Annotated in this window: 48 protein-coding genes (1 of these 48 running past the window's edge); 37 read left to right on the plus strand and 11 right to left on the minus strand. The window is 71.4% G+C overall.

Annotation, left to right across the window (positions count from 1 at the left end):
* Together I5Q34_RS07010 and kdpF are read right to left on the minus strand one after the other, a co-directional pair.
* A partial coding sequence (locus I5Q34_RS07010) for a potassium-transporting ATPase subunit KdpA (RefSeq protein WP_199891264.1) occupies positions 1 to 634 on the minus strand: 634 nt, incomplete at its 3' end.
* A gap of 8 nt (positions 635 to 642) precedes the next feature.
* Entirely contained in the window at positions 643 to 732 is a 90-nt protein-coding gene (kdpF, locus tag I5Q34_RS07015; protein ID WP_199891265.1) for a K(+)-transporting ATPase subunit F, read from the minus strand.
* Positions 733 to 1,231: 499 nt separating this feature from the next.
* On the opposite strand from kdpF, the gene ispG reads away from it, so the two are divergent.
* From ispG to I5Q34_RS07035, 4 genes are all read left to right on the plus strand, one after another.
* Complete coding sequence (gene ispG / locus I5Q34_RS07020) at positions 1,232 to 2,389, plus strand: flavodoxin-dependent (E)-4-hydroxy-3-methylbut-2-enyl-diphosphate synthase (RefSeq protein ID WP_199891347.1); 1,158 nt, start codon at positions 1,232 to 1,234, stop codon at positions 2,387 to 2,389.
* A gap of 594 nt (positions 2,390 to 2,983) precedes the next feature.
* Positions 2,984 to 3,829 carry a GNAT family N-acetyltransferase gene (locus tag I5Q34_RS07025; RefSeq protein WP_199891266.1) on the plus strand — a complete coding sequence of 282 codons (846 nt, stop codon included), beginning with the start codon at positions 2,984 to 2,986 and terminating at the stop codon, positions 3,827 to 3,829.
* Between the two features lie 41 nt (positions 3,830 to 3,870).
* Positions 3,871 to 4,404: a GNAT family N-acetyltransferase gene (locus I5Q34_RS07030; RefSeq protein ID WP_199891267.1), complete on the plus strand. Its 534-nt coding sequence runs from the start codon at positions 3,871 to 3,873 to the stop codon at positions 4,402 to 4,404.
* 179 nt (positions 4,405 to 4,583) lie between these two features.
* Positions 4,584 to 6,281 carry a proline--tRNA ligase gene (locus tag I5Q34_RS07035; RefSeq protein WP_199891268.1) on the plus strand — a complete coding sequence of 566 codons (1,698 nt, stop codon included), beginning with the start codon at positions 4,584 to 4,586 and terminating at the stop codon, positions 6,279 to 6,281.
* Between the two features lie 112 nt (positions 6,282 to 6,393).
* Here I5Q34_RS07035 and I5Q34_RS07040 read toward each other — a convergent pair whose 3' ends face one another.
* The 3 genes from I5Q34_RS07040 to I5Q34_RS07050 are packed head-to-tail and all read right to left on the minus strand — an operon-like array spanning position 6,394 to position 8,230.
* Positions 6,394 to 7,278 carry an aminoglycoside phosphotransferase family protein gene (locus tag I5Q34_RS07040; protein WP_199891269.1) on the minus strand — a complete coding sequence of 295 codons (885 nt, stop codon included), beginning with the start codon at positions 7,276 to 7,278 and terminating at the stop codon, positions 6,394 to 6,396.
* A 29-nt stretch (positions 7,279 to 7,307) separates the two neighbouring features.
* Positions 7,308 to 7,751 (minus strand): ferritin-like domain-containing protein, encoded by a 444-nt coding sequence (locus I5Q34_RS07045; protein ID WP_199891270.1) that lies wholly within the window; start codon positions 7,749 to 7,751, stop codon positions 7,308 to 7,310.
* Positions 7,748 to 8,230, minus strand: a complete 483-nt coding sequence (locus I5Q34_RS07050) for a hypothetical protein (RefSeq protein WP_199891348.1) — start codon at positions 8,228 to 8,230, stop codon at positions 7,748 to 7,750. Before I5Q34_RS07050 ends, I5Q34_RS07045 begins: the two co-directional genes overlap by 4 nt.
* A 169-nt stretch (positions 8,231 to 8,399) precedes the next feature.
* Here I5Q34_RS07050 and rimP point away from each other — a divergent pair, with 169 nt between their 5' ends.
* The 9 genes from rimP to I5Q34_RS07095 all read left to right on the plus strand — a co-directional run bounded on the left by rimP (position 8,400) and on the right by I5Q34_RS07095 (position 20,349).
* Positions 8,400 to 8,924: a ribosome maturation factor RimP gene (rimP, locus tag I5Q34_RS07055; RefSeq protein ID WP_199891271.1), complete on the plus strand. Its 525-nt coding sequence runs from the start codon at positions 8,400 to 8,402 to the stop codon at positions 8,922 to 8,924.
* A 2-nt stretch (positions 8,925 to 8,926) separates the two neighbouring features.
* Positions 8,927 to 9,919, plus strand: coding sequence for a transcription termination factor NusA (gene nusA / locus I5Q34_RS07060; RefSeq protein ID WP_199891272.1), 993 nt, complete (start codon positions 8,927 to 8,929; stop codon positions 9,917 to 9,919).
* 154 nt (positions 9,920 to 10,073) lie between these two features.
* Positions 10,074 to 10,361, plus strand: a complete 288-nt coding sequence (locus I5Q34_RS07065) for a YlxR family protein (RefSeq protein WP_199891273.1) — start codon at positions 10,074 to 10,076, stop codon at positions 10,359 to 10,361.
* 164 nt (positions 10,362 to 10,525) lie between these two features.
* On the plus strand, positions 10,526 to 13,327 hold the full coding sequence (gene infB / locus I5Q34_RS07070) for a translation initiation factor IF-2 (protein WP_199891274.1): 2,802 nt from the start codon (positions 10,526 to 10,528) through the stop codon (positions 13,325 to 13,327).
* Positions 13,328 to 13,466: 139 nt separating this feature from the next.
* Entirely contained in the window at positions 13,467 to 13,763 is a 297-nt protein-coding gene (locus I5Q34_RS07075) for a DUF503 domain-containing protein (protein ID WP_199891275.1), read from the plus strand.
* A 23-nt stretch (positions 13,764 to 13,786) separates the two neighbouring features.
* Entirely contained in the window at positions 13,787 to 14,227 is a 441-nt protein-coding gene (gene rbfA, locus I5Q34_RS07080) for a 30S ribosome-binding factor RbfA (protein ID WP_199891276.1), read from the plus strand.
* Positions 14,227 to 15,126 (plus strand): tRNA pseudouridine(55) synthase TruB, encoded by a 900-nt coding sequence (gene truB, locus I5Q34_RS07085; protein ID WP_199891277.1) that lies wholly within the window; start codon positions 14,227 to 14,229, stop codon positions 15,124 to 15,126. The genes rbfA and truB overlap by 1 nt, the downstream gene beginning before the upstream one ends.
* Before the next feature lie 360 nt (positions 15,127 to 15,486).
* Positions 15,487 to 19,320, plus strand: coding sequence for a trypsin-like peptidase domain-containing protein (locus tag I5Q34_RS07090; protein ID WP_234428461.1), 3,834 nt, complete (start codon positions 15,487 to 15,489; stop codon positions 19,318 to 19,320).
* Between the two features lie 51 nt (positions 19,321 to 19,371).
* Positions 19,372 to 20,349, plus strand: coding sequence for a bifunctional riboflavin kinase/FAD synthetase (locus I5Q34_RS07095; protein ID WP_199891279.1), 978 nt, complete (start codon positions 19,372 to 19,374; stop codon positions 20,347 to 20,349).
* Between the two features lie 423 nt (positions 20,350 to 20,772).
* Here I5Q34_RS07095 and I5Q34_RS07100 read toward each other — a convergent pair whose 3' ends face one another.
* On the minus strand, positions 20,773 to 23,334 hold the full coding sequence (locus I5Q34_RS07100; RefSeq protein WP_199891280.1) for an SCO5717 family growth-regulating ATPase: 2,562 nt from the start codon (positions 23,332 to 23,334) through the stop codon (positions 20,773 to 20,775).
* Positions 23,335 to 23,628: 294 nt separating this feature from the next.
* Here I5Q34_RS07100 and I5Q34_RS07105 point away from each other — a divergent pair, with 294 nt between their 5' ends.
* Genes I5Q34_RS07105 through I5Q34_RS07115 form a run of 3 tightly spaced genes read left to right on the plus strand, consistent with a single transcriptional unit; the run spans position 23,629 to position 29,034 of the window.
* On the plus strand, positions 23,629 to 24,615 hold the full coding sequence (locus tag I5Q34_RS07105; RefSeq protein ID WP_199891281.1) for a serine/threonine protein kinase: 987 nt from the start codon (positions 23,629 to 23,631) through the stop codon (positions 24,613 to 24,615).
* Positions 24,616 to 24,658: 43 nt separating this feature from the next.
* Positions 24,659 to 26,896, plus strand: a complete 2,238-nt coding sequence (locus I5Q34_RS07110; RefSeq protein ID WP_199891282.1) for a PQQ-binding-like beta-propeller repeat protein — start codon at positions 24,659 to 24,661, stop codon at positions 26,894 to 26,896.
* Between the two features lie 26 nt (positions 26,897 to 26,922).
* On the plus strand, positions 26,923 to 29,034 hold the full coding sequence (locus tag I5Q34_RS07115; protein WP_199891283.1) for a PQQ-binding-like beta-propeller repeat protein: 2,112 nt from the start codon (positions 26,923 to 26,925) through the stop codon (positions 29,032 to 29,034).
* A 143-nt stretch (positions 29,035 to 29,177) separates the two neighbouring features.
* Here I5Q34_RS07115 and I5Q34_RS07120 read toward each other — a convergent pair whose 3' ends face one another.
* Entirely contained in the window at positions 29,178 to 29,930 is a 753-nt protein-coding gene (locus tag I5Q34_RS07120; protein ID WP_234428462.1) for a hypothetical protein, read from the minus strand.
* The gene (gene eccE, locus I5Q34_RS07125; RefSeq protein ID WP_199891284.1) at positions 29,930 to 31,198 is read right to left on the minus strand and encodes a type VII secretion protein EccE; all 1,269 of its coding nucleotides are present in this window, start codon (positions 31,196 to 31,198) and stop codon (positions 29,930 to 29,932) included. Before eccE ends, I5Q34_RS07120 begins: the two co-directional genes overlap by 1 nt.
* A gap of 274 nt (positions 31,199 to 31,472) precedes the next feature.
* On the opposite strand from eccE, the gene eccB reads away from it, so the two are divergent.
* The 7 genes from eccB to mycP (I5Q34_RS07160) all read left to right on the plus strand — a co-directional run bounded on the left by eccB (position 31,473) and on the right by mycP (I5Q34_RS07160) (position 38,567).
* On the plus strand, positions 31,473 to 33,014 hold the full coding sequence (gene eccB, locus I5Q34_RS07130; protein WP_199891285.1) for a type VII secretion protein EccB: 1,542 nt from the start codon (positions 31,473 to 31,475) through the stop codon (positions 33,012 to 33,014).
* A gap of 11 nt (positions 33,015 to 33,025) precedes the next feature.
* Positions 33,026 to 34,279, plus strand: a complete 1,254-nt coding sequence (gene mycP, locus I5Q34_RS07135; RefSeq protein ID WP_199891286.1) for a type VII secretion-associated serine protease mycosin — start codon at positions 33,026 to 33,028, stop codon at positions 34,277 to 34,279.
* Positions 34,280 to 34,479: 200 nt separating this feature from the next.
* Positions 34,480 to 34,821, plus strand: coding sequence for a WXG100 family type VII secretion target (locus I5Q34_RS07140; RefSeq protein WP_199891287.1), 342 nt, complete (start codon positions 34,480 to 34,482; stop codon positions 34,819 to 34,821).
* A 43-nt stretch (positions 34,822 to 34,864) separates the two neighbouring features.
* Complete coding sequence (locus I5Q34_RS07145; protein ID WP_049717449.1) at positions 34,865 to 35,146, plus strand: WXG100 family type VII secretion target; 282 nt, start codon at positions 34,865 to 34,867, stop codon at positions 35,144 to 35,146.
* A gap of 109 nt (positions 35,147 to 35,255) precedes the next feature.
* Complete coding sequence (locus tag I5Q34_RS07150) at positions 35,256 to 35,696, plus strand: hypothetical protein (RefSeq protein ID WP_199891288.1); 441 nt, start codon at positions 35,256 to 35,258, stop codon at positions 35,694 to 35,696.
* Positions 35,697 to 35,749: 53 nt separating this feature from the next.
* Positions 35,750 to 37,243: a WXG100 family type VII secretion target gene (locus I5Q34_RS07155; RefSeq protein ID WP_199891289.1), complete on the plus strand. Its 1,494-nt coding sequence runs from the start codon at positions 35,750 to 35,752 to the stop codon at positions 37,241 to 37,243.
* Positions 37,244 to 37,394: 151 nt separating this feature from the next.
* Positions 37,395 to 38,567, plus strand: coding sequence for a type VII secretion-associated serine protease mycosin (gene mycP / locus I5Q34_RS07160; RefSeq protein WP_234428464.1), 1,173 nt, complete (start codon positions 37,395 to 37,397; stop codon positions 38,565 to 38,567).
* Between the two features lie 73 nt (positions 38,568 to 38,640).
* Here the strand turns inward: mycP (I5Q34_RS07160) and I5Q34_RS07165 are convergent, their stop codons facing one another.
* Complete coding sequence (locus I5Q34_RS07165) at positions 38,641 to 38,916, minus strand: DUF397 domain-containing protein (protein WP_199891291.1); 276 nt, start codon at positions 38,914 to 38,916, stop codon at positions 38,641 to 38,643.
* A 233-nt stretch (positions 38,917 to 39,149) separates the two neighbouring features.
* Here I5Q34_RS07165 and I5Q34_RS07170 point away from each other — a divergent pair, with 233 nt between their 5' ends.
* From I5Q34_RS07170 to I5Q34_RS07205, 8 genes are all read left to right on the plus strand, one after another.
* Positions 39,150 to 40,922, plus strand: a complete 1,773-nt coding sequence (locus I5Q34_RS07170) for a YwqJ-related putative deaminase (protein ID WP_199891292.1) — start codon at positions 39,150 to 39,152, stop codon at positions 40,920 to 40,922.
* Positions 40,923 to 40,940: 18 nt separating this feature from the next.
* Positions 40,941 to 41,420 carry an SUKH-3 domain-containing protein gene (locus tag I5Q34_RS07175; protein WP_199891293.1) on the plus strand — a complete coding sequence of 160 codons (480 nt, stop codon included), beginning with the start codon at positions 40,941 to 40,943 and terminating at the stop codon, positions 41,418 to 41,420.
* On the plus strand, positions 41,413 to 41,802 hold the full coding sequence (locus I5Q34_RS07180) for a YwqJ-related putative deaminase (protein ID WP_199891294.1): 390 nt from the start codon (positions 41,413 to 41,415) through the stop codon (positions 41,800 to 41,802). Before I5Q34_RS07175 ends, I5Q34_RS07180 begins: the two co-directional genes overlap by 8 nt.
* A complete protein-coding gene (locus I5Q34_RS07185) occupies positions 41,799 to 42,731 on the plus strand; it encodes an SUKH-3 domain-containing protein (RefSeq protein WP_199891295.1) in 933 nt (310 codons plus the stop codon). The genes I5Q34_RS07180 and I5Q34_RS07185 overlap by 4 nt, the downstream gene beginning before the upstream one ends.
* Before the next feature lie 142 nt (positions 42,732 to 42,873).
* Positions 42,874 to 43,392, plus strand: a complete 519-nt coding sequence (locus I5Q34_RS07190; RefSeq protein ID WP_199891296.1) for an SUKH-3 domain-containing protein — start codon at positions 42,874 to 42,876, stop codon at positions 43,390 to 43,392.
* 603 nt (positions 43,393 to 43,995) lie between these two features.
* Positions 43,996 to 44,850: a helix-turn-helix transcriptional regulator gene (locus I5Q34_RS07195; RefSeq protein WP_199891297.1), complete on the plus strand. Its 855-nt coding sequence runs from the start codon at positions 43,996 to 43,998 to the stop codon at positions 44,848 to 44,850.
* Between the two features lie 13 nt (positions 44,851 to 44,863).
* Positions 44,864 to 45,064 carry a DUF397 domain-containing protein gene (locus I5Q34_RS07200; protein WP_199891298.1) on the plus strand — a complete coding sequence of 67 codons (201 nt, stop codon included), beginning with the start codon at positions 44,864 to 44,866 and terminating at the stop codon, positions 45,062 to 45,064.
* Positions 45,065 to 45,202: 138 nt separating this feature from the next.
* Positions 45,203 to 45,391, plus strand: coding sequence for a DUF397 domain-containing protein (locus I5Q34_RS07205; RefSeq protein WP_199891299.1), 189 nt, complete (start codon positions 45,203 to 45,205; stop codon positions 45,389 to 45,391).
* A gap of 69 nt (positions 45,392 to 45,460) precedes the next feature.
* On the opposite strand, the gene I5Q34_RS07210 is transcribed toward I5Q34_RS07205, so the two are convergent.
* Entirely contained in the window at positions 45,461 to 46,669 is a 1,209-nt protein-coding gene (locus I5Q34_RS07210) for a serine hydrolase (RefSeq protein ID WP_199891300.1), read from the minus strand.
* 169 nt (positions 46,670 to 46,838) lie between these two features.
* Positions 46,839 to 50,819, minus strand: a complete 3,981-nt coding sequence (eccCa, locus tag I5Q34_RS07215; protein WP_199891301.1) for a type VII secretion protein EccCa — start codon at positions 50,817 to 50,819, stop codon at positions 46,839 to 46,841.
* 207 nt (positions 50,820 to 51,026) lie between these two features.
* On the opposite strand from eccCa, the gene eccD reads away from it, so the two are divergent.
* The 6 genes from eccD to I5Q34_RS07245 all read left to right on the plus strand — a co-directional run.
* Positions 51,027 to 52,493: a type VII secretion integral membrane protein EccD gene (gene eccD, locus I5Q34_RS07220; RefSeq protein ID WP_199891302.1), complete on the plus strand. Its 1,467-nt coding sequence runs from the start codon at positions 51,027 to 51,029 to the stop codon at positions 52,491 to 52,493.
* A 180-nt stretch (positions 52,494 to 52,673) separates the two neighbouring features.
* Positions 52,674 to 52,961 carry a 30S ribosomal protein S15 gene (rpsO, locus tag I5Q34_RS07225; RefSeq protein WP_199891303.1) on the plus strand — a complete coding sequence of 96 codons (288 nt, stop codon included), beginning with the start codon at positions 52,674 to 52,676 and terminating at the stop codon, positions 52,959 to 52,961.
* A gap of 290 nt (positions 52,962 to 53,251) precedes the next feature.
* Positions 53,252 to 55,474, plus strand: coding sequence for a polyribonucleotide nucleotidyltransferase (locus tag I5Q34_RS07230; RefSeq protein ID WP_199891304.1), 2,223 nt, complete (start codon positions 53,252 to 53,254; stop codon positions 55,472 to 55,474).
* Entirely contained in the window at positions 55,471 to 56,850 is a 1,380-nt protein-coding gene (locus I5Q34_RS07235; RefSeq protein ID WP_199891305.1) for a pitrilysin family protein, read from the plus strand. Before I5Q34_RS07230 ends, I5Q34_RS07235 begins: the two co-directional genes overlap by 4 nt.
* A 45-nt stretch (positions 56,851 to 56,895) precedes the next feature.
* On the plus strand, positions 56,896 to 57,648 hold the full coding sequence (gene dapB / locus I5Q34_RS07240) for a 4-hydroxy-tetrahydrodipicolinate reductase (protein WP_199891306.1): 753 nt from the start codon (positions 56,896 to 56,898) through the stop codon (positions 57,646 to 57,648).
* A gap of 4 nt (positions 57,649 to 57,652) precedes the next feature.
* Positions 57,653 to 57,671: the 5' end (the start) of a hypothetical protein gene (locus I5Q34_RS07245; RefSeq protein ID WP_199891307.1), read on the plus strand. Its footprint extends 434 nt past the window's final position; the window shows 19 of its 453 coding nt (coding positions 1-19); its start codon is at positions 57,653 to 57,655; the stop codon falls past the right edge of the window.

The raw sequence follows: 57,671 nt of genomic DNA on the forward strand, positions 1-57,671 counted from the left end.
GCTGGGTGCCGCCGGTCAGCTGCCCGATCTCGTGGATGCCCGCGAAGTTCTGGATCGCGCCGCAGGCCACCAGCACGATCGCCATGATCACGGAGATCGGGATCAGGATGCGGACGGTGCCGCGCACCAGGTCGGCCCAGAAGTTGCCGAGTTCACCGGTGCGCGAGCGGGCGAAACCTCGGACCAGGGCCACTGCCACCGCGATGCCGACGGCCGCTGACAGGAAGTTCTGTACCGCCAGGCCACCGGTCTGGAGCACATGTCCCATGGCCTGTTCGCCGGAGTAGGACTGCCAGTTGGTGTTGGTGACGAAGGAGGCGGCGGTGTTGAACGCCTGGTCCGGGCTAATGGAAGAGAATCCGAGTGAGCCTGGCAGATGTCCCTGGACGCGCTGCAGCAAGTACAGGAACAGCACGCTGACAGCGGAGAAGACCAGGACACCCCGCAGGTAGGCCGGCCAGCGCATCTCGGTATCGGGGTCGGCGCCGATCGCCTTGTAGAGCCACTTTTCGACATGCAGGTGCTTGTCGGAGGAGTAGACCCGGGCCATGTAGTCACCGAGTGGTCGGTATGCGAGACCCAGCGCCACGACGAGGGCGAGCAGTTGGAGCATACCGGAGAGGATGGGGCTCATACCTGTACTCAGAACCTCTCGGGAAAGACGAGGGCGAGAACGAGGTAGACCACCAGGGCCACGGCTACGACGAGACCGATGAAGTTCTCGGCGGTCACAGCTTTGCCACCCCCCTGGCGACGAGAGCCAACAGTGCGAACACTGCGACTGTGGTGACAGCGAAGGCCATGTCGGCCATCGGAGCTCCTGAGTAACGGTCGAGCTAACGGACTTGTCTATCAAGCACGCCGATATCTCTCATATGCCTCACGTTGACGCTCTCTTAACGCCGATAATGCTTCTCCTGACGGCTTCCATACGCCTGGATCCGATAAAGCGGCGGACGTCAGGTGCTCGATCGGTTAAAAGATCAATTGCTTGATCCGACGCGATGATGGTTCAGCATGTCTTTCCAACCTCTCCCGGTTCGTTTGACTGCCTGTCCATCGCGATCCCATCGAGTGCGGAAACGTAGGTCATTGGTTGATCTGGTGTATCCAAATGGGTGACGATGTAGGTCGAACAGACCTTTAATGTGGGCCGCGCGCTATGGATGAACCATCAGTCGATCGTCTTACCCAGCTTTGCTTGCCAGGCCTCTTGGATCGGGAGTTGACGTTGTCTGCTATTCCTGTTGGATTTCCCCAACTGCCCCCGCCTGCCCTGGCGCAGCGGCGTCCGTCTCGTACAGTGCAAGTCGGCTCCGTGGCTGTGGGAGGCGACGCACCCGTCTCGGTGCAGTCCATGACCACCACGAGGACGTCGGACATCGGCGCAACGCTCCAGCAGATCGCCGAGTTGACCGCAGCCGGTTGCCAGATCGTCCGCGTGGCCTGTCCCACGCAGGACGATGCGGACGCTCTGCCTGTGATCGCCGAGAAGTCGCAGATCCCGGTGATCGCGGACATTCACTTCCAGCCGAAGTACGTGTTCGCCGCCATTGACGCGGGGTGTGCGGCGGTGCGGGTGAACCCGGGTAACATCCGGCAGTTCGATGACAAGGTGAAGGAGATTGCACAGGCGGCTGCGGACGCCGGTACATCGATCCGGATCGGGGTGAACGCGGGCTCGCTGGACAAGCGGCTGTTTGAGAAGTACGGCCGGGCGACGCCGGAGGCATTGGTCGAGTCGGCGCTGTGGGAGGCGTCGCTCTTCGAGGAGCACGGTTTCCGCAACATCAAGATCTCGGTGAAGCACAACGACCCTGTTGTGATGGTCAACGCGTACCGGCAACTGGCCGCGCAGTGTGACTACCCGCTGCATCTGGGCGTGACGGAGGCGGGCCCTGCCTTTCAGGGGACGATCAAGTCCGCCGTGGCGTTCGGCGCGCTGCTGTCCGAAGGCATCGGGGACACGATCCGTGTGTCGCTGTCGGCTCCTCCAGTCGAGGAGATCAAGGTCGGGATACAGATCCTGGAATCGCTCGGGCTGCGGCAACGGCGGCTGGAGATCGTGTCGTGCCCGTCGTGCGGGCGGGCGCAGGTCGACGTCTACAAGCTTGCAGATCAGGTGACCGTGGGGCTGGAGGGTATGGAAGTGCCGCTGCGGGTAGCTGTGATGGGCTGTGTCGTCAACGGTCCGGGTGAGGCCCGCGAGGCGGATCTGGGAGTGGCCTCCGGCAACGGCAAGGGGCAGATCTTCGTCAGGGGCGAAGTCATCAAGACCGTGCCCGAGTCGAAGATCGTGGAGACTCTCATTGAAGAGGCCCTGAAGCTCGCTGAGCAGATGGAGAAGAACGGTGTCGCCTCCGGCGAACCGGAGGTCAGCGTCAGCTGACGGCATGTCAATCAGGCTTGCCATTCAATGAGCCGGCCTGGAGCTTCGACATTTGGCCTCGACGGACGGCCGGGTCACGGCGTTCGCCGTCTCAGTGGTACTGCTGGTGGTCGCCGATGACACGCCCAGACGGTCAAGCGGCCCGCGGGACAGCTATATGTGATGCTCGGTGACCTGCACGAGGCCCAGGAATGGCGCAGGAGGCATTTGTGCGGGGGTGGCGCCGGCGTGGGCAACTGAGGTTTTCATTTCGGGGTGACGGTGGATCAGTCCGGGTGTATGCCGGTGGTGAGCTGAACTGGGTTTCGTAGCGGCCCTGAAGCCAGGCTTGATCGCCTCGGCAGCCGGAATCGAAGATCGTCGAGACCCTCATCGAAGAGGCCCAGAAGCTCGCCGAGCAGATGGAGAAGGACGGCGTCCCCTCGGGCACGCCCACCGTCGTCGCCGCCGGCGAGAAGTAGCCCCGGCCGGCCGGAGGCATGGCGGGGACACCTTCGCGTCCCCGCCATCGAGGGCTGCCCGCGGAGCGGAGAGGTAAAGTGCCAGGATCCCATTCCCTGGCCTCCGGCCCGCTACGGTGAGGCAATCCCACACGTGCTGACGACGACCACCACCAAGGTCCTCGAGCCCGGCGACCTCGACGCCGCCCTCGCCGTCCTCGACCGTGAGCCGGTCGCCAACGCCTTCGTCGCCGCCCGGGTCCAGGCCGCGGGACTCGACCCCTGGCGGCTCGGCGGCGAGATGTGGGGCTGGTACGCGGACGGGCACCTCGAATCGCTCTGCTACGCCGGCGCCAACCTCGTCCCCATCTGCGCCGGACCCGAGGCCGTCCGCGCCTTCGCCGACCGCGCCCGCCGGGCCGGCCGCCGCTGCTCCTCCATCGTCGGCCCCGCCGCCCCCACCTCCGCACTCTGGTCGCTCCTCGAACCACACTGGGGCCCGGCCCGTGAGGTCCGCTCCCACCAGCCGCTGATGGTCACCCGGACCCTCCCGGCGGACGTCGAGCCCGACCCGTTCGTCCGCCGCGTCCGCAAAGGCGAGATGGAGACGATCCTGCCCGCGTGCGTGGCCATGTTCACCGAGGAGGTCGGCGTCTCGCCGCTCGCCGGGGACGGCGGGCTCCTCTACCAGGCCCGCGTCGCCGAACTCGTCGGCTCCGGGCGCTCGTTCGCCCGCATCGAGGACGGCCGCGTCGTCTTCAAGGCCGAGATCGGCGCCGCCACCGACCGCGCCTGCCAGATCCAGGGCGTCTGGGTCGCCCCCGAGCACCGCGGCCGCGGCCTGTCCGTCACCGGCATGGCCGCCGTGCTCCGCTACGCCCTGCGGGACGTCGCCCCCGTCGCCAGTCTCTACGTCAACGACTACAACACCGCGGCGCGCGCGGCGTACCGGCGGGTGGGCTTCGTGGAGGACGGCGCGTTCATGAGCGTGCTGTTCTGACCCGGGCCCGCCGGAGCCTGCCGGCCGGGTAGCCTCCGGTCATGGATGACATCGTGGTCGGGCCGCTCGACCTCGCCGCGCGGGTGGACGACGCGCTGGCCGTACAAGCGCTGGCCTTCGGGCTCGGCGCGGAGGAGGTCGGCGTCCGGCGCCACATCGTGCTCCGCCACCTGACCAGCCCCGGTGCGCGGGCCCTCGGGGCGACGACGGAGAGCGGACGGCTGGTCGGTTTCGTCTACGGCATGCCCAACGACCGCCGGCACTGGTGGTCCACCGTCGTCGAGCCGTACCTGCGCGCGACCGGGCACGAGGACTGGCTCGACGACGTCTTCGTGATCACCGAGCTGCACGTCCACCCCGCGTTCCAGAACCGGCGCATCGGGCGCGCGCTCATCACCGCCCTCACCGCCGACGCCCGGGAGCCGCGCTCGATCCTCTCCGCGATCGACACCGAGAGCCCGGCCCGGGCGCTGTACCGGAAGCTGGGCTATCAGGACCTGGCCCGGCAAGTGGTCTTCCCGAGCGCGGTGAGTCCGTACGTGGTGATGGGCGCGCATCTGCCGTTGCTGGGCTGACGGGGCGTCCGGCCGGGGGGCCGGGGGTTGCCCCCGGGAGAACGCGGTCCGAGCGCGGTGAGTCCGTATGTGGTGATAGGGCGGAGCTGCCGTTGCTGGGCTGATGGGGGCGGAGCTGCCGCCGGCGGGGTGGCGGAAATCGAGGTGAGGAGCCGCGGCGTCGCCGCTAACCTCCCCGCATGACCCATGTCCAGCGCCTGTCCACCCTGTTGTTCAAGACCCTGCGCGAGGACCCGGCCGACGCCGAGACCGCCAGCCACCGGCTGCTGGTCCGGGCCGGCTACGTCCGCCGGACCTCCGCGGGCGTGTGGACCTGGCTGCCACTGGGCAAGCGGGTGCTGGACAACGTCGCGCGGGTGGTCCGCGAGGAGATGGACGCCATCGGCGGACAGGAGGTCCTGCTCCCCGCGCTGCTCCCCAAGGAGCCGTACGAGGCCAGCGGGCGCTGGAAGGAGTACGGCGACCTCCTGTTCCGCCTCCGGGACCGCAAGGGCGCCGAGTACCTGCTCGGTCCCACGCACGAGGAGGTCTTCGCCCTCACGGTCAAGGACCAGTGCACGTCCTACAAGGACCTGCCCGTGATCCTCTACCAGGTCCAGAACAAGTACCGCGACGAGGCGCGGCCCCGCTCGGGCGTCCTGCGCGGCCGCGAGTTCCTGATGAAGGACGCGTACTCCTTCGACGTCACGGACGAAGGGCTGGCCGAGTCGTACCGGCTCCACCGGCAGGCCTACGCGCGGATCTTCGAGCGGCTCGGGCTGGACCACCGGATCGTCTCCGCCGTCTCCGGCGCGATGGGCGGCTCGGCGTCCGAGGAGTTCCTCGCCCCGGCGGCGGCCGGGGAGGACACGTTCGCGGACTGCCCGCGGTGCGACTACGCGGCCAACACCGAGGCGGTCACCGTGGCCGTCGAGCCCGTCGTCGCGGACGGGGTGCCGGCGCCGCGGGAGCTGGACACCCCCGGGACCCCCACCATCGAGGCGCTCGCCGCGCACCTGGACGTGCCCGCCTCGGCGATCCTCAAGAACGTCCTCGTCAAGGTCGACGGCGAGATCGTGGCCGTCGGCGTGCCCGGCGACCGCGAGGTGGACCTCGGCCGGCTCGCCGAGCACCTCGCCCCCGCGGAGGTGGAGCTGGTCACCGCGGACGACTTCGCCGGCCGGCCGGAGCTGGTGCGCGGCTACGTGGGCCCGCAGGGGCTCGACGTGCCGTACTTCGCCGACCCCCGGGTGGCGCCCGGCACGGCCTGGATCACCGGGGCCAACAAGCCGGACGCGCACGTGCGCGACGTCGTCTGCGGGCGCGACTTCACGGTCGGCCGGTACCTCGACGCGGTCGTCGTCGAGCCGGGCGACCCCTGCCCGCGCTGCGGCGCCGGGCTGGAGATCGGCCGGGCCATCGAGATCGGCCACATCTTCCAGCTGGGGCGCAAGTACGCCGACGCGTTCGGGCTGGACGTCCTCGGGCCGGAGGGCAAGCCGGTGCGGGTCACGATGGGTTCGTACGGCATCGGCGTCTCACGGGCCGTCGCGGCGCTCGCCGAGCAGACGCACGACGAGCGCGGGCTGTGCTGGCCGCGCGAGGTCGCCCCGGCGGACGTCCATGTCGTCGCGGCCGGGAAGGCGGGGCAGGTTCTCGAACTCGCCCTGGATGTCGCGGCGTTGCTCGCCGACGCGGGGGTGCGGGTGCTGGTGGACGACCGGACGGGGGTCTCGGCGGGGGTGAAGTTCGCGGACGCGGAGCTGATCGGGGTGCCGTTGCTTTTGATCGTGGGGCGGGGTGCGGCCGAGGGCCGCGTCGAGCTGAAGGACCGGCGGTCGGGGGAGCGGTGGGATGTCACGGTGGAGGAGGCGGTGGCGCGCCTTACGGCGGATTGAGCCCCAGCCCCGCCCTTTCACCGTTTCCCGGGGAGGCCCCGGACCCCAACTGCCCTTCGGGCAGTGTCCTCAAGCTCCCCCAGAGGGGGTACCCCCAGACGGGCTGGGTTGGCTACAGCAGCGCCGCGAACTCCAGCAGCATCTCGTTCCGTTCCCGCACTCCCGTCTCCACCGAGCGGAACAGGGCCCAGCCCCGCAGCCGTTCCCGGTCCACGTCCAGGGAATCCGCCAGTTTGGCGATCCGGCGGCGGGCGATGGCCGCGGCGCCGGGGGAGGCCAGCAGTGTGTCGGCGCGGTCGCGGACGAGCGAGGCCAGGTCGTAGGCGCGGTCGCCGACCAGCGGGCGCGGCGAGACGGCCAGCCACGGCGTGCGGTCGGCCGCGAGGACCTTGCCCTGGCAGTAGTCGCCGTGCAGCAGCGCCCCCGGCTCACCGCCCGCCAGCGCGTCCCGCACCTCCAGCGCCTCGTCCACGAGGGAACGGGCCTCCACGGCCCAGGTGTCCGCCCGCAGCTCCTCGGCCAGGGCGGCCGTGCGCGCGTCGACGGACGGGAACGGGGAACCGGCCGGCGGCGCGACCCACAGCCGCTGGAGCGTCGCCGACGCCTCCAGCAACGCCTTCTGCTCGGGCAGCGACCGCAGGCTCACGTCGCCGTGCAACCGCTCCAGCAGCAGCGCCCCCGCCTCCGGCTCGGCCCGCAGGACCCGCACCGCGCCGAACCCGTTCCAGTGCTCCAGCGCGGCGAGTTCGGCCCCGGCGCGGCCGTCGGGGAGGGCGAGCTTGAGCACGGCCGGAGTGCCGTCGGCGCACCGGGCGAGGACGGCCATGCTGGAACGTCCGCCCGGCGTCTGCACCCGTTCGGGTGTCAACTCCCAGCGCTCCAGGTACTCCTGAGCGGTCATCGGGAGGCCCGCGAGCCACTGCCGCGCGCCCTCCGTCGCGCCTGCCGCGCGCACCAACCGCTCCGGCGGTTCGAGGCGGTCGTTCGCTTGGCCCATCCCTGTGCTGTCCCTTTCGTTCTTGCTGGTCAGGGCCGTGCCGTGGGGGAAGTCCGCTCGGCGAGCCCAGGGAAGGCTACGCCAGTGCCGCGCCAGCGGACCGCCCGCACCGCCGCCTCGCGCAGCGCGGCCGCCGCCTCGGTGCGCAGGCCGCCCCGGGCCGCCGGCACGAGGTCGGCGTAGACGGCGGCCACCCGGTTCTCCAGCTCCGCCGCCAGGCGCACGGCGGCGTCCTCGTCCGGCACGGGGAACGGCAGGGCGTACGCCGCGGCGGCCGCCGCCGGAGTGCCGCCCAGGTCGCGGACCGCGCGCCGCATGGCGTCCCGGCGGGCGCGGTGCGCCTCGTACGCCTCACGGGCCTCCTTGGCCCGGTCCTCGGCGACCCGGGCACCGACGACCCCGTACCCGTACACGGCGGCGTACTCGGCGGCCAGCGCGGCCTGCGCGGCGGTCAGGGCGGGGGAGTCCGTCATGCCTCCACCCCCAGCAGATAGGCGTGGGCCGCGCCCGCGGCGGCCACCGAGGCGAGGAGGCGGGCGAGTTCGGGCGAGGCCGAGCCGAGGGCCGCGGCCCGGTCGTCGGCGGTGCGCCGCTCGGCGTCGGCGAGCGCCGCCAGCGCGGCCTTCGCGTCCCGGGGGGCGGACGACGAGGGCGGGGCGGAGGGCGCGGAGGAGCCGAACGCCTCGGCGTGCCGGGCGACTTCGGCCCGCAGCGGCCGCAGCCGCCCGGCGAGCCCGGCGTGCGCGGCGATCGTCGCGTCGTACGCGGCCAGCAGCGCCGTCGAGTCCCGGCCGGCCCGGGCGCGCAGCCGCTCCTCGGCGCGGGCGCGCTCGTCGGCCGCGCCGTCCTGCCGCCCGCCGGAGCAGCCGGCGAGCAGCACCGCCGCGCCCCCCGCCAGCAGCGTCCGTCTGCGCGGGCCGGTGCCGGCCCGCGTCGTCGTCGTGAGCGCCACGTTCCTCTTTCCGCCGTCTCCCCTGATGATCACCGCACGTGAGCGTACCGGCGCGCCGCCGGGCGGCACGGACGAGGCACCGAATCGTCAGTCGGCTGCCGGAACAGATAGGCTTTGACCTGACACGCGACTTTCCCACAACAGCACACGCGGCCGAGGAGTCACCCGGATGAGCACCACCCAGAGCGAGCGGCTGCGCGAGCTGCTCGCCCCTCTCGTCAGCGCACGGGAGCTGGATCTGGAAGAGGTCGAAGTGACACCGGCCGGCAAGCGCCGTGTGCTGCGGGTCGTGGTGGATTCCGACGAGGGCGTCCAACTGGACGCGTGCGCGGAACTGAGCCGCGAGATCTCCGCGAAGCTCGACGAGACGGACGTGATGGGCGGTGACCCCTACGTTCTGGAGGTCACTTCGCCCGGCGCCGACCGTCCCCTGACGCAGCACCGCCACTACGTGCGTGCCGCCGGGCGCCTGATCAAGGCCCAGCTCACCGAGGGCGGCGAGCTGGTCGCGCGCATCGTGGGCGTGGACGACGAGGGGCTCGACCTGGAGGTCCCCGGCGTCAAGGGCCGCAAGCCCACCGCGCGCCGCCTGGCGTTCGCGGACATCGCGAAGGCCCGTGTGGAGATCGAGTTCAACCGCCCGGGGGCCGAGAAGGCCTCAGCCGGGACCGACGAGAGCCAAGAGGAGGCGTAGCCGTGGACATCGACATGAGTGCCCTGCGGGGTCTGGTGCGAGAGAAGGAGATCTCCTTCGACCTGCTGGTCGAGGCGATCGAGTCGGCCCTCCTCATCGCCTACCACCGCACCGAGGGAAGCCGCCGCCGGGCCCGCGTGGTGCTCGACCGGGAGACCGGCCACGTGACGGTGTGGGCCAAGGAGGATCCGCAGGACCTCGCCGAGGGCGAGGAGCCGAAGGAGTTCGACGACACCCCGTCCGGCTTCGGCCGGATCGCCGCGACCACCGCGAAGCAGGTCATCCTCCAGCGCCTGCGCGACGCCGAGGACGAGATCACTTTCGGTGAGTTCGCCGGCCGCGAGGGCGACGTCGTCGCGGGCGTCGTCCAGCAGGGCAAGGACCCCAAGAACGTCCTGGTGGACATCGGCCGGCTGGAGGCCATCCTGCCGGTGCAGGAGCAGGTGCCCGGCGAGGAGTACACGCACGGCACCCGGCTGCGCACCTACGTCGTGCGGGTGGCCAAGGGCGTCCGCGGCCCGTCCGTGACGCTCTCGCGCACCCACCCGAACCTGGTGAAGAAGCTCTTCGCCATGGAGGTCCCGGAGATCGCGGACGGCTCGGTGGAGATCGCCGCCATCGCCCGTGAGGCCGGTCACCGCACCAAGATCGCCGTCCGGTCCACCCGTTCCGGCCTGAACGCCAAGGGCGCCTGCATCGGCCCGATGGGCGGCCGGGTCCGCGCGGTCATGGCCGAGCTGCACGGCGAGAAGATCGACATCGTCGACTGGTCGGACGACCCCGCCGAGCTGGTGGCGCACGCGCTGTCGCCCGCGCGGGTGAGCAAGGTCGAGGTCGTGGACCTCGCCGCCCGCTCCGCCCGGGTGACCGTGCCGGACTACCAGCTCTCCCTCGCCATCGGCAAGGAGGGGCAGAACGCCCGGCTCGCCGCGCGGCTGACCGGCTGGCGGATCGACATCCGCCCGGACACCGAGCAGCAGGACAAGCCGGAGTAAGCAGGCGCGAGGAGGCGGCCGGGGGCGCACGGGAGCGAAGTCATGGGGCTTCGTGGTTCCGCGCCCCCGGCCGCTCCCGGCGTGGCCATGAAGTGGACGTGGCCGATCTGTCCCCCAAAGGGGTGCGGTCGGCTCGGGGAGGTAGACTTAATCAGTGTCTGGCCGGACGCATGCCCGCGTATGCCCTGAACGCACCTGTGTGGGGTGCCGGGAGCGAGCGGCCAAGGGCGATCTGCTGCGGATCGTGCTGATCGAGGACGCCTGCGTCCCCGATCCTCGCGGTACGCTGCCCGGCCGGGGTGCCTCCGTGCACCCCGCACTGGTCTGTCTCGATCTGGCGGTCCGCCGCCGGGCGTTCCCCAGGGCCTTCAGGGGCCGAGGACCGCTCGACACGGCGGAGCTGCGGCAATACGTCGAGCGGATCGAGCAGCAGAAGAGTTAGGCCCCGCGTCAGCGGGGATGTCCCAGGCACGGGTATCCGTGCTGTCAGGTACCTCGCGAGTTGGAAGTAGGTCGAGATTGCGATGAGCACTCGATGAGTACGCGATGAGTACGCCCATGAAGTAGCGACGGTCCGGTTGACAACCCGGACCTAGAAGGAGCGAAGTGGCTAAGGTCCGGGTATACGAACTCGCCAAGGAGTTCGGAGTGGAGAGCAAGGTCGTCATGGCCAAGCTCCAAGAACTTGGTGAATTCGTCCGTTCGGCGTCCTCGACGATCGAGGCGCCGGTCGTCCGCAAGTTGACTGACGCGCTGCAGGGGCCCGGCGGCAACGCCGGCAAGTCCGCTGCCAAGCCCGCGGCGCCGCGCAAGGCGGCCCCCGCGAAGCCGGCCGCGCCCGGAGTGGGCGCGGCCGCTCGGGACGGCCGCCGTCACGCTGGCCGTCCCGAGCGCGCCCCGCGCGCCGGTGGCCAGGGCGCGCCGCGTCCCGGCGCCCGTCCGGCCGGTCCCCGTCCGGGCAACAACCCCTTCACCTCCGGTGGCTCCACCGGCATGGCCCGTCCGCAGGCTCCCCGTCCGGGTGGCGCCCCGCGTCCGGGTGCCGGAGGCCCCGGTGCCCCGCGTCCGCAGGGCGGTCCCGGCGGTGCCCCGCGCCCGCAGGGCGGCGCTCCGCGTCCGACCCCCGGCGGCATGCCCCGTCCGCAGGCTCCCGGTGGCGCACCCCGTTCCGCCGGAGGCCCCGGCGCCCCGGCCGGTAACCGCCCGAACCCGGGCATGATGCCGCAGCGTCCCGCTGCCGGCCCGCGTCCGGGCCCCGGCGGTGCCGGTCGTCCCGGTGGTGCCGGTCGTCCCGGTGGTGGCGGCGGCGGTCGTCCCGGCTTCGCCGGTCGTCCGGCCGGTCCGGGCGGCGGCGGTCGTCCGGGCGGCGGCGGCTTCGCCGGCCGTCCCGGTGGCGGTGGCCCCGGTGGTGGCGGCGGCTTCGGCGGCGGTCGTCCCGGTGGCTTCGGCGGTCGTCCCGGTGGCCCGGGTGCCCGTGGTGGCACGCAGGGTGCCTTCGGCCGTCCCGGTGGTCCGGCCCGTCGTGGCCGCAAGTCCAAGCGTCAGCGTCGCCAGGAGTACGAGGCCATGCAGGCCCCGTCCGTGGGCGGCGTGATGCTGCCGCGCGGCGGCGGCGAGACCATTCGCCTGTCGCGTGGTGCGTCGCTGACCGACTTCGCGGAGAAGATCGGCGCCAACCCGGCGTCGCTCGTCGCCGTGATGATGAACCTCGGCGAGATGGTCACCGCGACCCAGTCGGTGTCCGACGAGACGCTGCAGCTCCTCGGCGGCGAGATGAACTACACGGTTCAGATCGTCAGCCCCGAGGAGGAGGACCGCGAGCTGCTCGAGTCCTTCGACATCGAGTTCGGCGAGAACGAGGGCGGCGAGGAGATGCTCGTCGCGCGTCCGCCGGTCGTGACCGTCATGGGTCACGTCGACCACGGAAAGACGCGACTCCTCGACGCGATCCGCAAGACCAACGTGGTCGCGGGCGAGGCCGGTGGCATCACCCAGCACATCGGTGCCTACCAGGTCGCGACCGAGGTCAACGACGAAGAGCGCAAGATCACCTTCATCGACACCCCGGGTCACGAGGCGTTCACCGCCATGCGTGCCCGTGGTGCGAAGTCGACCGACATCGCGATCCTCGTGGTGGCGGCCAACGACGGTGTCATGCCGCAGACGATCGAGGCCCTGAACCACGCCAAGGCGGCCGACGTGCCGATCGTGGTCGCGGTCAACAAGATCGACGTCGAGGGCGCCGACCCGACCAAGGTGCGCGGTCAGCTCACCGAGTTCGGTCTGGTGGCCGAGGAGTACGGCGGCGACACGATGTTCGTCGACATCTCCGCCAAGCAGGGTCTGAACATCGACAAGCTGCTCGAGGCCGTCGTCCTCACCGCCGACGCCGCGCTCGACCTGCGCGCCAACGCGGAGCAGGACGCGCAGGGCATCGCGATCGAGGCCCACCTCGACCGCGGCCGCGGCGCCGTGGCCACCGTCCTCGTCCAGCGCGGTACCCTCCGCGTCGGCGACACGATGGTCGCCGGTGACGCGTACGGCCGTGTCCGCGCGATGCTCGACGACAAGGGCCAGAACGTGGAGGAGGCGGGTCCGTCGACCCCGGTCCTCGTCCTCGGTCTGACCAACGTCCCGGGCGCCGGCGACAACTTCCTCGTCGTCGACGAGGACCGCACGGCCCGCCAGATCGCCGAGAAGCGCGCCGCGCGCGAGCGCAACGCCGCCTTCGCCAAGCGCACCCGCCGGGTGTCCCTCGAGGACCTTGACAAGGTGCTCAAGGCCGGTCTGGTGCAGGATCTCAACATCATCATCAAGGGCGACGCGTCCGGTTCGGTGGAGGCCCTCGAGTCCTCGCTGCTCCAGCTCGACGTCGGCGAAGAGGTCGAGATCCGCGTGCTGCACCGCGGTGTGGGTGCGGTCACCGAGTCGGACATCAACCTGGCGACCGGCTCCGACGCCATCGTCATCGGCTTCAACGTCCGTGCCGAGGGCCGTGCCACGCAGATGGCCGAGCGCGAGGGCGTGGACGTCCGGTACTACTCGGTCATCTACCAGGCGATCGAGGAGATCGAGGCGGCCCTCAAGGGCATGCTGAAGCCGGAGTACGAAGAGGTCGAGCTCGGTACGGCGGAGATCCGCGAGGTCTTCCGCTCGTCCAAGCTGGGCAACATCGCGGGTGTCCTCATCCGCTCCGGCGAGGTCAAGCGCAACACCAAGGCGCGCCTCATCCGCGACGGCAAGGTCGTGGCCGAGGACCTCACCATCGTCGGTCTGCGTCGCTTCAAGGACGACGTCACCGAGATCCGCGAGGGCTTCGAGGGTGGTATCAACCTCGGAAACTTCAACGACATCAAGGTCGACGACGTCATCGCGACGTACGAGATGCGCGAGAAGCCGCGCGGCTGATCGCACTGATCGCGCCGGGGCCGGTCGGCGGGTGGAATATCCCGTCGATCGGCCCCGGCCGTTGCGTGTACGGTTTCGAATGAGCCGTACGAATCACGGACACCGACGGCCCCACGGGTGGCATTGAAACCCGCACTGCATGTACGTAGGGACACTGTCCTTCGACCTCCTCCTCGGCGACGTACGGTCGCTGAAGGAGAAGCGCTCCGTCGTCCGCCCGATCGTCGCCGAACTGCACCGCAAGTACGCGGTGAGCGTGGCGGAGGTCGGAGACCAGGACCTCTACCGCAGGGCCACCATCGGCCTCGCGGCGGTCTCCGGCGACATGGGGCACCTCACGGACCTGCTGGACCGCTGCGAGCGCTGGGTCGCCGCACGTCCTGAAGTGGATCTGCTGTCCGCGCGGCGGCGGTTCCACGGCGAGCACGACGACTGAAACATCAAGAAGGAGAAGGACCAGTGGCCGACAACGCTCGGGCGAAGAAGCTGGCGGACCTCATCCGGGAGGTGGTCGCCCAGAAGCTGCAGCGCGGAATCAAGGACCCGCGCCTCGGTACGCACGTGACCATCACGGACACCCGGGTCACCGGCGACCTGCGGGAGGCGACGGTCTTCTACACGGTCTACGGCGACGACGAGGACCGGGCCGGCGCGGCCGCCGGGCTGGAGAGCGCCAAGGGCATGCTGCGCTCGGCGGTCGGGAAGGCGGCGGGCATCAAGTTCACGCCGACCCTGACCTTCGTGGCGGACGCCCTCCCGGAGAACGCCCGGACCATCGAGGACCTGCTCGACCGCGCCCGTGCCTCGGACGCGCAGGTGCGCGAGGCGTCCTCGGGCAAGGGCTACGCCGGCGAGGCGGACCCGTACCGCAAGCCGGGCGACGAGGACACGACCGCCTGATGAATCGCACGCCTACCCCGGACGGCCTGGTCATCGTCGACAAGCCGGCCGGCTTCACCTCGCACGACGTGGTCGCCAAGATGCGCGGCATGGCGAGGACCCGCCGCGTCGGCCACGCGGGGACGCTCGACCCGATGGCGACCGGCGTGCTCGTCCTCGGCGTCGAGCGGGCCACCAAGCTCCTCGGTCACCTCGCGCTGACCGAGAAGGAGTACGTGGCGACCATCCGTCTCGGCCAGAACACCGTGACGGACGACGCCGAGGGCGAGATCACCTTGTCCGCCGACGCCTCCGGGGTGACCCGCGAGGCGATCGACGCCGGCGTCGCCAGGATGACCGGGGACATCATGCAGGTCCCCTCCAAGGTCAGCGCCATCAAGATCGACGGCAAGCGCTCCTACAAGCGGGCGCGGGAGGGCGAGGACTTCGAGATCCCGGCCCGCCCGGTGACGGTCTCCTCCTTCACCGTGCACGCCGTCCACCCGGCCGAGGCCGAGGACGGCACCCCGGTGCAGGACATCCTGGTCTCCGTCGTCTGCTCGTCCGGCACCTACGTCCGCGCGCTCGCCCGCGACCTGGGCGCGGACACCGGCGTCGGCGGCCACCTGACGGCGCTGCGGCGCACCCGCGTCGGCCCCTACCGGATCTCCGACGCGCGCACCCTCGACCAGCTCCAGGAGGAGCTGGCCGTGATGCCCGTGGCCGAGGCCGCCGCGGCCGCGTTCCAGCGCTGGGACGTGACCGCGGAGCAGGCCAAGCTGCTGGGCAACGGCGTGCGGGTCCGGGTGCCGCTCTTCGAGGGCAGCGGTCCGATCGCCGTCTTCGGGCCGGACGGCCGCTTCCTCGCGCTGGTGGAGAACCAGGGCGGGCGGGCCAAGAGCCTCGCCGTCTTCGGCTGAGCCGCCGTCTTGCGGCCGTCGCGGCCGGACACCGTGGGGCGGGGCGCGTGACCGCGCTCCGCCCCACGACCCCCCTCCCTTCTCTATCCATCTGATACGCCGGATTCACCCCAACGGGCAGGCGCTCGGAGTGAACCAAGGGGGTGCAAGGGGGCGCGTTCGGCCCGCGATCTGTCCCGCCGATCAACCGCTGCCTACCGTCGGAACGTACGGGCGTTTGGCTGCCGCCATCACCGCGTTCTCCCGGGGGACATCCCCCGGACGCAGGCCGGGACCACGGGCCCGCGGGGCGCGGTGGACCGGCAACGCGCGGCGGGCCTCGGTACTGCGTGTCGGGCGTACGGCGGGGAGGTTCGGCGGATGAGCGGTCGGCGGACCGATGCTGACGAGTCCTTGGTGCGCATCAGGGACCTGGCGGGGCGGCGGCGCGGGACGGGCTTCGCCGTCGACGACCGCTCCACCCTGATCACCAGCCACGAGGCCGTGGACGGCCTGGCCTGCCTGGTCCTGCACGCCGCCGGGGACCGCACCGTGATCGTCGGGGCCGACGCCGTCACCCCGCTGCCCGAGTGCGACCTGGCGATCGTCCGCACCGAGGGGCTGAGCGTCCCGCCGCTGGCCGTCGCCGCGGCCCCCGAGGTCGCGACCGGTACCTCGGTCCGGCTGCGCGCCGGCCGCTGGCACGACGCCCGCGTCGTCGGCGACCCCCTGGTGACCTACACCGCCACCGACCGCTTCCACCTCCTCGGCACCGCCCTGGAGCTCTCCCTCCCCGAGCGGACCCCGCTGCGGCTCGGCGAGGAGGCCACCGGCGGGCCCGTGCTGGACACGCGCACCGGAGCGGTGGTCGCCGTCCTCGGTACCGCGCTGCACTCCGAGCGCCGGGCCGGCGGCTTCGCGATCCCGCTGCGGGTCACGGCCGCCACCGACCCCGGCGGCCCGCTCGCCGGGATCCTGGAGCGGAACGCGGCGACCGTCCCCGCGTGGGGCCGCGACCTCAACCTCGCGGGGGCGCTCCAGCTCACCGGCACCTCGCTCGGCTCCGTGGTCACCCCCCGCACCTGGCGCGAGCCCGTCGAACGGCCGGAAATGGTGCGGGAGTTCGCCCACTTCCTGGCCGGGTCGCGGGAGCCGGACGGGCGCGTGCTGACCCGCGCGGGGGAGAGCGCCGCCGACGTCCCGCCCTACGTCCTCGGCCTGGTCGGCGAGCCCGGCACGGGCCGGACGACCGAGCTCGGCGCGCTCGCCGCCCGGCGCTCGCGCGGCGCCGAGCCCGCCCCCACGCTCTGGCTGCGCGGCGCCGACCTGCGCGCGGACGACGTGAGCGTGCGCGACGCCGTCGAGCGGGCGCTGAAGGCCGCGGGCCGCATCGTCACCGCCTCGGCCGGCCCCGGCAGCACCGTCGGCGACACCTCCACCGCCACCCCCGAGGCCGTCGCGGAGCTCGGCCACCGGGTGGGACGGCCCCTGCTGATCCTCCTCGACGGCCCCGAGGAGATGCCGCCGCTGCTCGCCCACGCGCTGCCCGCCTGGACCGAGGCGTCCGCGCACTGGCTGGAGCGGACCGGCACCCGGATGGTCGTCGCCTGCCGCCCCGAGCACTGGGAGACCGCCGGCGCCCTCTTCCCGCCCGGGGCCCTGCGCTCCGCGGTCACCGCCCTGGGCACCGGCAGCCCCGCGATCACCGCCGCGGTCCCGGCCTCCCTCCCGCCCTGCGTCCGGATCGCCGGGCTCACCCCCGACCTCGCCGGGGAGGTCCGCGCCTCCTACGGCGTCCCCGCCGACGCCCTCGCCCCCGCCGACGCCGGCCACCCGCTGGCCCTGCGGCTGCTCGCCGAGGTCCGCGCGGCCCTCCCGGACGGCGCGGAGGGCGCGGCCGGGGACGATGCCCCCGACCGCTGGGACGTCTTCGCCGCCCACCTCGACCTCGTCTGCCTGCGGATCGCGGTCCGGCTGGCCGCCGCCCGGCGGCCCCCGCTGCGCGGCACCGCCGTCCGCCGGCTGGCCGCCAAGGTGGCCGGGCAGGTCCACGAGGCGGCCCGGCAGTGCCTGGGGCCCGGCCAGGGCGAGCTGGAACGAGAAACGTTCGAGCAGCTCTTCCCCTGGCGCACCGGCTGGGCCTCCGCCGTCCTCACCGAGGGGCTGCTCGTCCCGGCCGGCAGTGGCTACCGCTTCGCCCACGAGGAGTTCGCCGACTGGCTACACGGCACGCACCTCGATCTCGACGCCGCCCTGCACGCCCTGGTCCACCGCTGGTACGAGCCCGAGGGCCCGCCCGCCGAGGCCGTCGTCCGGCTGCCCTCCCGGCGCGGCGGCGAGCCCGCCCCCGTGTCCGAGGGCCATGTCCCGCCCCCGCCCGGTTCCCGCACGCCCCCCAGGCGCCGGGGCAAACGCGGTGCCGCCCGGGAGGCGCAGCCCACCCCGCTGCCCGTCCCGCGGCACCGCGTCGGCCCCGTCCTCCAGGCCCTCCTGCTCCTCGGCCGCCGCTCGGGCCCCACCGAGCTCTCCCGCCGCATGACCGCCCTGGTGCACGCCGTGGAGACGCTCTCGGTCCCCGGGAACGGCCCCGGCCCGCTCCCCGACCCCACCTGGTGGGCCGCGCACCTGCTGCGCGAGACGCTGCTCCGGGTCCCCGACGCCACCGGCTACCTCCCCGTCCTCCGCCTCCTCGCCGAGCGCGTCACCGCCTGCGCGCGCTCCGCCGGCGGCTTCGACAGCGGCGACACCGCCGCCCTGGGCGGCCTCACCCGGTTCGGCCCGGCCTTCTGGCTCCAGCTGCCGCTCGGCCTCGCCGACCGCCTCGACCTGCTGCGGCTGCTCGTCCCCGCCGACGGGCCGCCACCCGGCGCGGCCGGCACGGCGCCCCAGCCGGCGCCGACGGACCGCTTCCTGCCGGCCGCGGCCGCCCTCCTCGGCGACAACCCCTGCACCGCCCAACCCCTGATCTGCCGCTGGTTCGCCGACGACCGCCCGCTGCTCACCGCGCCGGACGCCGACGGCGAGTTCGCCGCGCCCACCGTCGCCACCGCCGCGCAGGCCCTGCTCCACACCCACCGCCGGCGCGCCGTCGACGACCTCACCGATGCCCTCGTCGGCGCCGCGCACCCGCGCGCCGACGAGCTGCTGGCCGCCCTCGCCGAGGACGAGCCCTCCGCGCTGTGCCGGGCGGTCGACCGCTGGGCCCACGACGACCGCGTCGAACTGCACGTCGCCGCCGCCGCGTACGGGCTCAAGGCCGTGGCCCACGTCACCAGCGACGCCGACCGCGAGCTGCTGCGCTACTCCGCGCTCGCCCTGCTCGCCCGCCCCGCCGAGGGCGCCCTGCACGGCACGGCCCTCGCCGTGCTCGTCCGCGACCGGCAGACCCGGGCCAAGCACCTGGCCGAGGCCATCGCCCGGTTCACCGCGGGCGACCCGAACGTGCCGGCCGACGCGCTGGCCGCCGCCCTGTCCACCCACCCCGAGCCCGTCCTCGCCGCCTTCCGGGCCCGGCTCTACCAGCCCGGCGAGGCCCCGGGGGACGTGCTGCGCACCCTCGCCCGGATCACCAACCCGGCGCTCGCCCGCCGGGCGGCCTCGCTCGTCCGCGAGCACGTCGAGCACCGGCCCGACAACGCCCCGCACGTGGCGGCCTTCATCGACCACCGGCTGGAGGAGGGCTCCGCCGCCCGCGCCGTCCTCTTCCCGCTCGTCAGCCACATGCTGCGCACCCGGCCCGCACAGGTCCGGCGGGGCCTCGCCCCGGTGCTCGCCGCGCCCGGGACGCCGGTCTCCCGCGCCCTGCGGCGCGAGCTGCTGGAGGTGCTGCTGGAGCGGGAGGAACAGGAGACGGACGAGCAGGACCTCACCGTCGCCGACGCCCTGCTGCGCGCCCTGGCCGAGGGCGTGGCCGAGCGGGCCGACATCCGCACCCGGGAACTGGTGCTCCGCACCGGCCTGCTGATGACCCGCACCACCGAGGGCGCGGCCCACTTCGACCGGCGGCTCGTCCAGCTCGCCCGCGAGGTCCCGGTCTTCGGCGCCCGGCTGCGCAGGTGGCTGGCGACCGCCCCCGCCGAGTGGGCGCCCTTCCTGGGCCCCGGCGCGCGGGTCCGGCTGACCGCCGGGGGCGCGCGGGAGGGCGCGGACCTCGTGGGCGGGAGCCCTGGAACCCCGGCCGATGCGGACCGCCGGCAACCGGCATGGCACTCTTAGACCTGCGTAATCGACAGACAAGAGTTCGGGTTCGGGCGAGGAGCGGGCACAGTGCAGCGCTGGCGTGGCTTGGAGGACATCCCCCAGGACTGGGGGCGCAGCGTCGTCACCATCGGCTCGTACGACGGTGTCCACCGCGGGCACCAGGTGATCATCGGTCGTGCGGTGGAGCGGGCGCGCGAGCTGGGGGTGCCGTCGGTCGTGGTGACCTTCGACCCGCACCCCATGGAGGTCGTGCGGCCGGGCAGCCACCCGCCGCTGCTGGCCCCCCACCACCGGCGGGCCGAGCTGCTCGCGGAGCTGGGCGTGGACGCGGTGCTGGTGCTCCCCTTCACGGCGGAGTTCTCCAAGCTGCCCGCGGCCGACTTCGTGGTCAAGGTGCTGGTCGACAAGCTGCACGCGAAGCTGGTCGTCGAGGGGCCGAACTTCCGCTTCGGCCACCGGGCGGCGGGGAACGTGGCCCTGCTGGAGGAGCTCGGCGCGACGTACGACTACGGCGTCGAGGTCGTCGGTCTCAAGCTGACCGGTGAGGGGGGTGCCGACGAGGGCGGGGAGGCGTTGCCGTTCTCCTCCACTCTTACGCGTCGGCTCGTCGCCGAGGGCGACGTCGAGGGCGCGATGGAGGTCCTCGGCCACCCGCACCGGGTCGAGGGCATCGTGGTCCGCGGCGCGCAGCGCGGGCGCGAGCTGGGCTTCCCGACGGCGAACCTTGAGACGCTGCCGCACACGGCGATTCCGGCGGACGGGGTGTACGCCGGGTGGCTGGTGGTGGGGGGCGAGTCGATGCCGGCGGCGATCTCGGTCGGCACGAACGTGCAGTTCGACGCGACGGAGCGGACGGTGGAGGCGTACGCGATCGATCGCGTGGACCTCGATCTGTACGGGCTGCATGTCGCGGTCGATTTTCTGGCGTATCTGCGGGGGATGGAGAAGTTCGACTCCGTCGAGGCGTTGCTGGAGCGGATGGCTGATGACGTGAAGCGGGCGCGGGAGTTGGTGGCTGCGCGCGGGGCGCGCGGGGCGCGCTGAGAGCGCGTCTGGTGAGGGCTCTGCGGGGGCCTCCGTGGGTGGGTTCGGCCCGGGGGTGCGCCGCGGTGGGTGGGCGGGAATTGGATGTGCCCCGGACCCTCCCTTTCACCGTTTCTTCCGGGGCGGGCCCCCGGGCCCGACACCGCGCTTCGCGCGGTGAGCGGGGGCTCCGCCCCCTGCACCCCCACCGGGGCTCCGCCCCTGGGCCCCGTTTCGGGGCTCTGCCCCGGACCCCTCATCGCGGCTCCGCCGCTCGTCCTCAAACGCCGGACAGGCTGATCCAGCCCGTCCGGCGTTTGAGGACAGCGCCCGAAGGGCGCTTCAGGGATCTAGAGGGCGGAGCCCCGGAAGAAACGGTGAAAGTGGGGGTGCCCCCTCTGAGGGAGGGTCCGGGGCGTACAACTCCCCACCCCCGCCCACCACTCACCCCTGCGGCGGCTGCGGCTGCTGCCAACCCCCGTACGGGTTGTAACCCCCCGGCTGCGGCGGCACCGCCCCCGGCATCGGCTGAGCCGGCGGCTGCGGCTGCCCGTAACCACCCGGCACCGGACCCGGCGCCGCATGAGGAACCGGCGCCGGCCCTCCGCCCGCCCCCCACAGCCCCTGCTGCTGCTGGGCCCGGACGAAGTCCTCCGCCACCATCGCGGCCAGCGTGAAGTACGACTCCCGCGTCTTCGGCCGCATCATCTCCAGGTCCAGCTCGGCCCCGGCCGCCAGGTGCTCGTCGAACGGCACCACGACCACGCCCCGGCACCGGGTCTCGAAGTGGGAGACGATGTCCTCCACCTTGATCATCTTGCCGGTCTCCCGGACCCCCGAGATGACCGTGAGGCTGCGCCCCACCAACTCGGCGTACCCGTGCGCCGAGAGCCAGTCGAGCGTGGTGCTCGCGCTGCTCGCGCCGTCCACGGACGGGGTGGAGACGATGATCAGCTGGTCCGCGAGGTCCAGGACCCCGCGCATCGCGCTGTAGAGCAGTCCCGTCCCGGAGTCCGTCAGGATGATCGGGTACTGACGGCCGAGGACGTCTATGGCCCGCCGGTAGTCCTCGTCGTTGAACGTGGTCGACACCGCCGGGTCCACGTCGTTGGCGATGATCTCCAGCCCGGACGGCGCCTGCGAGGTGTAACGGCGGATGTCCATGTAGCTGTTGAGGCCGGGAATGGCCTGCACCAGGTCACGGATGGTCGCGCCCGTCTCGCGCCGCACCCGGCGCCCGAGCGTGCCCGCGTCCGGGTTGGCGTCGATCGCGAGGATCTTGTCCTGCCGCTCGTTGGCGAGGGTCGCGCCGAGGGCGGTGGTGGTCGTGGTCTTGCCGACGCCGCCCTTGAGGCTGATGACCGCGATGCGGTAGCAGGACAGGACGGGCGTGCGGATCGTCTCCAGCTTGCGCTGCCGCTCCGCCTCCTCCTTCTTGCCGCCGAACTTGAACCGGCCCGAACTCTGCTTCCGCGGCTTGGGCTTGCTCTTGAGCAGCCGCTCCGAGGACAGCTCCACGGCGGCCGTGTACCCCAGCGGCGCCCCGTGCACGGAGCGCTGGCGCTGCTCGGGCGTCACGGTCGGCCAGCCACCGGCCCGCGGGTCCACGGGACCGGCGGGCGGCACCTCGGCGGCGGGCGCCTCGGCCGGGGGCAGCGCGCCCGGCCCCTGCTGTGGCTGTGGCTGTGGCGCGTACGCACCGGGAAGCGCGGGGGGCTGCGCCGACGCGCCGTCCCCGACGGGGTGTGGAAAACCGTACCCGCCCTGCGGCACGCCCGGGGTGCCCTCGGCGGGACGGGGGAACCCGTATCCGCTCTGCGGAGTGCTGCCCGTTCCGGCCTCGCCCGGAGCGGGTGGGGCGGCCGGGGCGGCTGGGGTGCCGTAATCCCCCTGCGGGAGGGCTGCGTTCGGTGCGGGTGCCCCGGCGGGTCGGGGGATCCCCGTACCGGCGTCCGCCGGAGCCGGAGCGGCCGGCCGCGCGGGAGTGCCGTAACCGCCCTGCGGAGCAGCGGCATTCGGCGCCTCACCCGCCGGCTGCGCCGAGTTGCCCGGCGCCCCGTAACCGCCCTGCGCCCCCGGCTGTACGGGCGCGGGCGCACCCTCCCCGGCGGGCGCCGGGAAGCCGTACGCCCCCTGGGGCGCGGCCGGCGGCAGCGCCGGAGGCGCGGGCCGACCCGCGGGCGGCAGCGCGAAGTCGCCCTGCGCGGCCGGCGGCTGGGGAGCGGGCGGCTGCGGGGCGGGCGCGGCGGGCGTCGCCCCGTACGCCGGGAGGGCGGGGGCACCCTGCTCCGCCCCCGGAGCCGGAGCGGGCGTGCCGTAACCACCCGGCGCGGGCGCCGGGTTGACGCCCGGCTGCCACGGCGCGGCGGAGGCGTTGCCCTCCGGCGGCGTCGCGGGCTGGAAATTGGGCGGGAGCGGCGGCAGGGACGAGGGCGGGGCCGACGGCGGACTCCAGGACTCGGTGGACGCGTTGGGCGCGTCGGGGGACTCGGACGGCGCGTCCGTCTCGCCGCCCGCCGCCGTCCCGGCGCGGTTTTGCAGGGACGCGGGGGAGAACCGCATCGTCCCCTCGCCGCGCAGCCGGCCGTCGTCCTCCCGCTCGTCGCCGTCCTGGGGATCCGCCTCCGGACCCCCGGACGTTTCAGGCGACTTGTCGGTTTCATCGGGCTCCGGTGCGCGAGCGGTGATCTCGTCCCGCAACGCGGCCGCGGAGAACCGCATCGTGCCGGGCGTCTTCTCGCCGGCGGACGCCGGCTCCTCGGCGGGCGGCGGGGCGGCATCCGCCGGAGCGGCCGGGGGCGCCGGCGCCTCCGCCGGAGGCGCGGCCGGAGGAGGCGGGGGCGTCGCCGCGGACGGCGTCGTCTGGACGTACCACGCGGGCGGCGTGTAGTCGATGGTGAACTCGCCCGTGTGCTCCTGCTCCTGGTCCTGCTCGTGGTCGGCGTCGGACCGGTTCTCGCCGGCTGTGGTCCCGGCCGCGCGGATCTCGTCCCGATCGCTGCTCACAATGCCTCCTGCTGGTGTGGTCCGGCGCCTGGCGGAATCGCCTGCCGGCGCGGACCGTTCCCGTGGTCCCCGCCGCCCGGTTTCCCCATGCGTCACGCTGCGGGCCCCCGGCGTCGGGTTCTCCATGCGTACGGTCATCAAGACTAATCGTCATCCGTAGCACTGCGGCAGGCCCGCTCGACCGGAACCGGGTCCCGGCCCGAGCGGCCGGACAACGGGCGCCGTCAACCCCGGTTTGACGCATGGGTAGGCTCATGCACCTGTTTTCCACAGCAACGGGGGAGTTGCCGAAACATGGAACCGCTGCACCGGGGGGATCCCCGGTGGATCGGCCCGTACGCCGTCGTGACCCGGTTCGACGCCGCGACGGGCGCCGCGCACGCCGCCGCGCCGTTCGCCGGGCGCCGCTTCGTCGCACGGAGCCCGGAGGGCGACCGTACGGTCCTGGCCTGCCTGCCGTCGCAGGACGCCGACCCTCTCCGCTTCCGCGCGGAAGCGGACGCCGCCCGGCGGCTGTTCGGGCCCTGGACCGCCACCGTGGACGACGTACGGGCGGACCCTGACCCCTGGTACACGGTCCCCTACCTGCCGGGCCTCCCACTGCCCGCGGCGCTCGCCGCGCACGGCGGTCCGCTGCCGGAGGGCACGGTCCGCGCGCTGGGCGCCGCGCTCGCCGAGGCCCTCGCCGCCGTGCACGCGACGGGCGCCGCGCACGCCGGCCTCTCCCCGGCGGCCGTCCTGCTGAGGGCCGACGGCCCGCTGCTCACCTGCTACGGCGCCCTGCGCGCGGTGGTCCCGGAACGACGGGCGGGCCTCGCCCCGGGGGCCGTGGCCCCGGAACTGCTCGCGGGGGACGCACCGCTGCCGCCGGGCGACGTGTTCGCGCTGGGCGCCGTCCTGGCGTACGCGGCGACCGGGCACACCGTTCCCGAGCGGGACGAGATCCCCGAGGGCCTGCGGGCCGTCATCCCGGCCTGCCTGTCGAGGGATCCGGGTCGTAGGCCCCATATCGGGTCATTGCGGGACGAGTTGGCGGGGCCGGTCGTGCCTGCCGTGCCGGTCGTGCCTGCCGTGCCCGCCGCGTCCGCCGGCTTCGGGCCCGCGCCCGCCGCGTTCGATCCCGACTCGTCGCCCGGAACCCCGCGTCCGACCGTCCTCGACGGCGGGCCGGGCAGGGCGGCCGCCCTCCTGACCCCCGGCTGGCTGCCCGCCCGGGTCGTCGCCGCTCTCGTCCGGCAGTCCGCCGAACTGCTCGCCGCCGAGCCGGCGCCGACGGCCTGACCGCCACGTTCATTCCCTTCTTCTCACCCCGGACAGACCTCCCATGCCCTTTCCCCTCACCCACGACGACCCCCAGACGCTGGGTGCCCACCGGCTCGTCGCCCGGCTGGGCGGCGGCGGCATGGGCACGGTCTACCTCGCCCGCTCCGCCGGCGGCCGCACGGTCGCGCTCAAGACCGTGCACCCGCGCTACGCCGCCGACGAGGCGTTCCGCACCCGGTTCCGGCTGGAGGCGGACGCGGCCCGGGTGATCGGCGGCCGGTACGGCGCCGCGGTCGTGGACGCCGACCCGTTCGCGCCGGTGCCGTGGCTGGCCACCGAGTACGTGCTGGGCCCACCGCTGGACGAGGCCGTGGGGCTGTGCGGCCCGCTGCCCGAGCGCACCGTACGGGCGCTGGGCACCGTACTCGCCCGGGCGCTCGGCCAGTTGCACGGCTCGGACGTGGTGCACCGCGACCTCAAGCCGTCCAACGTCCTGGTCACCACCACCGGCCCGAAGCTCATCGACTTCGGCATCGCGCGGGCCGTCGGCGACGACCGGCTGACCCGCACCGGCACCGCGGCCGGCACCCCCGCCTTCATGTCCCCGGAGCAGGCGGCCGGCGGCGAGCACACCTCCGCCGGCGACGTGTTCGCCCTCGCCGGCGTCCTGCTCTTCGCCGCCACCGGCCACGGCCCGTTCGGCGGCGGGCAGGCCGCCGACCTGCTCTACCGGGTGCGCTACGCGGAGCCCGACCTGTCCGGGGCGCCCGAGGCGCTGGCGCCGCTGCTCGCCCGCTGCCTCGACAAGGACCCCAACCGCCGCCCCGGGACCGCCGAACTGACCGGGCTGCTCGCCGGCGAGGAGGACGAGGACGCGTTCGCCGACGCCCTGCCCGCCGCGCTCCTCGCGGACATCGCCGCGCGCGCGACCGAGGTCTGGCGCGTACGGCCCCACCGGCTCCCGGTGCCCCAGGAGTTCGCGGACGCCTCGACCGCCCCGGCGGCCCGGCCGTCGTCCGGGCCGTCCCGGCGCAAGCTGCTCGCCCTGGGCGGCGGTTCGGCGCTCGCGCTCGCGGCGGCCGGCGGCGGAGCCTGGGCCCGGTGGGGCGGCCGGGGCGGGGATGACGGACCGAAGCCGAAGTCGAAGCCGGCGGGCCGCAGCCGTCCGTCCGGCGTTCCGTCCAAAGCCGTGTGGTGGGCCGAGGTGGAACACAGCGACGCCGGCTGCCCGCCCGTGCCCCTCGACGGGCTGATCGCGGTCAAGGGCAGCAAGGGCATCACCGCCTTCGAGGCGAAGACCGGCACGAAGCGCTGGACGACCCGCATCCTGCAGTCGCACGAGTTCACCACGGACGGCAAACGGATCTACACCTACGCCCCCGACGGCATCGACTCCATGGGGCTGAGGATCTTCGGCGTCAGGCCGGAGGACGGCGGCCTGGACGCCCTCACCGAGAAGCTCCACGACTTCTCGTCGGCCTTCACGGGCGCCGAGCCGCTGGCCGCCCGGAACGGGGTGATCTATGTGGTCGCCCGCAAGGGGAACGAGCGGGACAAGAGCCCGTGGCACTTCCTGGCCCTCGACCTCCGCACCGGCAAGGAGCGCTGGCGCAAGGAGTTCAAGGCGGGCTACGTGCCCGGGAGTTCGACCTTCGGCTTCACCGGTGCCGTCTTCGGCGACCACCTCGTCTACACCGGCCAGGTCCCCCTGGAGCCCATGAACTTCCTCAAGTCCCGCCGGATCACGAACGGCGAGAACGAGTGGGAGTGGACCTTCCCCCGGCAGCGGAGCGACGTCAGTACCGCCCTGCGCGACGGAGAGCTCGCGACGGACGGCCGGCGCGTCTACTACGGCATCACGGAACTGGTCGCCGTCACCGTCGCCGACGGCAAGGAGGCATGGCGGTTCGGCCCCGGCCGTGACAAGGGGAGGGGCGTCCCCAAGGGCGCCCGATCCTACGGCCGGCCCGTGTTCGGCGACGGCGTCGTCTACGTGGTGGAGGGCACCCGCGGCATCGTCGCCCTCGCCGCCGACACCGGGAAGCTGCTGTGGGAGACGGCCTTCCCCGACCTGCCGCCCGGCCTCACCATGCCCCCGGTCGTCGGGCGCGCACACCTCTACGTCCACGCGACGGACGGCGCCCACGACGCCGTCGTCGCCATCGATCTGCGCAGCCACCGGATCGCCTGGCGGATGGACGTCCCGGGCCGGGTGGACGCCCCGCTCACCGCCCACCCGCGCGCCGGAACCCTCGTCTGGACGAGCGGCGACCTCGTCTGCGCCATCCCCCTCACCTGATACACCAGCGGAAAGACCACTTCCCCATGAACCCCCTCGGCACCGGCGACCCCCTCCGCCTCGGCCCCTACCGGCTCCTCGGCGTCCTCGGCGAGGGCGGCATGGGCAAGGTTTACCTCGGCCGCGACGGTGCGGGGCGCACCAGCGCCGTCAAGGTGCTGCGCCCCGAACTCGCCCATGACGCGCACATGGCCCAGCGGTTCGTCCGCGAGGCACAGGCCGCCCGCGCGGTGACCGGGCCGGGCGTCGCCCGCGTCCTGGGGGCGTGGACGGAGGGCGGACGCCCGTGGATCGCCACCGAGTTCCTGGCCGGCCCCACGCTGGACGAGGCCGTCGAGCGGCACGGGCCCCTCGGCGAACCGGCCGTGCGCGCGCTCGGCGCGGCCCTCGCCCGCACCCTGCGCGACATCCACGCCACCGGGCTCGTGCACCGCGACCTCAAACCCTCCAACATCGTGCTCACTTCGCAGGGCCCGCGCGTCATCGACTTCGGCATCGCCCGCCCCGAGCACGGCCTCACCCTCACCACCACCGGCGCCATCCCCGTCACCCCCGGCTACGGCGCGCCCGAGCAGACGCTGGGGCAGCGGGTCGGACCGCCCGGTGACGTCTTCTCGCTCGGCGCCGTCCTGGTCTACGCGGCGAGCGGCCGCCGCGCCTACGACGGGGCCCACGTGGCCGCCGTGCAGTACCAGGTCGTGCACGGGGAGCCCGACCTGACCGGCCTGACCCCGGCGCTGCACGCCCTCGTCGCGCCCTGCCTCGCCAAGGACCCCGCGCAGCGCCCTGTCCCGGACGCGGTCGCCGCCGCCTTCGCCCCGCCGAAGGGGGCCGAACGGGCCTGGCGGCGCGGCCCGTTGGCCGACGCCATCGCCGAACGCGAGCGGGCCGCCCGCAGGCTGGCCACCCACACGGGGGTGCCGGACGGGGCGCCCGCCCCGAGCCGGCGCCGCTTCGTCGCCGGACTCGCGGCGGGCGGCACCGCGGCGCTGGCCGCCGCGGGCGGGGGAGCCTGGTGGCTGCTGCGCGAGGACGGGGGCGGCAAGGGGCCGCGGGAGAAGGAGGACACGCCCGTACCGCGGCCGTGGGACGCCAAGCGCCTGACCGCCGACGGCTACCGCGAGGGCGAGGCGCCGCAGCCCCTGTGGGGACCGGTCGATGTCGCCATCCTGGCCCCGCCGCCGCTGCCCCTGCCCGACCGTGACCTCGTCCTGATGCCGGACAGCGACGGCCTCGCCGCGTTCCGGGTCGCCGACGGGCAGCGCAGGTGGGGCGTCGAGAGCCAGCCCCGCTCGGGCTCCGTGCTGCTGCCCGGCGGGCTCGTCGCCACCGGAGGCAAGGCGCCCGGAGCGCAAGGCCGGCTGCTGGTGCTCGACAGCGCCACCGGACGGGAGAAGTGGAGTGACGACATCCGGGTGATCGCCGTGATCGCCACGGACGGCACCGCCGTCTACTTCACCACGGGGCGGACCAGTGACCAGGAGGAGATCGTCGCGTTCGACCTGTCCTCGCGCAGCGTCCGGTGGTCCGTGCGCATGCCGGTGAAGACCTACTCCCAGGACTCGGCCCGCGGCGTGGCCGCCGACGGGCGTCTGGTGCTGTCCGGTTTCGACGGCGACGTCGTGGCCCTGGACACCCGCACCGGACGCCAGGCCTGGCGGCTGGCCGGCCAGCGTCCCCGGAGGGCCCTCGCCCCCGCGGTCTCCGGCGGCGTCGTCCACCTGGGAGGACGGACCCTGACCGCGCTCCGGCTGACGGACGGGAAGGAACTGTGGTCCGTGGCGGCCGAGACCCCGGTCAACGTGGGCTACGGAGGCTGGAGTTCGCCCGTGCTCGACGGGGACGCCCTCTACGCCTCGGACGGCGACCAGGTCACCCGCCGCAACCGGCACGACGGGAGCCTCGACTGGGCCCGGCGGCTGCCCGGCGGAGCGAACGCCGAACTCGGTCCTGCCGCCGTCCAGGGCGGGTCCGTCTGGGTCGGCCACGGCAAGAGCGTCTCGGCCCTGCACAAGGACACCGGGGATCCCGCCTGGACCTGGACCCGGGACGGAATCGCCGAGTGGAAGCTCGCGGGCGCCGGCAACCGGATCTTCCTCTGGCACCAGAACCGGTTGACGGCCATGCCTGTCTTCTGAACGGGCGTCTGTCTTCCGGGCCGGCGTCCGTCCTCCGGACCGGCGCTAGTCTTCCGGGCTGGCACCCGTTATCCGGACCGGCGCTAGTCTCCCGGGCCGGCACCCGTCCTCCGAACCGGCCGGTGCCGCCCGGCCGGTGGGCCTCAGTCCATCCGGCGCGCCCCGCCCAGCAACCCCGCCTCCGGATCCGTCGGGGCGGTCGTGACGTATGTGCGCGACGTCCGCGTGCACCACAGCGTCACCCCGTCCGGCAGGGACGACAGCGCCTCCACGTCCTCCTGCGGCAGCCCCATCGTCCGGCCGATCTGCACCGCCTCCTCGGGTGCCACCCGCTGGACGCCGACCACGTCCGCCCGCTCCATCAGCCGGGCGGTCGTGGGGCCGGGGTAGGGGAGCAGCGTCAGCACCGACTGCCAGGGCGCGGACCGCACCCGGCCCAGCGGAGGGCGCACGCCGCAGTCGCGGACGACGAGCACCGGGCTGTGCACGGACGGGCCCTGCGGTGGCACCCGGCCGACATCGTGCAGCGTGATCGACTGCTGCCCGGTGTTGGCCGCCTGTGCCAGCGCCGTCCACAGCTGCTGGCGGCCGCTCTCCACGGCGACCCGGCCGCCCGCGCCGACCGTGCGCAGCGCGACGACCTGCGCCGTCCACGCGCCGCCGACCAGGACCACGTCGAACGGGACGGGCCGCACCAGGCCGAGCACGGCGGGCGTGCCCTGGGCGTCGGTGCCGATGACCACCCCGTCGTCGCCGACCGGAAGACCCAGGTCCTCGAAGTGGTCGAGCGTCGGCTCGTGCCGCTCGCGGCGGGGCCCCATGAGGCCGAACCCCGGGCGGGCGGCGGCCGTCCTGGCCGGCCGGGTGGTGGCCGTCCTGTTCATGAGCCTGCCCATCAGCGCGTCCCTCCCAGTGGCAGCGTGGCGAGGACGCCCGGTATCTGCTCGTGGTCCAGCCGGACCAGCCCGACCTTCACTCCGCGTGCCGCCCGCTCCAGCTCGCGCCGGACCTCGCCCAGCTCGTCGGCGCTGCGGCCGCACACCCGGACGTGGCCCGTGACCGTCGGCGCCTGTCTGCCGCCGCGTGCCCGGCCGCGGCCGAGCGTCAGGCTCATCGTCGTCGACAGCGCGGGCAGCGAGGTGAGCAGCGCGGCCAGCTGCGGCAGCGACGTGGCGCCCCGGCCCAGCTGCGGCCAGCGGCCCACCCAGTACGTGGTGTGCCAGCGGTCGTCGCAGCGCCAGGTGCGGGAGGTCTCGGCGGTGCGCCGGGCCCCCGCGCCGTTGAGGCTCGCCTGGGCCGTCGCCGCGGGGTTGACGCTGGCGGCGGTCGCCAGGGCCGTCGTCAGCCCGTCCTCGGAGAGCAGCGTCGCCCGGAAGCCGGCGCTCTGCAGGCGGCTCGTCAACTGCCCCGCCGCGCGCAGCACACAGCGCCGCGCACCCTCCGCCCCGCCGCCCCGGGCCGCCACGGCCTCCGGGCACAGCTCGGGGTCGAGCTTGAGCGCGATCCAGGTCATCCGCACCGCCGGCGAACCGGTCAGCGCCTGCAGCGGCGCGTAGTTCCGCGCGGCCAGCGCCTGGGCGGGCAGGTGCGGGGCGGGCGAGGGCAGGGCGCTCTGCACCACCTGCACGGACTCCAGCCGGACGTCCGCCACGTCCATCGCGTCCCGCAACAGCCCCAGCGGCAGGGACTTGTCGGTGCGCCGCGGGCGCAACGGGGCGTCCACCGCCTCCACCTGGAGGACGGCGGTCACGAAGGTGCCGTCTCCGACGACGCCGACGGAGCGGCCCTCACGATCGGTGAACGACTCGGTGCGCAGCGCCGGATCGCACTCCACGACCGGGGTCAGCGCGGGCGCGGTGCCCTCCGGGACGGCCACCGCCGTGCGGCGGGCGCGGCGGCGCAGCGCGAGCACGGCACCGAGCCACTCCGGGACCGGCCGCTGCCGGCGCCGGGCCAGCGCCAGCACCGCCAGCACCAGGGCCACCCCGCCGGCGGGCGCGGCCAGCAGCGGGTCGACGACGTACCCGACGAGCACCAGTGCCGCGGCGACCTCCAGCAGCACCAACTGCTGGAGCCGCACCGGGCCCAGGTGGCCCGGACCCGACTGCCGGCGCAGGGCCGTGGCCTGGCCGACGGCCTGTCCCGATCGCGCCGCGGACGCCATACCCGCAACCCCCCTCACGTCCGTAAAGCGGTGCGAAGCACCGAAAACTACCGAAAGACCGCCGAAAGGCCGCTGTCAGGCCACCATCTGAGCCCCCACCACCGGCCGAGGGCGCACCCGGACAGCGGGACCGGACGGTCAACAGGCATAGTAGGGGGCCGGTCTGACAACGCGGACCGTGGGCACGATCCGACCGGTGGAGCCGGCGGTTCCGAGGCCGGTTCCGGTGACCGGGCCCGGGAGGCGCCCGGCGACAGGGGGAGTACTTCGGCACATGGCAACACGGCGGGACGAGCTCAACGCCTACACCTTCGCGCGGAAGCGGATGGTCGCCGCGTTCCTGCAGCCCACGGCGGCGGGGACGGACGAGGCCGCGCCCCGGCCGCTGCGGGCCGTGCTGCCCGGCGTGGTGGTCGGCGCCCTCGTGCTGGCCGGCTTCGGGGCCTGGGGCATCTTCAAACCGAAGGCCCCGGCGGGCTGGTCGGAGCCGGGGGCGCACGTGATCGTGGGCAGCAAGTCCACGACGCGGTATGTCGTCCTGGAGACCAAGGGCACCAAGCGCCTGCACCCCGTGCTCAACTTCTCCTCCGCGAAGCTCCTCCTCAAGGCCGAGAAGTCCTCGGTCATCAAGGTCGAGGAGTCCGAACTCGACAGCGGGCGGATCCAGCGCGGCCCCACCCTGGGCATCCCCTACGCCCCCGACCGGCTGCCGGACGGCAAGGAAGCCGGCAAGCAGAAGAACTGGGCCGTGTGCGAACAGCCCGGCAGCGGCGGCCGGACCGTGCAGAAGGCCGTCTTCCTGCTCGCCGACCGCGAGGCCGCGAAGGTCGGCGGCCGCCGCCAACTCCACGACGGACAAGCCCTGTACGTCGAGGGCCCCACCGGCGATCGCTACCTCGTGGACCCCGGCGGCACCCGGCACCTCATCGGCCCGCCCGTCGGCGTCGCCCCCTCCGCGCGCGACCAGGTGCTGCGCCGCTCGCTGTTCAGCGAGGGCGCCCAGCCGCAGAAGGTCAGCAAGGACTGGCTGGGCACCCTCCACGAGGGCGGCGCCATCACCTTCCCCCGGCTCCCCGGGAAGATCGGCGCCCCGGCCGGCGTGGGCAGCCTCGACCCGCAGCTGGACAAGGTCGGCACCGTCCTCACGGCCGTGGCCGGCAAGGGCATGCAGCAGTACGTCGTGCTGCCCGGCCGGGTCGCGCCCGTCTCCGACCTGGTGGCGCGGCTGCTCCTCACCAGCCCGGACGCGGTGGCGCTGGGCCAGAACGCCCGGGCCGCCGAGGTCGGGCCGCAGTCCTTCACCTCCTCCCAGGAGTGGTTCTACGGCGACCGGGGCTGGCCCAAGCTCGTCCCGACCCAGGTCAACGACGCGGCCACCGGCGTCCGCACGGTGTGCAACGTGCTGCACGGCGTGGACGGCAAGGGCGTCCCCGAGCTCACCACCTGGGCCGGGTCCACCTACCCCGCGCAGATCGTGGACGGCGCCACCAGCGCGTACGTCACCCCGGGCAGCGGACTGCTCTACCGGCAGGTCAACGGCTCCTCGACCAGCGTCGGCTCGCTCTTCCTGGTGACCGACACCGGGCTGCGCTACGCGGTCCAGACCAACAATGACAGCAGCGCGGGCCGCTCGGGCATCGGCGACGACGGCCGGACCGAGGACCCGCAGGAACGGGCCGCCCAGGTCAACGAGGCGCAGATCCGGCTCGGCTACAAGGATGTCAAGCCCGTCCCCGTACCGGACAACTGGTCCGCGTTCCTGCCCAAGGGGCCCCGGCTCGACGCCAACAGCGCGAGCCAGCCGCAGAGTTCGTGATGAGGCCGCAGATGACAGTTCGCAGGGCGGCCGTGGCGCTGCTCACGCTTCTCTCCTCGCTCCCCATGAATGCCTCGCTCCCCATGGCCGCCGCGTCCGCCTCCGAGCTGTCGCTCGACGGCGACGGCGAGTGCACCTTCCCGATGAAGCAGCAGATATCGGGCATGCCGTGGGCCCTGCAACGGGTTGTCTTCGACCGGCTGTGGCAGGACACCAAGGGCAAGGGCGTCCGCGTCGCGGTCATCGACACCGGGGTCGACATCGACAATCCGCAGCTCACCCGAGCCGTCGACCGGTCCGCCGGCCTCGACCTGCTGCCGAAGGACAAGAACGCGCCCAAGGAGAAGGGCGCGCGTTCCGACGGAACGATGGACCCGGTCGGGCACGGCACCAAGGTCGCCGGGATCATCGCGGCCCGGCCGCGCGAGGGCACCGGCTTCGTCGGCCTCGCCCCCGAGGCCACGATCATCCCGATCCGGCAGAACGACGAGAAGGGCACCGGCAAGGCGAGCACCCTGGCCACGGCCATCCGGCACGCCGTCCGCCAGCATGCCCAGGTCATCAACATCTCCCAGGACACCACCAAGCCGATGGCCCCCGAGTCGGACCTCGGCCTCGCGGTCCGGGAGGCGCTGCGCGCGGACGTCGTCGTGGTCGCCTCCGCCGGAAACGACGGGCTCGACGGAAAGGTCAAGAAGACCTATCCGGCGGCTTATCCGGGCGTTCTCGCCGTGGCCGCGTCCGACCGCAACAACGAACGCGCCCCCTTTTCCCAGTCGGGCGATTTCGTCGGTGTCGCGGCGCCCGGCGTCGAAATGGTGTCGACCGTGCCGAAAGGCGGGCAGTGCGTCGACAGCGGTACGAGTTTCTCGGCCCCGTACGTCGCCGGTATCGCAGCTCTGCTGCGCGCCAAACACCCCGACTGGAAACAGAATCAGGTCGTCGCGCAGATCGAACAGACCGCGGAAAGAGCCGTCAAGGGGCGCGACGACTTCGTCGGCTGGGGCGTGGCCGACCCGGTGCGCGCGCTGACGGAGGACGAGAAGCCGGTCGACCGTCCCACCCCCGACCGGGCCGTCTCGGCGGGCCGCGAAGTGCCCCAACCGGCCGCGCTCACACTCGGCGAGACGCCGCAGGAACGCGACGAACGCCTTGCCACGTACGCCCTCATCGCGGCGGGAGTGCTGATCGCGGCGATCGCCGGCACGGCGGTCGCGCTGCGGGACCACCGGCGTCGGAGGGGCGTTGTCAGACCCCCGGCGTAGGGTCTGTGCGTGGCCGACTCGTTGATGAGGGGACCAATGGCCGTCCCATCCAGGGATGAACTCGGGTCTGCCGCATACAGGTTGGACGTAAACCTGCGAGTGGCTAGAGTGGCAGCCGACAACTTCGGTCCGATGCAATGGGAACGCGTGGGAACATGCGACTTCCACGGGGCATCCGATTCATGGGGGGTAGGTGCACAATGAGCGGCAAGCTGCGGCTTGAAGACGAAAAACTCGATTCCCTGATCAGGGACCTCGGGCACATGCACGACACGCTCGAGGGCAAGATCAGGAGCCTCCAGAACGTCGTGCAGTCGGTGCAAGGCGTCTGGAAGGGCGACGCGGCCATGGCCTACCACGGCCTGCAGGAGCGCGTGAACGAGGACGTGCGCAAGCTGAAGCAGCTCCTGAACTTCACCAAGGAAGCGATGGAGGCGAGCAAGAAGGGCTTCACCCAGGAGGAGTCCGACCGCCTCAACAGCTTCAAGGGCATCGGCGAGGGCGGCGTCACCGGCGCCCTAGGAGCCTTCCACGTCTCCTAGTCGCCCCTTCCCTCAGCCGTAGGACCCGTCAGGAGAAGACCACATGGAGATCACGTACGCCGGCGTGACCGAGGCCGCCAACCAGGTGAAGTCCTCGGCCGACGCCATCCACTCCCAGCTGGAGTCCCTCGACGCCCGCGTCAAGGACGTCGTCAGCCACTGGGACGGTGAGACCCGCGAGGCGTTCCACGCCCGCCACCAGGGCTGGGACGCGAACGTCAAGGACATGCACCAGACGCTGCTGACCATCGCGTCCAAGCTGCACGAGGCCGTGTCCGGCTACAGCGCCAACGACCGCCGTCAGGCGGGGCGTTTCGGCGGCTGAGCCACGCGCTCGGTATGACCCCGTGGGTGCGGGCGCGGCCCGGCCGCGCCCGCACCCACGGCATTGTTTTTTCTAATTCTTTGCATCAGGCATTCAGGGGAGGTGCCTCATGGCGTCATCGGACCTGGACGCTTCCGACGACTCACTGCAGGGCTTCAAGAAGCGCGTCGACAGGCTGCTGCACGACCTGGACGCTTCGGCGGCGTCGCACAAGCACATCAGCGACCAGAAGGTGCCCGGGGCGGCCTACGGGACGTTCGAGGAGGGCAAGGCCCTGTCGCAGGCGTACGACAAGGTGCACCAGCAACTGGAATTGCTCTCGCGCATGCTGGGGGACCAGTTGGAGGCGATGGGCATCGCGGTGGACATGGCCGACCGTGACTACCAGGGCGAGGACCGCGAGCACGCGGAGCGCTTGGCCGCGATCCAGAAGCGGTCCGTCAAGGACTGGAAGCAGCAGCAGGAGTGGGCCGCCCAGGCGAAGGGCACATTGCCGGACGGCCAGAAGTACGGCCCCTATCTGCCGTCGTCCGACACCGGCCAGAAGTGAAACGGGGGTAACGCAGAATGGCAGCTGAGGGCGGTCCCACGAGCTTCGACGGCATGTCCGTCGAGGGCATGTACGCCAGCATCATCGGCTCCAACGGGGCCGACATCTCGGCCAAGGGCCATGCGCTGGTGGAGGCGAAGGACAAGATCGAGAGCATAGGCAACGACCTCAAGGGACATGTCGGCCGGACGAAGTGGGTCGGCGAGGGCGGCGACGCGTTCCGTGAATGGGGCGATGCCTTCGCGAAGCAGGTCATCAAGCTTGCACATGTGGCGGGTGTCACGGGCGACCACATGGTCCATGCAGGCGACACGATCAAGGCCGCCGCTGAAACGATGCGCAAGGAAGCCCCGGCCAGCTCCATGGGGATGTGCTTCGCGGACGCGGACAAGGAGAAGGCGCGCATCAAGGCGATGGAAGAGCTGAAGGAGAAGGTCCTTCCTCAGATGCGGACGGCGGCTTCGGCTTGCCGGGTGGCGGCGAATGACATCGGTGGGTTGGAGACGCCGCAGTTTCGGCCGATGCCGGCTGCCGCCACCGGGGGAAGCGAGGACGGGTGGCTTACGCCTTATGAGCCGTCCGATGGTTCCTCCTCCGGCGGTGCCGGTGGCGTCCAACCTGCGGGAAACGCAGGCGTTTCCGGAGTGGGGGCCGACGCGAACGGCGCTGGTCGGCAGACTTCGGGCGTGGCGCGTCCGGATGCGCCCCAGGAGCCGTCGCACGTGCCGACCCACGGCAGCTCCAGCTCCGGGGACACTTCGGGCAGCAACTCGACCCCTTCGCACGACAACAACGCCGGTACAAGGGTCGATAGCACCCAGGCTCCTCCAATGCCTGCCCCGACAACGCCTTCAGGGCCCAGCACTCCTCCGGCGCCAGAACCTTCACACCATGGCACGGGTCCCACTACGCCGGTTCCGCCACCGCCGCTTCCGCCGACCTCGCGTGGCACTGGGGAAACCCGTCGGATTCCCGGTAGCCGTGGCGGCGGCCCGGAGCCGCTCCCGAACCGTTCTGGAGTGGAGAGATCCGGAGGCCAGGGTGGCCCCGGGCGTATCGGTGGAACTGGAAGAGTAAAGGTCCCGCCCGTTCCACGTGTCGACACCGGAGTCATCGGTGGTGTGCCGTCGCCGGGGCAGCAGGCTTCCACGCCCTCAAGGGGCGTTTCCCGGGGGACTGTCATTGGCGGTGAGGCGCAGCAGACGGGCCGTGGAATGATGGGGACCGGAACTCCGGGTTCCCTCGGACCGGGCGTTTCGCGAGGAATCGGCGGTACCACAAGGCGATTCGCATCCGAGCCCGGCGGTATGGTGAACGCTCCCTCGGGATCTCAGGGAGCCCGTCGCGAATTCACTCCTGGTGGCAGCGGTCTCCTGCGCGGGGGAAATGCCGGTGGTGTGAGTGGTGTTCCGATGGGGGCAACCCAGGGCGTACAACGTGGTGTCGAGAAGAACCGCAATCGCTCGAACCGCCCTGGTTACCTGACAGAGGATGAGGAGACCTGGAACGCGGGCGGAGCGGGCAACGTTCCGCCGGTCGTCCAGTAGAAGTCGGATACGACACCGGATGGTGAGCAGAGAACTCGTGAACAAAACGACGATCAGAGGCGCTTGCGGCCGAGCCGTAACTGTCGTGTCCGTGCTCTGTTCTCTGCTCGCCGGCGGTGCCGCTGCGGCGACCCCTGCGAGTGCTGACACCATGCGTCAGCGCCAGTGGTACTTGGACACCATGCAGGCCGATCGTATGTGGCAGGTGACCAAGGGCAAGGGCGTTACCGTTGCGGTCATCGACAGTGGAGTTCGGTCGTCGCAGCCCGAGCTGCAGGGCAGGGTGCGTTCCGGGAAGAGCTTCGTTGGTCGTGGGGAACGCGGTGCGGAGTTGAAGGACTCCGACTCCCACGGTACGGCGATGGCGACACTCATTGCAGGAAACGACGCGGGAGGGGGAGGCGTCACCGGTCTTGCTCCCGAAGCCAACATCCTGCCGGTGAAGGTAGGAAACGGTGCGACCAACCTGCCGATAATGTTGGCTGCGATCCGATATGCGGCGAATTCCAAGGCGCAGATCATCAGCATCTCCATGGGCATCCAGGACGATGTGATGGATGACCAAAGCAAGCGCCAGCTCCGGGATGCTGTGGACTACGCGCTGAAGCGGGGGAAGCTGCTCTTTGCTGCTGCCGGAAACGAAGGTGGCAAGCACAATTCCGTGTCCTACCCGGCAGCCACCCCAGGCGTCGTGAGTGTTGCCTCGGTCGATGCCGACTACAAAGCGGCGAAGTACTCGACGCACAACACCCGAGTCGTGCTCGCCGCACCAGGCGAAAATGTACCGACGCCCTGCTGGAAGGGTGGTACCGGTTACTGCCGAGGCGGCGGCACCAGCCAGGCAACCGCCATCGCCTCCGCCAGCGCAGCCCTCGTCTGGTCCATGCACCCGAAGTGGACCAACAACCAGGTCCTCCGCGTCCTGATGGACACAGCCGGCAAGCCGGTCAACGGACCCGTCCCCAGCGAGTACATCGGCTACGGAACGATCCGCCCCCGCATCCCCGTCCTGGAGAAGAAGGGCAACCCAGGCCCGCCCGACGTCAGCCCGCTGACGGAAGGCGCCAAGTCCTCGGACGGCAAGGCGGCCAAGGCGGACCCCGCCCCGTCCGCCGCGCCGAAGAAGGCCAAGAGCAAGAAGGCCGAAGAGGACAACAACCTGCCCTGGATCCTCGGCGGCGCGGCCGCCGTCGCGATCCCCGGCGCCGTCCTCCTCGCCCTCATCCTCCGCCGCAAGTCGAGGGCGCGAGCGAGGGCCCGCGCGCAGCAGCAGCCCACCACCTCGCCGCCCCCGTACGACGGACCACCGTCCACCACGCCGTAACCGGCGAACGCCTCGGCCCCTGCCGCCTCCTCCTCGAGGAGCAGCGACAGGGGCCGACGGCGTACATACGCCCTTAAGCGCCCCGCTCGCCCTCCGCCTCCGCCTCACCCTCCGGCTCAACCTCGATGTCGAACTCGCCATCCCGCACGCCCAGCACGAACGCGTGCCACTCACTCGCCGTGTACCGCAGCACCGTGTCGGGATCCTCGGAGTTCCGCATCGCCACGGCCCCGCCCGGCAGGTAGGCGATCTCGACCCGCTCCTTCGTCGGGCTGTCGGGAGCGCTGAGCCACTCGACGCCGGAAATGTCCATGGCGTACAGCGCTTCGGTCTCTTCCTGGGTGGCCATGAGAGGGGTCCTTTCAACATGGATGACGACGAACCGCCGCGGCCCGATGGTCCAGGCCGCGGTCAGGGTACCGGCCGTGCCGACGCCGAAGAGGCACTTCCGTAAAGGAGTTGACGTCGGCCCGACCGACGAGTGTCGCTACGTCCCGCATTCAAATTGAGGAACTGACGGTGCCTTGCCTAGAGTCGTACCCCTCACCGCTGGTGATGAGTCTCAAGTAGGGGGACTGGGGGATGGGCGTCGTTCTTCCGGACAAACTGGCCTTCGTTCTCGACCTGATAGGCGTCAACTGGCCGAACGTCGACGAGGACGACTACCGCGACATGGCCAAGTCGCTCCGTAGCTTCGCCGACGACGTGGACGCCGGCCGTGGCGACTCCAATGTCGCGCTCAACCGCCTCCTCTCCACTAACCGCGGTGAGATGACGGACGCCATCGAAGCGCACGTCAAGAAGCTCAACGGCAAGCACCTGCACAACCTCGCCGAGGGCGGCCGTCTGCTGGCCGGCGGACTGGACGCCGCAGCGCTCGTGGTCGCCGGGGCGAAGGGCTCGGCGATCGTCCAACTCGGTATCCTGGCCGCCGAGGTGGCATCGGCCCAGGCGGCTGCTCCCATCACTCTCGGTCTGTCCGAGCTCGGCGCGCTGGGCGCGGTCGGGGTCACCCGCACAGTCGTCAAACGCATCCTGAAGCAGGCCGCAGAGGCTGCTGCCCAGGAAGTCCTCTCCATCGTGATGGACCCGGTGTTCGCCGCACTGGATTCGATGGCCACGGACCTGGTAGTCCAGGTCGTCTCCGACGGCCTCGGTGCGCAGGATGGCGTCGACCTGAAGCAGACGCTCCAGGCGGGCAAGGACAGCTTGAGGATTGCCAGTGCGGGCGGCGACGGCGGCCTGATCCTGGCGAGCGCCGGTGGCGGAGGAGGCGGCAGCGGCGACCTCGTCTTCGACGAGCACGAGCACAACACCTTCACGGGAAAGGTGCACGACCACTCCAAGCACCTGGACGAAAAGGGCGGCACGCACCTCCACTCCACCCGCGGCCATTTCAACCGCACCCGCGGCCGAGGCTCTCTGGCCAAGGCGATCGAGGAGGTCGCCGAAAAGGCGATGAAGTCCCTCGACAAGGCGCAGGGCGAACTGACGAAGCACCTCGACGACGTCGGCAAGGGCCTGACCGAGGCGGGCAAGGGCCAGAAGAAGCACGACCAGCACGTCGAAGGCGGGATGAAGGGCGTCAAGCATCATCGTTCCGACCAGAAGCCGGCGGACGCGTCGGGAGGCGGTGGTGGGAAGGGCGGCAGCAGCTCCGGAGGCTCCGATCGCGGCAGCGGCCCGTCGGGCGGGAGCGGCCAGGGCAGGCCGATGGACCCCCAGCCGAACTGGCACGGTCACACAGGTAATGAAACCCGGCACCATCGAGGCGATGCCTTGGATGTTTCGCACCTGGGGCCCGAGCAGCAGCGGCGGGAACTCGGCCGCGAAGCGGGGCGGCTTGCGGACAAGGCGGCGGAGAAGGTGGAGTGGCCGAAAGGTCAAGTTCCGACTGGTAAGGCCCGTATGCAGAGTGGTTGCGCGGGTGCCCTGCTGCACAATGGAACCATTACTTCGCACACCAGCATGCAGCAGAAGAAGATATCCAAGCAGCTGACCGGTGATAAACGAGCCGAGGCAGTGGAGGCCCAGACCCCGCGTACGCATCCAGTGGTTGCGGATATGTACGAGGACGTGAAGAAGTCCGGCGTTGAGCTGGGGACCGGTCACGGGAAGTGCTCCGAAGTGGCACTGATATCGGACCGTCTGCACCAACTGGATCCGACTGGGCAGTCGATCAGAACAGTTGAGGACGCCAGAAGAGCTCTGTCGGGGGCTGTGATCGATACCCGGGCCATCGGGGTCCAGGTCGACCCCGATACCGGGGAGAAGATCCCGCACGGACAGCACCAGCCAGCGTGCAAATCGTGCAGGCATGTCCTGCCCAAGTTGGGTATCGTTACCCATCGCTAGCAAGGAAGAGGTTGGAGAGTGCCTCCTTATCTTAGTCGAGAAGAAGTTGATCGCCGATTGGTGGCGGCCGGTTGGCAACCTGGACGCGACAAGAGTGACGAGGCGGCCGCTGTCATGGAACAGGCCGTCGCTTCGCTCGCCGAGAAGGGATGTCCGGTGACTCCCTTCCCGGCGGCAGTCGAATTCGTGAAGGAATTTGTCGGGCTCCAGGTCCCCTTCTCGGGTGAAAATTCGGGTGGGGAGTATGTCACCTTCACCGTCAGGTATTTCGAGGAGTCATTCGGGGAATCGATTTCCGAGCTGGTCGATTGGCTGGAACAGCCCCTCTTCCCTGTGGCCTATGTCAACAATGATCGCGCTCTGGCTCTGGTGGATCCGCAGGACAGGTACTTTCTGACTCACTGGTCGGGTGACTACTACCTGGGCAAGGGGCGGTACGAAGCTCTCGCCTGCCTGATGACAGGCCGTCACTATGATCTCGAGGAAGCCGATGTCTGACATTGTTCCCGGCGTGGCCGCCAGCCTGCTCGTGCAGGGCAAGATCTTCAGCATGACCAACCTGACCGGTGAAGGAACCCCCAACCTCCACCCGGCAGTACGCGATTTCTTCGACTCGTTGCCCGTGGATCTGCGCGAACCCTTCATCGGATACTGCGCTGAATCCGCCCTCATCTCCGACCAGTTGTGGGGCCTGGACGAGGGCCGGACCGACGGTCGCTGGACGACGCTCGATGAGGCCGCCCCGCACTTCGCCCGCTCCGTGATGATGTCCGTCAAGATCCGCGAACACGGCGACCCCGAGCACGGCCAGAGCACGGTCCCGTGCCGTTCCTGCACAGCACTCCTCAACCGGTTGGGAGTGGAGATCGCGGACTCGTGAGCACCACCGGCCACGATGCGCTGCGCGCGGCGGGCTGGCTGCCCGGCCGGGACGCCGGGAATGAGGCCCTGCTCGGCATGCTGACCGCCGTCGGCACGGCCTCCCCCGACGGGCGGAAGGCATGGGAGCCGTTCCCCGCTGCCGAACGCGCCCTGCGCGCATTCCACGGCCTGACGATCTCGCCACTCGCCCCCGGAGCGGATGTCGCCGCGACCGGCTGCGTCATCGACCCCGCAGCGGCCCGCTTCGCCCATCGCACCGCGACGTCCTTCGCCCGCGCGATCGGCCAACGCCTCTTCCCCTTCGGGCACACCGACACCGACGCCCTCCTCCTGCTCGACGAGGAGGGCCGGCTCTTCTCCGTCGACCACGGCGGCTGGTGGCTCCTCGGCGAATCGGCGGAAGCGGGCTTGACAACGCTCGTCGAGGGCCGGGCACCCCGGCGCATCACGCCCCGCTCGCACCGCTGGCAACTGGCCCGCGTCCCCGCCGAAGACGAGCTGACCGACCTGGTCAAGACGGCCATGGTCCCCGTCTACGTCCTGCACCGCCACGGCCTCCTGACGGCCCGCGCCGCCCGCTTCCGCGTCATCGGCCTCCGTGGCCACGGCCCCGTCCGTCTGGACGAAGAGTTCCCCCTCGCCCCCGGTCCGCTCGACGGCAGTGCGGCGTCGCTGCTCGACGACATCCGGCTGGCCGTGGGCTCGATTCTCCTCGCCTCCACCGAGAGATCCCTCGAACTGCTCCCCGCGACCGTCGGCATCGTCTGCTCGATTTCCGTCGGACGCCAAGGCGACCGGGGACTCAGCATGTGCTTGTCAGCAGACACCCGAGCCGTTCTGGAGTCGGACGTCGAACTGGCCGACGCTGTGTTGGAGTTCTCGGCTTATGGAGATCGGCGTGCTACTCCTGCCGAGCCTGTGACCTGATCTGGTGGGGAGTCCTGAAAGACAGCGGTAGCCACCGAAGCAACGTGATGTAGAAATGAGTTGAACGGGAGAGGCCGGACCGCTGATGCTGGGGTGCACATCCTCCCCTTGCCTATCTCCGGCAGAGAGTGAGACCTGTGTCATGGGCCTTCTGATGACTCAAGAGCACGTATATGCCCGGTTGCGGATTGCGGGCTGGATGCCGGGGCGTGACATGGGAGATGAAGCCGTCGCCTTCATGGATGACGTCGCTGCTTCCCTGGCTTCCCACGGGTACGAGGCAGAGTTGTTTCCTATTGCGGTGGATTTCATCCGAGAATTCGCCTTCCTTCGTGTCCGGTTCACCAGCGACCCGAGTGACAATCGCGAGGTCTGGTTCGAGGTCTGTGACTACGACGAAGCCGATGCCGAAGCGGTCGCCGAGTTGTCCGAATGGCTTGAGCAGCCGCTCTTCCCCGTGGCCTATGGAAGTGAAGGCCAGATCGCTTTGATTGACGCGCGAGGAAGGTTCTTTCTCACGCACTGGAGTGGTGATTACTACTTGGGGAAGAGCTACTACGAAGCGTTCGCCTACCTCCTCACGAACGGCCACGTAAGTGAGTGCGTCGTCCGGGACGGCATACCGGATGGCGCAGGGATTGCCTGGTCCGAGCAGTCATGAGCCATAGCGGTCGTCAACCGCCTGAGACAACGGGCCACCGGTAGCCGTTCAACGAGCCCACAGGGCAGGAACGGCTGCCAGTAGCTCCGTACCTCCTCAGCCGGCCGGTTGACCTACAAAGCGACCGAGACGATCGCGGCTTGCGGTGACCCCGCCCACACGAGGTGGATCGGCTCGCCCGTCTGTCGGGCAAAGCGGGCAGCAGCCCGTTCGGCCGACGGGAGCGACATACGCAAGGTCCCGTCCAGGCTGGTCACCTGGGTCCTTCCGTTGGCTCGGTCGGTCAGCCCCCATGCGAGTACGTGAGGCTGGAGGTCGCCGGACTCGGTGATGTGCTCTCCGACGACAGCGAAGAGACGGGGTGCCGTAGAGGTGACGAGGGCACGGATCTCGTGCCAAAGGGCTGAAGAGCTGGCTTGGCAAGGGTGCTCGGACGATACCGTGGCCATGCGAAGTCTCCTGTTCGCGTGAGGAGTTGAGTGACCGGACGGCAGCACGATAAAGGCTTGTGTTGGTATACATGCCAACACTCAGGTGGGTTGCATGCCAACATCACCCGCAGTGGTGAGGCGTAGGTGCTCTGTCCGATTGCAGGAGGGCGGTATGGCCAGGGTCAAGCTTCCGTCGAGTGTCCGACAACGGCGACTTGGCGCCGAACTGCGCCGTTTGAGAGAGCGGGCGAATCTCTCGGCGACTCGGGCTGCGGAGCTGTTCGGTACTTCGCAGTCGAGGATCAGTGGCATCGAGGCCGGCGGGTACGCGGTCAGCGCGGAACGAGTGAGGGCTTTGGCCCGGTTGTACGGGTGCGAGGACAGGTCGTTGATCGAGGCTCTGACTCGGATGACGGGTGGCCGCACACGGGGGTGGTGGGAGGAGTATCGGGGGATCGTCCCAGCCGATGCTCTGGATCTTGCCGAGCTCGAACACCATGCGACATCGTTGCGAGTGGCATCGATGATCCATCTCCCTGGGCTCTTACAGACCAGGGAGCAAGCCCGCGTGGTCATGGCTGGAGCTGTGCCGGCCCTGGCTCCGTTCGAGCTGGAACATCGGATCTCCTACCGCATCAAGCGGCAAGGGGTGCTCTATGGAGACATGGCGAAACCCCTGACGGCGATTGTCCATGAGGCTGCTCTGAGGATGGACTTCGGCGGTCCAGAGGTGACACGAAAGCAGTTGCAGTTCCTGCTGGAGCGGGGTCGGGAGGAACACATCTGTGTCCTGGTGATTCCGTTCGGATCAGGTCCCCTCCCGAGCGCCGGGAATGGCATCGTCCACTGCGGGGGCGAGGTGTCGCAGTTGGACAGTGTGCAGCTCGATACCGACCACGGTTCTGTCTTCATCGATGCGGAAGTTCAGCTGGGCGAGTACCGAACCATCCTTGACCGAATGCAAACTTGTGCCCTTGATCCCGCCGAGTCGAGCGATCTCATTCAGCGCATCGCGCGAGAACTTTGAGGGGGAACGGCAGATGTCTCCGTTCGTTTGGCAGAAGTCAACTTTCAGTGCGAATGCGGCAAACTGTGTCAACGTGGGTATCGACCCTTGTGGAAGGGTTCGACTCCGGGAGAGTGAGCAGCCTGAGGTCGTCCTCAGTGCTACACGGGCTGTGTTGCGTGGCCTTCTGACGGCCATAGTTGCTGGACAACTGGCGGCCCCGTGCACGGGATGAGACCCAGCCGCGAGGCCCGGTTCCGGCACGGTGGCGAGTTCCCGGCGGCGGAATCGCAGCTCTCACGCTACCGGTTCGTACTGGACGGTATGACTCGTGCGGCGCATTGCCAAGAGCTTCTGAGAGGGAGAGCTGAAGTTGTCAGTCTACGTATGGCAGAAGTCCAGCTTCAGCGGCCAGGCTGTGAACTGCTTGCACATAGCCGGTGCCGCTGATGGCACTCTCCGGCTCCGGGAAAGTGATTGGCCCAAAGCCGTTCTGCGCTCCACCCGAGCTACCATGCGCGGCCTCCTGGTGGCCATAAAGACGGGGATTCCTCTTTCCTGAGGGCGTCTCGCGCTGAACGGCTCGGGCAGGGCCGGGGAGCGGCCCTGCCCGAGCCCGGACCCGAGCTCCCTACCGATCCGCCCCGCCCCCGCTGACCTTCGGGCAGAACTCCGCCCCCGCCAGCCCGTCGAAGTCGTAGTCCCAGTCCCCGTTCAGGTTGAACGCCGCCGTGTGGCGGCCGCCGTCCGTCGAGGCGGCCATGGTCTTGGAACCGTGGATGTCGCCCTCGTGGGTCCAGAGCCTGACGTCGCACGAGGGCAGCTTGTAGTCGTAGAGTCCCAGGCCGTAACGGGTTGTCTCGCCCGGCTCCTTGCCGACCTGGACCGTCGTCAGCAGTTCCTTCTGCTGGGCGGCGGGCAGGAGCCGGCCGCCCAGGAGGGCCTGGTAGAAGGTGTTGAGGTCACCCGTCGTGGAGATGATCTCGCCGGCCGCCCAGAGCCAGGAGGCGTTCTGCTCGGTGACGTCGTGCACCTTGTCGTCCGGCTGCGGGTTGCGGGGGTAGAGCGTGGTGTACGCGCGGCCGTGCGGGTCCGGCATGTTCGTGGCGTTGCCGGGGAGCGAAGTGCCCCGCAGGCCGAGCGGCTTGATGATGCGCTGCTGGATCTCGTCGGCGTAGCGGTGGCCGGTCACCTTCTCGACGATCATTCCGGCGAGGATGTAGTTGGTGTTGGAGTAGTGCCAGCCCGTGCCGGGCGCGAACTCGGGCTCGTGGCGCAGGGCGACGGCGATCAGCTCGGCAGGCGTCTGGCTCTGGAAGCGGTGCTCGGGGTAGTCCTCGTGAATCTGCCGGTAGAAGTCCTTGTCGTCCGTGTAGTTGAACAAGCCGCTCGTGTGGTTGAGGAGCTGCCGGACGGTGATCTTGCTGCCGTCGTTGCCGTTGCCCCGCACTACCCCCGGCAGCCACTTCTCGACCGTGTCGTCCAGGCTCAGCCTGCCCTCGGCCTCCAGCTGCAACAGCACGACCGAGGTGAACACCTTGCTGACGCTGCCGACGCGGAAGCGGTCCTCGGGGGAGCGCTTCCGCCCCGTCTCCCGGTCGGCGACGCCGGCCGAGCCGTTCCAGGCGCCGTTCTCGTCTCGCGCCTGACCCAGCGCGCCCGGCAGCTTCAGCTCCGAGACGTGCCCCTCCAGCGCGGCCTGCGTCGCCGCGTGCCCGGGTGGAGCCTGATCCTCCGTACGTGCCATGGCAGTCGGTGTGAAGGCGGTCGTCGCCATAGCGACGGCGACGGCCGCCGTCACCAGGCTCTTGCGCACGCTCCCTGCCGACTTCACTGTCATGGGCCTACTCCTCTGCGGATCACGAGATCACGGGACCGCAGGCACGCCGCCGCGCCGCCGCGCGATCACGACGAGCGTCACCTGTACGCCGTATAAGACCCCATGGGCTCCGCGCGAGTCGATCAATCCCGGTCAGTCAGGGATCGGATCCAGCCAACCGGCAACCGACTCAAAACACCCCAAACCCCTGCTCGCCCGTCGGCACCCACCCCGTCTGCACCAGCGATGCCCCGCCCTTCCTCGACACGAACAGACCCCGCCCCGCAGGCAGCGGCCGGGCCTTCACGCTCCCCAGCAGCTCGCCCTCGTTCGGGTTGCCCGACAACACCACGCCCTGCGCGCCCAGTTCCTTGAAGCGCTGGATGAACTGCTCGTACGCAGAGCGGCCCGCGCCCGCGCTGTTGCGGGCGAGGATGATGTTGACGCCGGCGTCGCGGGCGTAGGGCAGGTTGTCCACCAGCTGGGCCATCGGGTTGCCGGAGGACGTGGCGACGAGGTCGTAGTCGTCCACGACGATGAACGCCCGCGGGCCCCGCCACCAGCTGCGGTCGCGCAGCTGCTGCGGGGTCACGTCCGTGCCCGGTATGCGGCTGCTGATGAGGGTGTTCATGTCGGTGAGGTACTGGTCGAAGGCGTTCTGCGTGGTGGAGTAGCCGACCAGATACGGCTCGGGCACGCACTCCAGCAGGCTGCGCCGGTAGTCGCCGACGCAGAACAGTGCCTCCTGCGGCGTGTAGCGCTCGGTCAGCTGCTTGATGAGCAGCCGCAGCAGCGCCGTCTTGCCCGACTCGCTCTCGCCGTAGACCGCGAAGAACGGATCGGTGTCGAAGTTGACGAAGACGGGCGCGAGGTTCATCTCGTCCAGGCCGATGGCGACGCCGCGCTCCGGATGGGCGTGGCCGTCCGGCAGCTCGCGCACCGACAACAGCCGCGGCAGCATGCGCACCTGCGGCGCGTGCGGGCCCGGCCAGGCGTCGCCGACCGCCTTGACGAACGCGGCCGTCGCGTCGGAGAGGTCGTCCCCGCCGCCCGAACCGCCGTCGATGCGCGGCAGACCGGCGAGGAAGTGCAGCTTCTCCGCGGTGATGCCGCGCCCGGGCACGCCCACCGGCACGTTGACCGCGATCTTGCGGTCGAGCTCGGAGTCGAGCGGGTCGCCGAGCCGCAGCTCCAGCCGGCTGAGGAACTGGTCCTTCAGCGCGGCCCGCATCTCCATGTAGCGGGAGACCGTCACCACCAGGTGGACGCCGAGGCCGAGGCCGCGGGTGGTGATGTCCGCTATATAAGGCTCCAGCATCTCGTAGTCCGTCTTGAATGTCTGCCAGCCGTCGATGACGAGGAAGACGTCGCCCCAGGGCTCGTCGGGGAGCCGGCCGGCCGCGCGCAGGCGGCGGTACGTGGCGATGGAGTCGATGTTGTGGTCGCGGAAGAACTCCTCCCGCCGGTTGAGGATGCCCGTCACCTCGGCGACCGTGCGGCGCACCTTCTCGGGATCGAGCCGGGAGGCGACGCCGCCGACGTGCGGCAGCTCCTCCATCGAGCCCAGCCCGCCGCCGCCGAAGTCCAGCCCGTAGAACTGCACCTCGTGCGGGGTGTGCGTGAGCGCGAAGCCGCCGACGAGGGTGCGCAGCAGCGTGGACTTGCCGGACCGGGGGCCACCGACGATCAGCATGTGGCCGGCCGCGCCCGAGAAGTCGCGGACGAGGACGTCGCGGCGCTGCTCGAAGGGCTTGTCGAGCAGGCCCAGCGGCACCCGCAGCCCGCCGCTCGCCGCCGGGTCGGGGCAGTGCAGCCCGCGCTCCGGGGTCGCCGTCAGCTGGGGCACCAGCTGGTCGAGGGAGGGCGCCTTGGTCAGCGGCGGCAGCCACACCTGATGGGCGGCCGGGCCCTGGCCCTCCAGCCGCCGGACGATGACGTCGAGGACGGTGTCGGCGAGCGCGTCGTCGTCGGAACGCGTCGGCGCCCAGCGGAAGTCGGGGTCGGGCGCCTGATAGCGCACGGGCACGGGCGCCGCGGTGAACAGCACCGGCCGGCGATCCGTCGGCAGCGGCCCGCTGCGGGTCAGCGAGGCGGCGCCGTCCCGGTACGTACCGGAGACGTACGCGGCCTTGAACCGCGTCATCTCGTCGGTGCCGAACTTCAGGTAGCCGGAGCCGGGCACCGACGGAAGGTGGTACGCGTCCGGCACGCCCAGCGCCGTGCGCGACTCGGCGGCGGAGAAGGTGCGCAGACCGATGCGGTACGACAGATACGTGTCCAGGCCGCGCAGCCGGCCCTCCTCCAGGCGCTGCGAGGCCAGCAGGAGGTGGACGCCCAGCGACCGGCCGATGCGGCCGATCTGGATGAACATGTCGATGAAGTCCGGCTTGGCCGTCAGCAGCTCGCTGAACTCGTCGATGACGAGCACCAGCGAGGCCAGCGGCTCCAGCGGGGCCCCGGCCGCCCGCGCCTTCTCGTAGTCGTTGAGGTTGGCGTAGTTGCCCGCCGCGCGCAGCAGCTCCTGGCGCCGCTGGAGCTCACCGGTGATGGAGTCGCGCATGCGGTCCACGAGGGTGAGGTCGTCGGCGAGGTTGGTGATGACCGCGGCGACGTGCGGCATTTCGGCCATGCCGGAGAACGTCGCACCGCCCTTGAAGTCGGCGAGGACGAAGTTGAGGTTCTCGGAGGAGTGCGTGACCGCCAGCCCCAGGACCAGGGTGCGCAGCAGCTCGGACTTGCCGGAACCGGTCGCGCCGACGCACAGGCCGTGCGGACCCATGCCGTCCTCCGCGGCCTCCTTGAGGTCGAGCATGACGGGCGTGCCGTCCTCGCCGACGCCGATGGGCACGCGCAGCCGCTCGGCGCGCGAGCGCGGCCGCCAGGTGGTGGCGGTCTCCACGGAGGCGGCGTCGCCCAGGCCCAGCAGGTCGGTGAAGTCGAGGTTGGCGAGCAGCGGTTCCTCGTCGTCCGCGCCGCCGCCCAGGCACAGCGGGGCCAGCTGCCGGCCGAGCGCCTCGGCGGCGGGGACGGAGAGGTGGTCGGGGACGCCCAGGTACGTGGCCGTCGCCGACTCCAGGCGCAGCTTGCCCGGGCGCACCGTGACGGACAGGCCGCCGCGCGGCTCGTCCTCCTCGCCCGGGGCGATCTCCAGGACGGTCACGCCCTGGAGGCCCTCGGCGGAGGCCAGCAGGGAGTCGGGCGGCACCAGGCCGCCGTCGAGCACGACCACGACGTGCGGCTGGTCCAGCAGCGGCTGGCCCTCCCGGCCGAACCGGGGGCGGCCCTCCAGCCGCTTGCCCAGCAGCTCCTCCACCTCGGGCAGGTCGTCGCCGAACAGCCGCTTGGTGCCGGCGCCGTCGGCCGTGCCGGGCGCCTGGGTGTGCGGCAGCCACTTGGTCCAGTCCCACTCCGGCGCCACGTCCTTGGCCGTGACGACCGCGACGACCAGGTCGTCGGGGGAGTGCAGCGCGACGAGACCGGCCACCATCGAACGGGCCGCACCGCGCACGGAGTCGGCCTCGCCGGATATCACCACGTGGTAGAAGGCGCGCAGCGAGACGGCCACCGGCAGCCCGTCCAGCGAGCCGTGCGTCGCCAGGAACTGCTGCATGGCGCCCGCCGCCAGCGGCTCCAGCTCGTCCACGGGCGCCGTGGTCGGCGCCACCAGCGGCGTCCACAGCTGCTGCGGCCCCAGGCCGATGCGGACCTGCCCGAAGTCCTTGTCGGAAACGCGGCGTTCCCACAGCCGGCCGCGCTCGGCGACCAGGGCCCACAGCTGGTCGGGACCGGGGTGCAGATAGAACTGGGCGTCGCGCTGGGCGGCGGCCGTGCGCCGCACCTTCCGCCGGGTCTGGGCCAGGTACTTGAGGTAGTCGCGGCGCCCGTCGGCGGCCGCGCCCTGCGTGCCCTTGCGGTAGCGGATGAGCTGCGCGACGGCCATCGCCACCGTCGAGGCCAGCATCATCACGCCCATGATCTTCATGAAGGGCTGGGTGCCCGGCATGAAGAAGAAGACGACGGACGAGCCCATGCCCAGCATCGGCAGCAGCTGCATGGCCATGCCCTCCTGCTGCCCCCGGGGCAGTTCGGGAGGGGACTCGAGCTGCAGCTGCTCCGCTTCGGGCTCGGGTGGCATGACCCGGGGCGGGCGTTTGACGACGATCTGACTCACCGGCGTAATCAATCCCTCGGTACGGCCTGGGCAGCTGAGGACCGGCGCCCCCTTGGCAAGTGGGCCTGTCTCCGCGCGAACGATGATCCTACGTGCCACTGACAACGGGGGCGGCGGGTATCGTGCCGTCCCGTCACCACAGGGCACAGCGAGCACGAACGACCCGTGCGTGACGGAGCGACAGCAGGCAACGAGGGGGCCCTCCAGGTGAGTTCGACCACAACGACCGGTTTCTGCCGAGTGACGGTCGTCGCTCCCGACAGCCGGATCGACGTCGCCCTCCCCGACGACGTCGCCGTCGCCGACCTCCTCCCCGAGGTCCTGCGGCTGAGCGGCCATGCCCCCCAGGGCACCACCCCGCCCGGCTACCACCTGGTGGGCACCGACGGCGCCGCGCTGGAACCGGCGCGCTCGCTGGCCGCCCAGCGCGTGCTCGACGGCGCGCTCCTGCGCCTGCGCCCGTTCACCGAGTCGCTGCCGCCCGCCGTGTACGACGACGTCGCCGACGCCGTCGCCTCGGCCGTCGCCCGCGACCGCACCCTGTGGAGCGAGCGGCTGCTGCGCGCCTCGGGCCTCTTCGGCGGCGCGCTGCTCCTGGTGCTGCTGGGCTTCGTCCTCTGGTTCGCCGACCCGGTCCGGCACGACATGCACGGCCTGCCCGGCATCATCGCGGCCGCCGTCGGCGTCCTGCTGACCGCGCTGGCGGGCGTGCGCGCCCGGGTCTACGACGACCGGGCCTCCGCCGTCGCGATGGGCCTGTCCGCCCTGCCGCACCTGATGATCGCGGGCTCCGGGCTGCTCTCCCTGCCGGCCGGCGAGGGCGTGGGCCGGCTGCAGTTCCTCCTCGGGTGCGTCACCGTCCTCGTCGCCTCGGTCGCCCTGGCCGCCGTCGTGCCGAGCGGGGACGCCCCCTTCGTCGCCGCGGTCTTCGCCTCGGCCGTCGGCACGGTCGCCACGTTCGTCGCGATCCTCACCGGGGCGAGCCCCACCGACACCGCGGCCGTCTGCGCCGTCGTCGCGATCGGCGCCGTCGCCTTCCTGCCCGGCCTGTCGGCCCGCGTCGCCCGGCTGCCCATCGGCTACGCCGCCCCCCGTTCGGCCGCGGCGGACGACCTCGACCGGGAGCCGGGCGCCCCGGCCGGCGAGCCGGTGGACGCGGACCGCATAGCGGCCCAGGCCCGGCGCGGCCACGAGATGCTGCTCGGCCTGGTCGGCGGCAGCTCGGCGGTCGTGGCCGGCACGGCCGCCGTGCTCGGCTTCTCCCACGACATGTGGGCCCAGCTGCTGGCCCTGGCCACCGGCATCGCGATGCTGCTGCGCGCCCGCCTCTTCCGCTACACCGCCCAGGTGGCGGCGGTCCTCGGGGCCGGTCTGGCGGCGCTGGGCCTGCTCGTGCTGGGGCTGTCCCTCAACCCGCCGATGGGTGCCCTGCAGGCGATGCTGGAGGGCGACCGCGGCCCGCTCGACGTCCACACCGTCTGGCTCGCCGCGGCCGTCGCCGCCGGGGCCGCCCTGATCGTCGGCGTCGCGCTGATCGTCCCGAAGAAGGGACTGTCCCCGTTCTGGGGCCGCCTCTCCGACCTCGCCGAGAGCGCCTTCCTGCTCGCCCTGGTGCCGCTGTGCCTGGCGGTCCTGGACGTGTACTCCGCGGCCCGGAGCATGACCAGTGGGTGAGGGCTCCGCCGCGCGGCTGGTACTCTGTGTGACGGCCGTATGTGTACGCGCCTCCGGACCGCCGTTCACGGCATCTGGGGACAGCGCCCAGCGGACCCCGCCTCCCGAGTAACGGAAGCCCCCCTGAGACACAGACCAGGGGCACTCGGTGGCCGAAACGAGACTCAGAAGGAGTATCGCGTGTCGCTCGACGCCGCTACGAAGAAGCAGATCATGTCCGAGTTCGCCACCAAGGAGGGCGACACCGGCTCCCCCGAGGTCCAGGTCGCGCTGCTGACCCGCCGCATCTCGGACCTGACCGAGCACCTCAAGGCCCACAAGCACGACCACCACTCCCGCCGTGGTCTGCTGCTGCTGGTCGGCCAGCGTCGCCGTCTGCTGCAGTACCTGGCCAAGAAGGACATCACGCGCTTCCGCGCCCTGGTCGAGCGCCTCGGCATCCGCCGCGGTGCCGCGGGCGCCAAGTAAGACGCGGTGAAGGGAGCGGTTCCCACCTTTGGGGAGCCGCTCCCTTTGCGTATCTCGTGGGACGCGGAAGCTTTGTAGTCTGGTCCCACAACGGCACAACGCACGGCATAACGACAGAATCATGAACGAGGAGGAGCGCCAGCCTCTCCGCCGGTCCTCGGTAGTGGCCCCCGGAACGGGGAATTCCGGGTGCTTCGATCGAAGACCGGCCCGCACAGAGCACAGGGCGCCCTCCGCCAGCGTCCCTCCGTCACACGGGCGGGGAGGACGAAGACGAGGAGAAAACGCTAGTGGAGAACGAGACCCACTACGCCGAGGCCGTCATCGACAACGGCACCTTCGGCACCCGCACCATTCGCTTCGAGACGGGCCGCCTGGCCAAGCAGGCCGCCGGCTCCGCCGTCGCGTACCTGGACGACGACACCATGGTGCTGTCGGCCACCAGCGCCTCCAAGACGCCCAAGGACCAGCTGGACTTCTTCCCGCTGACCGTCGACGTCGAGGAGCGGATGTACGCCGCCGGGAAGATCCCCGGTTCCTTCTTCCGCCGTGAGGGCCGGCCCTCCGAGGACGCGATCCTCACCTGCCGCCTGATCGACCGCCCGCTGCGCCCGTCCTTCAAGAAGGGCCTGCGCAACGAGATCCAGGTCGTCGCCACGATCATGGCCCTCAACCCCGACCACCTGTACGACGTCGTGGCGATCAACGCCGCGTCCGCGTCCACGCAGCTGGCCGGCCTGCCCTTCTCCGGCCCGATCGGCGGCGTCCGCGTCGCGCTGATCAGCGGCCAGTGGGTGGCCTTCCCGACGCACACCGAGCTCGAGGACGCCGTCTTCGACATGGTCGTCGCGGGCCGCGCCCTGGAGGACGGCGACGTCGCGATCATGATGGTCGAGGCCGAGGCCACCGAGAAGACCATCAAGCTGGTCGAGGGCGGCGCCGAGGCGCCGACCGAGGAGGTCGTCGCCGCCGGTCTGGAGGCCGCGAAGCCCTTCATCAAGGTCCTCTGCAAGGCCCAGGCCGACCTCGCCGCGAAGGCCGCCAAGCCGACCGGCGAGTTCCCGGTCTTCCTGGACTACCAGGACGACGTCCTGGAGGCGCTCAGCGCCGCCGTCCGCCCCGAGCTCGCCCAGGCGCTGACCATCGCCGGCAAGCAGGAGCGCGAGGCCGAGCTGGACCGCGTCAAGGGCCTCGCCGCCGAGAAGCTCCTCCCGGAGTTCGAGGGCCGCGAGAAGGAGATCTCCGCCGCGTACCGTTCGCTGACCAAGTCCCTGGTCCGCGAGCGCGTCATCAAGGAGAAGAAGCGCATCGACGGCCGCGGTGTCACCGACATCCGCACGCTGGCCGCCGAGGTCGAGGCCATCCCGCGGGTGCACGGCTCCGCGCTGTTCGAGCGTGGCGAGACCCAGATCCTGGGCGTCACCACCCTGAACATGCTCCGCATGGAGCAGCAGCTGGACACCCTCTCCCCGGTGACCCGCAAGCGCTACATGCACAACTACAACTTCCCGCCGTACTCCGTCGGTGAGACCGGCCGCGTCGGTTCGCCGAAGCGCCGCGAGATCGGCCACGGCGCCCTGGCCGAGCGGGCCATCATGCCCGTGCTGCCGACGCGCGAGGAGTTCCCCTACGCGATCCGCCAGGTCTCCGAGGCGCTGGGCTCCAATGGCTCGACCTCCATGGGCTCGGTCTGCGCCTCCACCATGTCGCTGCTGAACGCCGGTGTGCCTCTGAAGGCCCCGGTCGCCGGCATCGCCATGGGCCTGATCTCCCAGGAGATCAACGGCGAGACGCACTACGTCGCCCTCACCGACATCCTCGGTGCGGAGGACGCCTTCGGCGACATGGACTTCAAGGTCGCCGGCACCAAGGAGTTCGTGACCGCCCTCCAGCTGGACACCAAGCTGGACGGCATCCCGGCCTCTGTCCTGGCCGCGGCCCTCAAGCAGGCCCGCGACGCCCGCCTGCACATCCTCGACGTGATGATGGAGGCCATCGACACGCCGGACGAGATGTCCCCCAACGCCCCGCGGATCATCACCGTGAAGATCCCGGTGGACAAGATCGGTGAGGTCATCGGCCCCAAGGGCAAGATGATCAACCAGATCCAGGAGGACACCGGCGCCGAGATCACCATCGAGGACGACGGCACCATCTACATCGGTGCCGCCGACGGCCCGGCCGCCGAGGCCGCCCGCGCCACGATCAACTCGATCGCCAACCCGACCATGCCGGAGGTCGGCGAGCGCTACCTGGGTACGGTCGTCAAGACCACCACCTTCGGCGCGTTCGTCTCGCTCATGCCGGGCAAGGACGGTCTGCTGCACATCTCGCAGATCCGCAAGCTGGCCGGCGGCAAGCGCGTCGAGAACGTCGAGGACGTCCTCGGCGTCGGCGCCAAGGTCCAGGTCGAGATCGCCGAGATCGACCAGCGCGGCAAGCTCTCCCTGATCCCCGTGATCGAGGGCGAGGACGAGAACGCCACCGACGGCAAGGACGAGTCCGCCAAGTGACGTCCCGTAGCGCACGGAAGACGGCCCGCACCTCCTCGGAGGGGCGGGCCGTCGCCCGTACCCAAACGCTTCTCCAGGGTGAGAACGGCATCGGCACGGTCCGCCGGACCACCCTCCCCGGCGGTCTGCGGATCGTCACCGAGACCCTGCCGTCGGTGCGCTCCGCCACCTTCGGCATCTGGGCCAACGTGGGGTCCCGCGACGAGACCCCGGCCCTCAACGGCGCCACGCACTACCTGGAGCACCTGCTCTTCAAGGGCACCCGCAAGCGCAGCGCGCTCGACATCTCGTCCGCGATCGACGCGGTCGGCGGCGAGATGAACGCCTTCACGGCCAAGGAGTACACGTGCTACTACGCGCGAGTGCTCGACACCGATCTGCCGCTGGCCATCGACGTCGTCTGCGACATGCTCACCGGCTCGCTGATCGACCCGGCGGACGTGGACGCCGAGCGCGGGGTGATCCTCGAAGAGATCGCCATGACCGAGGACGACCCCGGCGACTGCGTGCACGACCTGTTCGCGCACACCATGCTGGGCGACACCCCGCTCGGCCGCCCGGTCCTCGGCACCGTCGACACGATCAACGCGCTCGGCCGCGACCAGGTCGCCCGCTTCTACAAGAAGCACTACGACCCGACGCGCCTGGTCGTGGCCGCCGCGGGCAACGTGGACCACGCCAAGGTCGTCCGCCAGGTGCGCGCCGCCTTCGAGAAGGCCGGCGCGCTGGGCCGCACGGACGCCGTGCCCGTCGCCCCGCGCTCCGGCGCCAGGACGATCCGCACGGCCGGCCGGGTCGAGCTGCTGGGCCGCAAGACCGAGCAGGCGCACGTCGTCCTCGGCATGCCCGGCCTGGCCCGCACCGACGAGCGGCGCTGGGCGCTCGGGGTGCTCAACACGGCGCTCGGCGGCGGCATGAGCTCGCGGCTCTTCCAGGAGGTCCGCGAGAAGCGCGGACTGGCGTACTCGGTGTACTCGTACACCTCCGGGTTCGCCGACTGCGGCCTGTTCGGCGTCTACGCCGGCTGCCGCCCGAACCAGGTGCACGACGTGCTGCGGATCTGCCGCGACCAGCTCGACCTGGTGGCCTCCGAGGGCCTGTCCGACGATGAGATCGGCCGCGCCGTCGGCCAGCTCGCCGGCTCCACCGTCCTCGGCCTGGAGGACACCGGAGCGCTGATGAACCGCATCGGCAAGAGCGAGCTGTGCTGGGGCGAGCAGATGTCGGTCGACGACATGCTGGCCCGCATCTCGGCGGTCACCCCGGACGAGGTCCGCGCGGTGGCCCGCGATGTACTGGGGCAGCGTCCTTCGCTGTCCGTCATCGGACCGCTGAAGGACAAGCAGGCCGCGCGCCTGGACGAGGCCGTTTCCTAACCCACTGCAACCACTGCCTGAGTTCGTATCGAGGAAGCAGGAACGATGAGCAAGCTGCGCGTGGCGGTCATCGGCGCCCGGGGCCGCATCGGCTCCGAGGCCGTCCGGGCCGTCGAGGCCGCGGACGACATGGAGTTGGTGGCGGCGCTGGGCCGGGGCGACAGCCTGGAGGCCCTCACCGAGGCCGGCGCCCAGGTCGCGGTCGAGCTGACCCACCCCGACTCCGTGATGGAGAACCTGGAGTTCTGCGTCCGCAACGGCATCCACGGCGTCGTCGGGACCACCGGCTGGACCGAGGACCGGCTCGCGCTGCTGCGCTCCTGGCTGGCCGGATCCCCGTCGACCGGCGTGCTCATCGCGCCGAACTTCTCGATCGGCGCGGTGCTGACCATGGCCTTCGCCCAGCAGGCGGCCCGGTTCTTCGAATCGGTAGAGGTCGTCGAGCTGCACCACACCAAGAAGGCCGACGCCCCCTCGGGCACCGCCACCCGCACCGCGCAGCTGATCGCGGCGGCCCGGGACGCGGCCGGGCTGGAGCGTCAGCAGGACCCGACCACGCACGGCCTGCCGGGCGCCCGCGGCGCCGACGTCGACGGGGTGCCCGTGCACGCCGTCCGGCTGCGCGGGCTCCTGGCCCACCAGGAGGTGCTGTTCGGCGACGCAGGCGAGACGCTGACCATCCGGCACGACTCGCTGCACCACAGCTGCTTCATGCCGGGCATCCTGCTGGGCGCCCGTCGTGTGACGCAGACCCCGGGGCTGACCTTCGGCCTCGAGCACTTCCTGGATCTGGGCTGACACGATGCGTGCGAAGGTCGTCT

The organism is Streptomyces sp. AV19 (assembly GCF_015999245.1).
Classification (GTDB): Bacteria; Actinomycetota; Actinomycetes; order Streptomycetales; family Streptomycetaceae; genus Streptomyces.

What these genes read in the sequence shown, in the direction of transcription:
- I5Q34_RS07030 (WP_199891267.1), top strand. Translation starts at nt 3,871, where the DNA reads ATGGATGACATCGTGGTCGGGCCGCTCGACCTCGCCGCGCGGGTGGAC.
- I5Q34_RS07145 (WP_049717449.1), top strand. Translation starts at nt 34,865, where the DNA reads ATGGAGATCACGTACGCCGGCGTGACCGAGGCCGCCAACCAGGTGAAG.
- I5Q34_RS07180 (WP_199891294.1), top strand. Translation starts at nt 41,413, where the DNA reads ATGTCTGACATTGTTCCCGGCGTGGCCGCCAGCCTGCTCGTGCAGGGC.
- I5Q34_RS07115 (WP_199891283.1), top strand. Translation starts at nt 26,923, where the DNA reads ATGAACCCCCTCGGCACCGGCGACCCCCTCCGCCTCGGCCCCTACCGG.
- mycP (WP_234428464.1), top strand. Translation starts at nt 37,395, where the DNA reads ATGCGTCAGCGCCAGTGGTACTTGGACACCATGCAGGCCGATCGTATG.
- I5Q34_RS07140 (WP_199891287.1), top strand. Translation starts at nt 34,480, where the DNA reads ATGAGCGGCAAGCTGCGGCTTGAAGACGAAAAACTCGATTCCCTGATC.
- I5Q34_RS07210 (WP_199891300.1), bottom strand. Translation starts at nt 46,669, where the DNA reads ATGACAGTGAAGTCGGCAGGGAGCGTGCGCAAGAGCCTGGTGACGGCG.
- I5Q34_RS07165 (WP_199891291.1), bottom strand. Translation starts at nt 38,916, where the DNA reads ATGGCCACCCAGGAAGAGACCGAAGCGCTGTACGCCATGGACATTTCC.
- mycP (WP_199891286.1), top strand. Translation starts at nt 33,026, where the DNA reads ATGACAGTTCGCAGGGCGGCCGTGGCGCTGCTCACGCTTCTCTCCTCG.
- rimP (WP_199891271.1), top strand. Translation starts at nt 8,400, where the DNA reads ATGAGCACCACCCAGAGCGAGCGGCTGCGCGAGCTGCTCGCCCCTCTC.
- truB (WP_199891277.1), top strand. Translation starts at nt 14,227, where the DNA reads ATGAATCGCACGCCTACCCCGGACGGCCTGGTCATCGTCGACAAGCCG.
- I5Q34_RS07090 (WP_234428461.1), top strand. Translation starts at nt 15,487, where the DNA reads ATGAGCGGTCGGCGGACCGATGCTGACGAGTCCTTGGTGCGCATCAGG.
- I5Q34_RS07200 (WP_199891298.1), top strand. Translation starts at nt 44,864, where the DNA reads ATGTCTCCGTTCGTTTGGCAGAAGTCAACTTTCAGTGCGAATGCGGCA.
- I5Q34_RS07190 (WP_199891296.1), top strand. Translation starts at nt 42,874, where the DNA reads ATGGGCCTTCTGATGACTCAAGAGCACGTATATGCCCGGTTGCGGATT.
- eccB (WP_199891285.1), top strand. Translation starts at nt 31,473, where the DNA reads ATGGCAACACGGCGGGACGAGCTCAACGCCTACACCTTCGCGCGGAAG.
- I5Q34_RS07075 (WP_199891275.1), top strand. Translation starts at nt 13,467, where the DNA reads ATGTACGTAGGGACACTGTCCTTCGACCTCCTCCTCGGCGACGTACGG.
- I5Q34_RS07170 (WP_199891292.1), top strand. Translation starts at nt 39,150, where the DNA reads ATGGGCGTCGTTCTTCCGGACAAACTGGCCTTCGTTCTCGACCTGATA.
- I5Q34_RS07105 (WP_199891281.1), top strand. Translation starts at nt 23,629, where the DNA reads ATGGAACCGCTGCACCGGGGGGATCCCCGGTGGATCGGCCCGTACGCC.
- I5Q34_RS07040 (WP_199891269.1), bottom strand. Translation starts at nt 7,278, where the DNA reads ATGGGCCAAGCGAACGACCGCCTCGAACCGCCGGAGCGGTTGGTGCGC.
- dapB (WP_199891306.1), top strand. Translation starts at nt 56,896, where the DNA reads ATGAGCAAGCTGCGCGTGGCGGTCATCGGCGCCCGGGGCCGCATCGGC.
- eccE (WP_199891284.1), bottom strand. Translation starts at nt 31,198, where the DNA reads ATGGCGTCCGCGGCGCGATCGGGACAGGCCGTCGGCCAGGCCACGGCC.
- I5Q34_RS07045 (WP_199891270.1), bottom strand. Translation starts at nt 7,751, where the DNA reads ATGACGGACTCCCCCGCCCTGACCGCCGCGCAGGCCGCGCTGGCCGCC.
- I5Q34_RS07120 (WP_234428462.1), bottom strand. Translation starts at nt 29,930, where the DNA reads ATGGGCAGGCTCATGAACAGGACGGCCACCACCCGGCCGGCCAGGACG.
- I5Q34_RS07150 (WP_199891288.1), top strand. Translation starts at nt 35,256, where the DNA reads ATGGCGTCATCGGACCTGGACGCTTCCGACGACTCACTGCAGGGCTTC.
- I5Q34_RS07195 (WP_199891297.1), top strand. Translation starts at nt 43,996, where the DNA reads ATGGCCAGGGTCAAGCTTCCGTCGAGTGTCCGACAACGGCGACTTGGC.
- I5Q34_RS07110 (WP_199891282.1), top strand. Translation starts at nt 24,659, where the DNA reads ATGCCCTTTCCCCTCACCCACGACGACCCCCAGACGCTGGGTGCCCAC.
- I5Q34_RS07035 (WP_199891268.1), top strand. Translation starts at nt 4,584, where the DNA reads ATGACCCATGTCCAGCGCCTGTCCACCCTGTTGTTCAAGACCCTGCGC.
- I5Q34_RS07155 (WP_199891289.1), top strand. Translation starts at nt 35,750, where the DNA reads ATGTCCGTCGAGGGCATGTACGCCAGCATCATCGGCTCCAACGGGGCC.